Origin of the sequence: Paenibacillus hubeiensis, from assembly GCF_032334105.1 — a bacterium.
Lineage (GTDB): Bacteria > Bacillota > Bacilli > Paenibacillales > Paenibacillaceae > Paenibacillus > Paenibacillus hubeiensis.
Genome location: NZ_JAVYAE020000013.1, coordinates 115,343 through 167,987, shown reverse-complemented (window position 1 = coordinate 167,987; position 52,645 = coordinate 115,343). Strand labels below are relative to the sequence as shown.

Genomic DNA, 52,645 nt, shown 5'->3' with positions numbered 1-52,645 from the left:
AAGTGGCTATAAGGGGACCCTCTGCTAAGGGGTTAGACTGCGTAAGCGGTGCGAGGGTTCGAATCCCTCTCTCTCCGCCATCTTTCAACTGGATGGACAAGCTTATAATACGATACTTAATATGGCGGCGTAGCTCAGCTGGCTAGAGCGTACGGTTCATACCCGTGAGGTCGGGGGTTCGATCCCCTCCGCCGCTACCATATTACCCAGGAGGCTTAGCTCAGCTGGGAGAGCATCTGCCTTACAAGCAGAGGGTCGGGGGTTCGATCCCCTCAGCCTCCACCATATACGCCGGTGTAGCTCAATTGGTAGAGCAACTGACTTGTAATCAGTAGGTTGGGGGTTCAAGTCCTCTCGCCGGCACCATTAATGTCTGGAACCGTGGTGTAGTTGGCCTAACATGCCTGCCTGTCACGCAGGAGATCGCGGGTTCGAATCCCGTCGGTTCCGCCATTAACCTTACAATTAAATATGGCTCGGTAGCTCAGTCGGTAGAGCAGAGGACTGAAAATCCTCGTGTCGGCGGTTCGATTCCGTCCCGAGCCACCTTTCAAAACGTGGAGGCTTAGCGAAGTGGCCAAACGCATCAGACTGTAAATCTGCTCCCTTACGGGTTCGGTGGTTCGAATCCATCAGCCTCCACCAGTTTTTGAGCCATTAGCTCAGTTGGTAGAGCACCTGACTTTTAATCAGGGTGTCGAAGGTTCGAGTCCTTCATGGCTCATCTCACAAAAGAGTGATTAATCATTAAATTGATTAGTCGCTCTTTTTTTTGCATATCAGCGTGTTGCTGCGACCACGAAGGCGAGAACGTTTAAGATATGATAAGATAAATGTAAACGGCTATCTAAAGAGCCATAGGCGTGATCCCTATAAAGGGTTAGACAATTATAAGATTGTGTGTTTTATATTGCGGTTTTTATATCAGAAAATAAAGCAGAGTGGTGGCGTTCATAAGATGAAGCATGTTTCGGATCTTAAGCAGCGGATCGAGGAAATTTTAGACACTTCAATGAACACATTTCAATTTACTTTGGATGAGTGGAGTCAATACGAGAATCTCCTTCTCAGCTCAAATGATAGAGCAAATAATAGTACAGTCATGCTGGGTGTAGAACGGTCAGCAGACCGTGCAGGAAGCCTAACCATAGATCAACAAATATATTTTAAAATTGGCCGAAGTGCTGATCGTGAACATGTAATTTGCTGGGGGTGTTCTTCCGATCATCTGACGATAGAATCGCGCAGATTAATAGAGCTGTTGATTAGCAGCCATTCAGATGAAGCTCTTCATGAACAAACTGTAGGCGAGGGGAACGGCCAGGCGCAGCTTTTGATTGAGTTGGGCACCTGGCTGCGGGAGCAAATGAATCTGTCAAACGAAGGGTACAGTATCCCAGAACGTTTTCTGGCTGCAGGGCTGGGCGAGCATCTGGAACAAGAAAAGATTCCTTTCCTGTTACAGGGCGAGACGCCGGATGACCGGCGCGTTCATTCAAGCGAACTGAACAAGCTGCTCGAGAGCTATTTTGGTGAGGACATCGTTCTGATTCCCTTAGGAGAACAGGAGTGGGTATTTTTTGGTTCGGTTCAGACCGTTACGGCAGAGGCTGATGACGATACCACTGAGGCAAGGAAAGAGCTCTTGAATGCGTTTTGTCTTGGATTGTATGAGCTGATTGCCAGTGAATGGGCAGGTGGATTCCATTTGTCGGCAGCCTTGCCTTGTGTTCCTTACCAGCAATTGATATCTGTAACCTCTACACTTCGGGAGAGTGTAAAGCTGGGCAGATCGTTTCATGTCACTGAGCACATACATTTACCATGGAATTTGCATCTTGAACGATTGGTCGCGAGCATATCCGAACCGGAACGGCTGCGCTTTATAGAAGAGATCGGCAAGAACACATCGCTCTTCAGCGACAGTGAGACGATGGGCACATTGGAGACGTTTTTCAGTCTGGATTGCAATGTAAGCGAGACCGCAAAAAGGATGTTTATTCATCGCAATACGCTGGTTTACCGTCTGGACAAGATCAAACATGAGATCGGATACGATGTAAGGAGCTTTGAAAACGCGGTGCTGGTCCGACTTTTACTGCTGATGTACAAAGTGACGAAAAAGCCGTGATATTTTTGTGCAGTTTGCGAATAGTCAAACATCCCTTCCGTAGGTTACACTGAATTTACAAAATGTATTCGATTACAAAACGATCTCTAAGGAGGCAATAATCATGGCTGGTGTACGTTTAGAGCATATTTTCAAAAAATACCCTGGTGCTGACAAAGCGACAGTTATTGACGTTAACCTGGACATTAAAGATAAAGAATTTCTGGTGCTGGTTGGTCCGTCCGGTTGTGGTAAATCCACAACGTTGCGCATGATCGCAGGCCTTGAGGAAATTTCTGAAGGTAAACTCTATATCGGTGACCGCGTCGTGAACGATGTTGCTCCTAAAGATCGCGATATCGCGATGGTTTTCCAATCCTACGCCTTGTACCCGCATATGAGCGTGTATCAAAACATGGCATTTGGTTTGAAATTGCGTAAAGTGAAAAAAGATGAAATCGACAAACGCGTTCGCGAAGCAGCCAAAATCCTCGATATCGAGCATTTGCTGGATCGTAAACCAAAAGCGTTGTCCGGTGGTCAACGTCAGCGTGTCGCACTCGGTCGTGCGATCGTCCGTGACCCGCAAGTATTCTTGATGGATGAGCCGCTCTCCAACTTGGACGCGAAATTGCGCGGTCAGATGCGTGCGGAAATCACCAAGCTCGCGAAACGTCTGGAAACGACTGTTATCTACGTAACGCATGACCAGATCGAAGCGATGACGATGGGTGACCGGATCGTTGTTATGAAAGACGGTATCATTCAACAAGCGGCTTCTCCGGAAGAACTGTACAACCACCCAGCGAACCTGTTCGTGGCCGGTTTCATCGGTTCTCCTACAATGAACTTTATCTCGGGTAAAATTGCGGAGCAAGGTTCCAACCTGCATTTCGTAGCTCCTGGCGTGGACGTTGAAATTCCACAAGGGAAAGCGCAATTGCTGAAATCCAGAGGATACGCTAACAAGGAAGTCATTCTGGGCGTTCGTCCTGAAGATATCCACGAAGAGCCGGTATTCTTGGAAGCTTCCCCGAACTCCGTGTTCTCTACGCATGTAGACGTAACCGAGAACCTTGGTCACGAAATGCTCCTCTACTTGAGCGGTGTAGGTAGCGACACTACGATTGCCCGCGTAGACGGACGTTCCAACACGCGTGAAGGTTCTACCGTTAAAATGGCGATCGACATGAACAAAGTTCATATCTTTGATAAAGAGACTGAAGCGAACGTTCTCCTTCAAGACTAATATCCCGGGGTTCCCCGTATGGTCGGATCCTGTGTTTGATACGTAATTATATAATGTAATTCGAGCCCCTTCCGTTGTTGCTGGAAGGGGCTTTTTACATCAGGAGTCCATGGTTCAGATTGCATTCGTTCCCGAATTCATTTAAGATTTATAGAAAGCTTGCGCCTTCATTTTCGGTGTAACCATTCTTAATTGATCAGGGGATTCCCCGTTTGAATTCGAAGGACAAATATGACCAGATATACATAGATAAGCAGCCGATGCTGAAAGGAAGAGACAAATGGCGAAAAAAGTGAAGGTATCTGAATTGGTGCAGCAGTTTCAGCTTGAGGTCGTCTCTGGATCTCAAGGACTTAAGCGCTTCATTACCGTAGACGATTTGAACCGTCCAGGCCTGGAGATGGCCGGCTATTTTGAATATCACCCACAAGAACGGGTTCAGCTGTTAGGAAGAACAGAGCTGGCCTTTTTTGCAATGCTGCCGGAAGACGAACGCCGTGACCGGATGCAGAAACTTTGCACGGAGGAGACGCCATGCATTGTCGTTACGCGTGGACTTGAAGTGCCGACGGAACTGATCGAGATCAGCGAAGAGCAAAATTTGGCGGTGCTGCGCAGCAATATGGCAACGACGATTCTTTCCAGCCGCATTACCGGTTTCCTGGAACGGAAGCTGGCGCCAACCGCTACGATACATGGCGTGCTCTGCGACGTTTATGGCGTCGGCATGCTGATTACGGGAAGCAGCGGTATCGGCAAAAGTGAAACGGCATTGGAGCTCGTGAAGCGTGGACACCGTTTGATTGCGGACGATGCAGTAGAAATCCGTCAGACTTCCGACTTCCAACTGCACGGGACCGCTCCTGAATTAATCCGTCATCTTCTAGAGATTCGCGGGGTGGGCATCATTAACGTGATGACCTTGTTTGGTGCCGGTGCCGTGCGTAACAACAAACGAATTACGCTCGTCGTCCGCCTTGAAGCATGGCAGCAAGACAAACAATACGATCGTCTTGGTTTGGATGAGGAGACTACCCGGATCATTGATACGGACGTACCGCTCGTAACGATTCCGGTACGCCCTGGACGAAACTTGGCCGTCATCATTGAGGTGGCTGCGATGAATTATCGCCTCAAACAGATGGGACTCAATGCGGCACTGCAGTTTACGAATAAACTGACAGCAACGATTTCGGAAGATATGGAAGATATGGACTAGGCCATCTGGGATGTCTTCAAGAAGTGGATAGCGTGCAGAACTGACAGAGCGATTCAATGCTCTGTTTCTGCATGCATGAGAAGCTGGTTGGTACGAAAAAGTGTGAAGCAATTTATGGGAGTGTGAAGCAATGGACATGTATCTGCTGTTGAACCCAATCGCCTTCTCCATTGGTGCATTGAAGGTTCACTGGTATGGCCTGATCCTCGGCACGGCGGCATTGGTAGGCTTGCTGCTCGCGATTCGGGAGGGCAAGCGGTTCGGCATTCCTCAGGAAGTGTTCATGGACATGATCCTGCTGGGCGTACCGTCCGCCATTATCGGCGCACGTATCTATTATGTCGCGTTCAAATGGGAAGACTATAAGGATAACTTCTGGGATGTCTTCAAGATATGGAATGGCGGTATTGCCATCTATGGTGCACTGATTGGCGCAATTATTTGCGCGGTCATTTTCTTCCGCCGCAAAGGATACAATTTCTGGCGCATGGCAGATATTTGCGCACCCGGGTTGATTGTGGGCCAAATGATCGGCCGCTGGGGGAACTTCGTCAACCAAGAGGCGTATGGCGGGCCTGTGGAAGAATCCTTTTTGCGAGATAAGCTGCATTTGCCGGACTTTATCGTCAATCAGATGAATGTGGAAGGGGTATTTCATCATCCCGCATTCCTGTACGAATCCATGTGGAGCCTGGTTGGCCTGATTCTGCTGCTGATCCTGCGCAGACAAAAGTTTTTGCGTGCGGGCGAGCTGTTTATGTCGTATTTCATTTGGTATTCGATCGGGCGATTCTTCATCGAGGCGCTGCGTACGGACAGTCTGGGCTTCCAGGCGCCACAGTGGCTTGCTTCCCTGGTGAATGGACTATGGTCACCGATGACGGCGTTTGGTTTCGAACAAGGATACCTGGATCCTGCTTATGGCAATGTTAGAATTTCGCAGCTGTTGGCGATCGCCATTATTATCGCTGCGGCGGCGTTCATCATCGTAAGAAGGGTGACTGGCAAAGCTGAAGTACGTTACAGCGACCCGATTGTGTCGACCAAGGCGGTAACCGAACCTTCGGATGAGCTCCCGCACAGTGCTGGAACGGCGCGCAAGCCGGACTCGGCGGCAACGAACCATGAAGCCGAAGAGGAACGCGAATCTGCCGATGACAAAAAGGAGTAATGCAAGCATGATTGAAACGGTATTGTTTGATCTTGACGGTACGATTATCGATACGAATGATTTGATTATCAATTCGTTCCTTCACGTCATGGAGGGGTGGGAGAACTCTGCCCCCTGGACGCGGGAACAGATTATCCCCCATATGGGCGGCACGCTGGAGCAGCAGTTCCGGACGTTTTCGGGTCAAGAAGACGTGGCTGAATATATAAAAGGCTACCGGGCATACAATGATATTCATCATGAGGCAATGGTCAATCCTTTTCCTTATGTGAATGAGGTTGTGGAAGCCTTGCACCAGGCAGGCATCGTAATGGGCGTCGTAACGACGAAGATTCGTCCATCGACCCTGAAAACCTTGGAACGGTTCGACCTTACCAAGTACATGAAATCGATAGTCACGGTAACGGATGTAACCCATCCCAAACCACATGCCGAACCGGTATTAAAAGCGATAAATGAGCTGGGCGCTGATCCGGCCAAAACGCTGATGATTGGCGACAGTCCGGTTGATATTCAATCCGCTAAAAATGCAGGAGCGCTCGCGGCGGGGGTTGCGTGGTCTCTCAAGGGCGAGGCCGTGTTAAACCAGTACGGCCCTGATTATATGCTGCATGACATGAGAGATCTGCTCGATCTGGTCGGTATCAAGTCGGAACGTTCATGAGAAAGGTGACCCGCTACCCCATTGAGGGACACAATGCGTTGTGGCACATTTATCGGACTGTAAGTCCTTGGAAGGGTGTGCGCAATTTCATCTGGGTCCAGTTGTCACGCTACTGTCCGATCCTTCCGGTCAAGAACTGGATCTATCGTCGCATGCTGGGCATGAAGGTAGGGGAACATACGGCCTTTGGGCTGATGGTCATGGTGGACGTATTTTTTCCGGAGAAGATTACAGTGGGCGAAAATTCGGTCATCGGTTATAACACCACCATTTTGGCTCATGAGTATCTCATCAAAGAGTACAGGCTGGGTGAAGTGATCATCGGTGAAAATGTGTTGATTGGCGCAAATTCAACCATTTTGCCTGGTGTGACGATCGGCGACGGGGCGGTTGTGGCCGCAGGCTCGGTCGTTCACAAGGATGTGGCGCCAGGGGCATTTGTAGGGGGGAACCCGCTGCGTGAACTGACCCGGTCCGCGACGGCTCTGGACGAACCTGCTGTGATGCCGGACCAGCGAACATAAACCAATGCAACCTGCAAGAACGGTTATAAACGTTGAAGGGAACAAGCTGCTTAGGCAGCTTTTTTTCATATAAGCAGGAATGTGATGCGGAACGTTAGATAGGAGAGCATACCGACGTTTTTGTTTATATTGAATGCAGCATGATTCGATGGCTGGACCAACGTTCGCCTTATTGACGGTTAAGCCGGATTCATGTTATCATATGCCATATTCTTTAGTTTGTTAGCACTTTACCATACGAAAGTAACTTAATGAAAATACATCGAGAATGTGGCGTCTATACCGAGCCATGAAGAATGAAATGAATTAGACCGAACGGGGATTTACATAAACAAATCCTGTTGGAAAGCGGTACGCGGACCAATCTCAAATTATCGACACGGGGTGAATCGTAACAATGTCCAAACCAAAAGGCTTTGAAAAACCGATCGGTTTTCGCGACTATACGCCACGCGTGGTGAGCAAGCTGAAAACCATTGAACGGAGCGTGCTGGAATGCATGGAGCGCTGGGGGTATCGCCAGATCATCACGCCAACGATCGAATTTTACGACACGGTAGGAGTGGCCAGCTCCACATCGGACCGCAAGCTGTTCAAGCTGTTAAGCAGCCGGGGAACGACGCTGGTGTTGAGATCAGACCTCACGGCACCGATTGCGCGTGTTGTTTCTTCTTTGCTGAAGGATGAGCCATTGCCGCTGCGGCTTTCCTACCATGCGAACGTATTTCGTTCCATCGAGGAAGAAGCCGGAAGAGAGGCCGAGTTCTTTCAGACAGGCGTCGAGCTGGTCGGCGATGATTCGCCGGAAGCCGATGCGGAAGTCGTTGCGCTTGCCATTGCTTCGCTGCAGGCTGCCGGCGTAACGTCCTTCAAGATCGCGATGGGTCATATGGGTTTCCTGAACGGCTTGTTGGAAGAGGTCATCCCGGGACAGACGCAGCAGCAGGAGGAATTGAAGGAGTATTTGCTCGGGCGGGATTACGTCGGCTATCGCGAATCCATTCGTGCATTGAAGCTTGCACCGGAGCTGCAGGAGCAGCTGGAGGCCATTCTTCGTCTACGCGGGGGCAAGGAAGTGTGCGATCACGCGGCAGGGTTAAGCCGCAGCAATGAGGCGGCACAGTCGATTGCCCACTTGTGTGCGGTATTTGAAGTATTGGAGGCGTACGGCGTCTCTGAGCATGTCCTGATCGACCTGACGATGATTGGCGATTTCTCCTATTATACAGGCATGACGTTCGAAGGTTATGCTGCGGAGTTGGGCTCGCCGGTATGCAGCGGCGGACGTTACGACAATTTACTGCAGCAGTTCGGACGCTCGCTTCCGGCGACGGGGTTTGCGCTGAAAACGAACCGGATCATTGATGGCGTGCACGGCATCGCAGTGGATGAGAAGAAAGCGGTGCTGATCGAATACGGCACCGAGCACCGGGCACAGGCGTTGGCGGAAGCGGGAAGGCTCCGGGGATTCGGCCAAAATGTCGTTACCCGTTTGATCGAGTCTGGAAAGACGGGAACAAACGAAGCGGAACACGCTCAATACGAGCAAGTCATCACATATCCATCCGGGAAAGGAGCGCGTTGAGATGTCGGATATATTGAAGGTTGCGATGCCGAAGGGCCGAATCTACAAAAAAGCTTCCAAACTGTTCCGCGAAGCCGGACTGGATATTCCAGTGGATGTGGACGATACCCGCAAGCTTGTCATTGAAGTGCCGGAAGCGGGCATGGAATTCATCATGGCAAAACCGGTGGACGTGCCGACATACGTAGAGTACGGGGTAGCGGACATCGGCATCGTCGGCAAAGACGTATTGCTGGAGGAAAACCGGGACGTGTACGAACTGCTTAATCTGGGCATTGCACGGTGCCGCATGTCGGTTATCGGTCTTCCCGATTGGACCCCCGGCATCCAGCAGCGGGTAGCGACGAAGTATCCGCGAATTGCTTCCCGGTACTTCCTGGAACAGGGTCAGCAGGTCGAGGTCATCAAGCTGAACGGGTCCATTGAGCTGGCGCCGCTGATCGGACTTGCGGACCGCATCGTCGATTTGGTGGAAACCGGGCAAACGCTGCGCGAGAACGGGCTGGTCGAAATGAACGGCATCCTCGATATCACCAGCCGATTAATCGCCAACCGGGTAAGCTACCGCATGAAAAACGGACGCATCCAAGCACTGTGCGATGCGCTGCAGAAGGTCATCCCGGCTTCTTCCGAAGCACCGGCTGAATTATCGCAGTAATCAGGAATCGAGAGAAGGAGGTTACGGGCATGAAAGTGGTATCTGCGCGTGAATTCAATCTGAAACGGGAAGTGGACTACGGCACCCCGGAGCAAAACGAAAAGGTACGGCGAATCGTCGGCGACATTCGCCGGGAGGGCGATGCGGCGCTGCTGCGGTACACCGAGCAGCTTGACCGCACCAGGCTGACGGCTGCGGACCTGCGGGTGCCGCAGGAGGAGCTGCAGGCCGCCTATGCAGCCGTCGAGCCTTCTTTCGTGGAAGCGATCCGGCAGGCCGCTGCCAACATTCGCGCGTTTCATGAGAAGCAGAAACGCAATTCCTGGATGGACTGGCAGCCGGACGGCAGTCTGCTGGGCCAGGTGATACGCCCGTTGAAACGGGTGGGCGTATATGTCCCTGGTGGTAAAGCAGCGTATCCGTCCTCGGTGCTGATGAACGTGATTCCGGCACAGGTGGCCGGGGTGCCGGAAATCGTGTTGGTGACGCCGCCGGCCACGAACGGCGGCGAGGGCATCGACCCGTACATTCTCGTTGCCGCTGCGGAAGCAGGCGTTAACGAGATGTACCGGGTAGGCGGCGCGCAGGCGATCGCCGCGCTCGCTTACGGCACGGAGAGCATCGCCCCGGTCGACAAGATCTGTGGACCGGGCAACATCTACGTGGCGCTCGCGAAGCGTGAAGTGTACGGCGCGGTCGACATCGACAGCATCGCCGGGCCGAGCGAGATCGCGGTCCTGGCCGACGACACCGCGAACCCGGTGTACGTCGCCGCCGACCTGCTCTCGCAGGCGGAGCATGACGAGATGGCGTCGGCCATTCTCGTCACCACGTCGGCCCCGCTGGCGGAAGCCGTGCGGGCCGAGGTGCAGCGCCAGCTTGAGGCGCTGCCAAGGCAAGCGATCGCCGCTGCTTCGGTGGAGCAGTACGGCGCGATCATCGTGGTCGATTCGATCGATGAAGGCATCGACGTAGTGAACCGGCTCGCGCCGGAGCACCTGGAGATCATGGTGCAGGAGCCGATGGCCGTTGCCGGCCGGATCGAAAACGCCGGCGCGATGTTCCTCGGGCCGTACAGCTCCGAGCCGGTAGGCGATTATTTTGCCGGCCCGAACCATATCATTCCGACGAACGGCACGGCAAGGTTCAGTTCGCCGGTCGACGTGGACGATTTTATCAAGAAATCAAGTCTGATCTATTACAGCAAGGAGGCGCTGCTCCAAAACGGCGCTGCAATCATAGAATTGGCCCGGCACGAAGGGCTGGAAGGACACGCGCGCGCGATTGCCGTGCGTCTAGAACAGGAAGGAAAGGCGGAATCGAATCATGAGTAATCCAAACCAAGGGGTAGAAAACGCAAGCGCGGTTCGCCGCGCTCAAGTGGACCGCAAAACGAATGAAACAAACATTCAGCTTGCGTTTGCAGTAGACGGAACCGGGAAGGCGAACATCGAAACAGACGTACCTTTTCTGAACCATATGTTGGACCTGTTCACCAAGCACGGACAGTTCGATCTGGACGTTCAGGCTCGCGGGGATATCGAGATTGACGACCATCACACGGTCGAAGACATCGGCATTTGCCTCGGACAGACGCTGCGCGAAGCGCTTGGCGACAAACGCGGCATCAAGCGGTACGCGAACGTGTTCATTCCTATGGACGAGGCGCTCGCTCAAGTCGTCATCGACGTGAGCAACCGTCCTCACTTCGAATATCGCGCACAATACCCGTCCCAGCAGGTGGGCAGCTTCTCCACGGAGCTGGTGCATGAATTCCTGTGGAAGCTGGCGCTCGAAGCGCGCATTACGCTGCACGTCATCGTTCACTATGGACAGAATACGCACCACATGATCGAGGCAGTGTTCAAGGCGCTCGGCCGTGCGTTGGATGAGGCGACTTCCATCGATCCACGCGTAACGGGCGTTCCTTCCACGAAGGGAGTGCTGTAGGCGATGGCGATTGCAATTGTCGATTACGGTATGGGGAACCTGCACAGCGTCGGCAAAGCGGTCGAGCGCCTTGGCTACGAAGCGTTGATCACCGGGGATCGTGAGGCGATCCTGGGTGCTGACGGAGTGATTTTGCCGGGCGTGGGCGCGTTTGGCGATGCGATGGTGCATCTCCGTGAAAACAATCTGGATGCCGTCGTGAAAGAGGCTGCAGCCGGCCCGAAGCCGCTGCTGGGCATTTGTTTGGGCATGCAGCTGCTGTTCAGTTCCAGCGAGGAGCATGGCGAACATGAAGGACTGGATATACTGCCAGGCAAAGTTGTTCGGTTTGCCCCGGGTGAGTTGAAGGTGCCGCATATGGGTTGGAACCGTCTGGAGTTTCGCCAGCCTGAAAACCCGCTGTTTACGGGGCTGGAGGAAGGGCATGTTTATTTCGTCCATTCCTATTATGCCCAGCCTGAAGTGGCAAGCGACCTGCTTGCAGTGACGGATTACGGACATCCGGTTACGGCCATCGTCGGCAGAGGCTCGAACTTCGGTATGCAGTTCCATCCCGAGAAGAGCGGCGAACTCGGCATGCAATTGCTGCGCAATTTCCTCGCGCTTACGGGTGGGCCGAACGTTATCTCTCGTTAATAGCAGGAGAACCACAAGGTACGGCGTTATCGCTGCCATGGTGCGGGCGCTGAGGGGAACGGCCGGAGCAGTAAATCGCGGGTTCAGCGGGTTCGGACGGGATCAGAACATTCATTTCATTTCATTTCAATTTCAAACATAGATTCGGGAGGCCTTGTATGTCATCTTTTATCATATATCCGGCGATTGATATCCGGGACGGCAAATGCGTACGATTGGTACAAGGAGATTACAACCAGGAAACGGTATATAACGATGATCCGGTGCAAGTCGCTCTTTCTTGGGAGAAGCAGGGCGGCACTTTTGTGCATCTCGTCGATCTGGACGGCGCCAAGGCCGGTCATCCGGTCAACGACGCTTTGATCGGGCGTATCGCTTCAGCGGTGCAGGTGCCCGTTCAAGTGGGCGGTGGCCTGCGGACAGTGGCTGACGTGGAACGTTTGCTAGGACTAGGTGTGAGCCGGGTAATCATCGGAACGGCGGCGATCGAGGATCGTGCATTTACCGAAGAAGTGCTGGGGCGTTATGGCGACAAGGTGGCTATCGGTATCGATGCCCGCAACGGTTATGTGGCAACACGCGGTTGGTTGGAAACATCGGAAGTTCAGGCAGAAGTGCTTGCCAAGGAACTGGCAGCCTTCGGCGCAGAGACGTTCATTTTCACCGATATCTCGCGCGACGGTATGATGCAGGGGCCTAATGTGGATGCGATCGTATCCCTGGCCAAGGCGAGCGGCCGCACGGTTATCGCTTCCGGCGGCGTGAGCGTGATGGACGATCTCGTCAAACTGAGCAAATACACGCAAGACGGCGTTGGTGGAGCGATCGTGGGCAAAGCGCTGTATACGGGCAGCATCGACCTGTCCGAGGCCATTCGTACGATCAAGTAGCGCATCAATCATTGGGGAGAGAGGAAGAGGGGCATGCTGGCAAAAAGAATCATTCCGTGTCTGGACGTCAAGGACGGCCGGGTTGTCAAAGGCGTTAATTTCGTCAATCTCCGCGATGCGGGAGATCCGGTGGAACTGGCGGCGCTGTACGACCGCGAAGGCGCGGACGAACTCGTGTTTCTCGATATCTCCGCTTCCGTGGAAGGCCGCGAAACGATGGAAGAGGTCGTGCGGCAGACGGCGGGAGAGATCGCTATTCCGTTTACGGTAGGCGGAGGCATCTCGAAGGTGGATGACATGAAACGCATTTTGCGCGCAGGCGCAGACAAAATCGCGGTGAATACGGCTGCCGTGCTGAACCCGCAATTGATTGCGGACGGAGCACGGCGTTTTGGCTCCCAATGCATCGTGGTGGCGGTGGATGCCAAGTATAACGAAGCATGGGGAGAATGGGAAGTGTACACCCACGGCGGACGCAAGCCATCCGGAATCAAGGCGCTGGAGTGGGTGAAACAGGCCGAAGCGCTGGGCGCCGGAGAAATCCTGTTGACCAGTATGGACGCGGACGGAACCAAGGACGGGTTTGACCTGAAACTGACGGCCGCGGTATCCGAATCGGTACGGATTCCGGTCATCGCTTCCGGCGGCGCAGGCAAGGAGTCCGACTTCTATGACGTGTTCACGGCAGGCAAAGCCGATGCGGGCCTTGCGGCTACGATTTTCCATTACAAGGAAATCGCTGTGCCGGAGTTGAAGAAACATTTGAAAGAACAAGGGGTGGAAATCCGTGAGTAACGTAAGCAGAGAAATCAGGGAACAGTTGTCCCTGGAGCAAGTGGTCGAGCATATCCGTTGGCAGGACGGGCTAGTGCCCGCCATCGTGCAGGATGCAACAACCAACGAAGTGTTGATGATGGCATACATGAATCGAGAATCGCTGAAATTGTCGCTCGAATCGGGAGAGACCTGGTTCTGGTCGCGTTCCCGACAAGAGTTGTGGCATAAAGGCGCAACGTCCGGAAACGTGCAAAAGATTACTTCGATCAAATACGATTGTGACGGAGATACGCTGCTGGTAGCGGTCAAACCGGATGGTCCTGCTTGCCATACCGGCGAGGTAACGTGCTTCCACAACGAAATCGTGGGTTTGCCGCAGCAAACTGACGGCGAACACGCGGCAGCTTCCCCGGCCTCGGGACGTTTTGATGTGCTCGCCGAGCTGGAGTCGGTCATCGCGGAACGTGAACGCGAGCGTCCGGAAGGAGCGTACACCACATATCTCTTCGATAAGGGCGTCGATAAAATTTTGAAAAAAATCGGCGAGGAAGCGTCCGAGACGATCATCGCCGCCAAAAATAAGGATAATGAAGAGCTCCGCCTAGAGGTTAGCGACCTGCTGTACCACTTGCTCGTCTTGCTGCAGGAGCGAAAGCTGCCGCTGGGCGACATCATGTCCGAATTGAGCCGTCGCCATGAGCGGCCACGCCGCGATTAGGGGGCAGCCACTTATGCGGATCGATTATCATACGCACCATGAACGCTGCGGTCATGCCGTCGGCAAGCTGGAAGAGTATGTACAGCGTGCGGTAGAGATGGGCTTTTCCCACATCGGGTTGTCTGATCATATGCCGCTGCTGCACGTCGACCCGGGTCAGTATTATCCGGAGATGGCCATGCCGATGGACGAACTCCCGCGTTATGTGGAGGAATGCTTCTCCTTGAAGGAGCGGTACCGCGGACAAATCGAAGTTCGTGTCGGGCTTGAAGGCGACTACATTGAAGGCTGGGAAAATGAAATCCGCGCCATCATCGAACGTTATCCATGGGATTATGTGATCGGTTCGGTCCATTTTCTCGGCGAATGGGACATCACCGACTTCAGGCAGACGCATGGCTGGGAAGGACGCGACGTGCTGGAGGTATACCGTCAATATTATGATGCCGTCGGCAAAGCCGCAGCTACCGGCATGTATGACATCATGGGACATACGGACGTGATCAAACGTTTCGGACATGTACCGTCGGAGGAGCAGACCGGAGAACGCATTGCGCTGGAAAATGCAGCGCTTCAAGCTATTGCCCGCAGCGGCTGCGCAATGGAGCTGAACGCATCCGGCTTGACCAAACCCTGCGCCGAGATGTTTCCAAGCCGGCGCATGCTGGAGGAAGCCCTCCGGCTGGGCATTCCGCTGACGCTTGGATCGGATTCTCACGATCCGAAGAAGCTTGGCGAGAATCTGGAGCATGCCGAAGCCCTGCTCGCAGAACTTGGTTGTACGGAGGTTGCCGTGTTCGAAGGCCGGCGCCGTTCTTTCGTTCCTTTAAATGTATAGGGCACTGGAGTATAATAAGCTTGAAAGTCCTGATGCATCAAAGGACAATTAAGGGGCGTTAACGCTCGGGAGGGGCATTATGCAACAATCATTACGTATTTTTTCCGGTTCTTCGAACCCGAAGCTGGCGGAAGAGGTATGCGACAAGCTGGGCGTTGAGCTGGGCAAAATCAAGCTGTCTCGGTTCAAGAGCGGGGAAATCTACGTTCACTACGAGGAAACCATTCGCAATTGCGATGTGTTTCTTGTGCAGTCGTTGTCTCATCCGATCAATGAACTGTTTGTGGAGCTGCTCGTCATGATCGATGCAGCCAAGCGGGCTTCTGCCCGTACAATCAACATCATCGTTCCTTATTATGGATATGCCCGGCAGGAACGCAAGTCTGCCCCGCGCGAACCGATCTCCGCCAAGATGGTCGCCGATGTGCTGACCACGGCCGGAGCAAGCCGCGTGGTTACCATTGACCTGCATGCCGCGGCCATTCAAGGCTTCTTTAACATTCCGGTCGATCACATGACTTCCCTTGATTTGATCAGCGATTATTTGCTCAGCAAAGGGATCGAGAATCCGGTCGTCGTATCGCCGGATGCCGGCCGGGCCTCCATGGCCGAGAAGCTGGCGAATCGCCTGGATTCCCCGTTCGCGATCATGATCAAAAAGCGTCCAAGCCATAACGAATCGGTGATTACGCATGTCATCGGGGATGTGGAAGGCCGGACGCCGATCATCATTGAAGATTTGATCGACACGGGCACGACGATTCTGAACGTGGTTGAAGGCTTGAAGGAACGCGGATCGAAAAATGTATACGTGTGCGCAACGCACGGTCTTTTTTCCGACGGCGCATTAAGCAAGCTGGATCACCCTTCGATCGCCGAAGTGGTCGTTACGGACTCGATTGCTCTGCCGGAATCGCATCCGAATTGCGTCACCGTACTACCGGTCGCACCTATGCTGGCCAGAGCGATACGCATCATCGTCGATGGCGGCTCGATGGCGACGCTGTTCAGGGATTCCGGAATTTAGTGAAGGCGGCAGCGCCTTGTTTTCAATCTCCGTGTCGGGGCGGTCGCCGCTCTGCACGGTTTTTTGTCATGCGTGGTTAAGGTACCCGGATCACATCCGCCAGAATCTCTGCTTTGTCTCTCCATGCGATGTGTTATAATACAGAAAATTGGTACGGAATCACCTGCTGGTTACCCATTTTTGTGGTGTTGCACCAGATCTTTCGAATACAGCAGAACCGCAGCCGGGCGAAGTGGCAGCGAGAAATGAGGAGTGGGTTCCATTGTCACGTACATGGTATTATCGCTTACTGTTTTCGTATTTTCCCATTTTTCTGCTTACCGTGACGATCATCATCTTTATTGCCTTTGTTTTTGTAAACGACATTTCCAGGGAGGAGACCCGGAAGGCGGACCGGATATCGTCCAGCTATCTCGTGGACAACGTGGACCGGATTATTCGGGATATTGAGTTATCCGTCTTAAACTCGGTGGAAGCTAACCCTGCATATAAACTCTATTTCAACAACCAAGGCCAGGTCAGCCGAGATGCGGTGTATGCCATTGCGCAGAATTTGCGGGAATTGACCAATTCGTCTTCCAACATTCAATCCATCTACTTATATGACAAGATTAATGAAAGCGTTTTAACAGTCAGCGGGTCCAAAGAGGTTGAGGGTTTTTCCGACAAAGCCTGGATTGACGAGATCGCCTCAGGGGCTGTAGGACCGGGCTGGCAGCCTGTCAGGGAATACAATGCCGGGTTGGTCCAGCGGACGCCGGTTCGCGTACTGACCGTCAACAAGGAGATGCCTCTGCCGTTCGGCTCGGAAGGCGTGCTTGTCATCAACGTAAAGATGAGCAGCATCGAACAGAGCATTGATAGCATGGTGAACGGACAACTATCGTTTATGACGATCCTTGACCATAACGGTCAGGTCGTATACGACGCGCATTCAGACCACGAGGGCGTGGCGAACGGAAGAAAACTGAACACCCTGACGCTGGAAAGGCTGGGATGGACATTCACCAGCGGCATTAAGGCAGGCAATCTTTTTGGATGGGTATCCGTCATTTCCTATGTGTGGGTGGGCATTGCCTTTGTCACCGTCGTGTGTTCCATCATTTATATCGTTTATATCACGCGTCGCAACTACAAACCGATCCAGGTCATCATGAACCGGATCGAGGCCCATCAGATTCGAACGATGGAACAATCGGGCTCCCGCACGGATGAAATGAAGCTGATCGACGGCGTTCTGGAGAACCTGATTAACCACATGATGGACTACGACAAAAAAAGCAGGGAAAATATGCTGCTGCAGCGCAGCAAGCTTTTCAACGACCTGCTGCACGGCGAAAATCTGGACGGCATTATGGAGCGTCTTCAGGAGCTCTCCCCGCTATCGGGCTTCGATGATTCGAATTCGGCGCGGTTTGCCGTCGTTGTCGGGGAGATCAACCGGTTTGAAAAAGTATTCCAACAGAAATACACGCGAAGCGAGCAGAACACGCTTCGATTTGCGTTAATGAACGTATTGCAGGAGTTGTCCCGCGATCAAGGGCTGCAATGCTGGACAGAGTGGATCGGCGCCGACCGGGCCGCCATTCTGTTCTTGTCAACGGGGAACGAAGCAGAAACGACGGAGCAGATTAAAGCGGTTGCCGAGGAGTGTCGGGATTGGGTCGAGCAGAATTTGCGCATCCCGCTGAGCTTCGGCATTGGACCCATTGCGGAAGGGGCGGAACATATCCGTCATTCTTATGCAGCGGCAGAAGCGGTCCTGCACCGCAAATTGCTGATGAACGGAGACGTAGCACTGGCCGCCGAAAGCGGCGAGACGCCCCAGCGTTTATTGGTGACCTATTCCTGTTTGCAAATGATCTCCGAGTTCGTGAAACGGTTCCGCATGTCGAGCAGTCAGTGGCGGGATCAACTGGAGGAAATGTTCGAGGCGTTCGAGCAGAACCAACTGCAGGATGACCAGATTCGTTCCTTGATCCAGGCGATGCTGCAGATGTTGAGCCGCGAAGTAGCGGTCATGTCGGAGCAACTGCAGGAGCAATTGTCCGAAGAACGGATCGGCGAACGTTTGAAACGAATGGATGAGGCCGAAACCTTCGAAGAGGTCAAAGCGCTGCTGCTTGATGATCTGACCGACTTATTCCGAACGTATGTCTCCGCCAGCGAAACGAAGAGTTACCGGGCCATGGTCAACGAAATGAAAAATTACATCGAAGAGCAGTTTGCCAATCCGGACCTTTCGCTGAAGCATTTGAGCGAGCGCTTCCAGATCTCCGGCAAACATGCGAGTTATTTGTTCAAGACCGAGTTCAACATGAAGTTCGTTGATTTTGTCACCGAGCTCCGCATGAAGGAGGCCGAGCGGCTTCTGCTGAATTCGGATCTGTCGCAACAGGATATCGCCCTGAAAGTGGGATATGCCAATGCGATCTCCTTTGGGCGCGTGTTCAAACGGATCGTCGGCATTACGCCGGGAGACTATCGCCGTATAAAGCGTGAGCCCCCGGCAGCAGCCGATGCGAATCACTAAAAAGCTGCGGGGAAATCAGACGTACTTTGTTTCGTCATATTCTCGAAGGAACTCTGCTAATTTCGGATCATGATTATTGAACCAGAGGGGCGGAATCCGTGCAGGCGCTCTCCGTCAGGAGATTCGTCCTGCCGGACCGCCTTTTTGGTTTACCGGCGTAATCGCTCTTTCAAGGCGTCACATGGGTTTTGTCCGCTTATTGTGTGAAGGGCGTACCTTGTTATCATGGCTCTCATCTCGTGTCTTTACGAAAATAGGCAGTGCATGAAAATGGTTTATTCGTTCGTACCACGGGAATAACATCCGGTAGGACGCAGAGAGCGGTATGTGCGGTCAGAGCGGTCATGGTTATGAAACGGGAACATCTGCGAAAATAGGCAGCAGGCATAAACCATAATCCGTATGTAAGCGTTTCCGAAACTGGTTTATTGCTGAAGTGCGATGCCATATGAAATACTCGGTGCAGGCTTCAATCAATCACGCAAAGTCAAAGGAGATGACACAAATGACAGGAAGAGCACCCAAGGGGAGTCTAAAGAAATGGGTTGGGATGGCGCTTACGATGGTTATGGCCGTATCCCTGCTTGCAGGCTGTTCGTCTTCATCGGAACAAGGCACAGCAGATAACGGCTCGTCGGGCGATCGCGTAACATTAAAGGTCGAGATTTTTGATCGCGGAAACAGCCCTGCTCCGCAAACGATTACCAGCAACTACTTGCAAAAGCTGGTGCAGGAACGTTTTGGGGATCCGAATAACATTGACGTACAATTCGTGCCGATCCAACGTTCCGAAGAAGTAACGAAGCTCAACGTGCTGATGGCCAGCAACACCGATGTTCCTGATATCGTATTTGTGTATGACTCCAGCGTGTTTTACCGTTATGCCCAGCAGGGCGGTCTGACTGACGTCGGCGAGCTGCTGGACCAGTATGGACCGAATCTTAAAAAATTCCTCGGCGAAGATACATTGAAGTTCGGCCAGGTGGAGGGCCAGCAATTCGCGATCCCGGGCAAACGCGCCATTACGGGCCGCTACAGTTCCTACATCCGTCAAGACTGGCTGGATAAACTGGGCTTGCCTGTACCGAAGACAACCGATGAGCTTTATACCACGTTGAAAGCGTTTAAAGAGAAAGATCCGGGACAGCTCGGAAGCAAAAACATTCCGATGGGCATGGCGCTGGCACCGGCTCAATTCGAAACGTTAATCTATTCTTTCATTAAACCGGTGAGCGGAGACCTGACTTACGGACAGCGTTACGAGCTGCCGCTTCATGACGGATTCAAGGATGCGATGCAGTTCCTGAACAAGCTGTACAACGAGGGACTGATCAGCAAGGATTTCAGTTTGGACGAGGACAAGGCCCAGTTGGCCAAAGATATCCAAAACGGAAATACGGGGTACTGGTCCGAAGACGTCGACGCGATGTTCTATGCCGACGGTACCATCGACAACTTGAAGAAGAACGTGCCTGATAGCAAAGTGCTGCCGGTAGACGTATATACGAACCCCAATGCGGACAATAAGCATATCAAATCACGGTACGGAACGAACGGGATGTACATCATGATTCCGAAGAGCAGCAAACGTGCCGTAGAGGCCGTCAAATACTTGGATTGGATGGCGTCCGACAATAACTTGAGAGACATCTACAGCGGCGTTGAAGGCGAGAACTATGAGCTGGTTGACGGAATTCCGGTCGTTAAAGAAGACGCTTCTCAAGAAGCCAGGGATCGCCTGTTCAACGCGGGAGACATGGCGATCATCTCGAACGGTAAAAACATCGGCGACCAGGCTACCAACGAAAAGGCATGGATCATGGGCTTCCCTGAACGAAATCAGGGATTGTTGAGACAGTCCATCGACATCGCCAATACCGATACCGTGGGTCCGATCATCTTTGACAAGCCGATTCAGGCCGAGATGAAATACAGCACCGCACTGAAAGATAAGCTCAACGTCATTATCGTCAAAACGGCAATGGCCAAACCATCTGAATTCGAAGCGGTATACGAGCAGGAAATGAATGATTACATGTCCTTGGGCGGCGCGGATTTGAAGAAGGAGCTTGAGGAGGCATTACAGGGAACTGCAGCCAAATAATGCGTGGTGTAATGCACCGCTGAACGGTTTAGGCTGCCTTTGCCTGTGGCTATTAAAAAAAGAGACGTGTGCCGCCGCTGCCGGCGGCACGCAGTTTCTCCGTAGATAGGAGGAGAACGACTTGACCACATCATACTTTAAACGGTATTGGCAATTGTATGCACTGCTTTCGCTGCCCTTGCTCTATTTCCTCATTTTCCGTTATGGCCCGATGTACGGCGTGCAAATCGCCTTCAAAGATTTCAACCTGTTCCAGGGCATTAACGGCAGCGAATGGATCGGTTTTGATGCCTTCCGCGAAGTGTTTGCCATGAGGGATTTCTATACGACTCTTCGCAACACGTTTATGTTGAATTTTCTGGATCTGGTTGTCTCGTTTCCGGCACCGATTATTCTGGCCATTATGCTGTATGAAATCCGCTTCAAATGGTTCAAGAAAGTATCGCAAACGATTCTGTATATCCCGCATTTCATCTCCTGGGTCATTATCGGGGGGATCGTGTACCAATTGTTCGGCAATCAGTCCGGTATGGTAAACGGCGTGCTGGAAAGCATGGGACTGAACACCATTCCGTTCCTGACCGAAAAAAATCCATGGCTTGTCACTTATCTCTTCACTGGCGTGTGGCAAAGCGCGGGTTGGGGCACGATTCTTTATCTGGCTGCGCTTACCGGCGTGAATAAAGAATTGTTCGAGGCAGCCGAAGTCGATGGCGCTTCGCGTCTGAGAAAAATATGGCACATTACGCTGCCGGGAATCCGCACCACCATTGTCACGCTGCTCATCCTCAATTTGGGGAAAATGGTCAGCATCGGCTTTGACCGCCCCTACATCATCGGGAACACGGCCGTACGCGAGTACTCGGATGTTCTCAGTACCTTCGTATACCGGGTTGGTCTAGAATCGGGCCAATATACCATTGCGACCGTCGTTGGCTTATTTCAGGCCGTGGTCGGGCTTGTGTTCGTGCTTGGTTCCAACTACATTTCGAAAAAAGTGACCGGAGACGGCATTCTATAGCCCCTGGCGGGCAATATCGCATATGTCTGTTTGGAAGAACTGTATAAAGGAGTTGTGGAGCCTATGAGTGAACGCACCTCAAACCGGATTTTCGATATCGTTAATATCTCATTTGTTGCTTTGTTTGTGCTGTTCTGCCTGGCACCGTTCTTGCACACGATCGCAATCTCGCTTAGCTCCAACCGCGCGATTACGTCCGGGGAAGTAACCATTTTCCCTAAAGAGTTCAATTGGGATGCCTATGTCAAAGTGTTCTCCGATCATTCGATGCTCTATTCGCTGGGGTACACGATCATTCTGACCATCGTGACTACGGTGCTATGCATGGTCTTCACGATTGCTGCTGCGTATCCCCTCACCAAGAAAAAACTGAAGGGGCGCAAGCTGTTCATGTACGTCATCATTATCACGATGTTTTTCAGCGGCGGCATCATTCCCGAATACCTGCTGATTCGCGATCTGCACCTGTTGAACTCGGCATGGTCGCTAATTCTCCCGGGCTTGGTCAGCCCATTTAACTTGATCATTATGATTTCTTTCTTCTACAGCATTCCGGAGTCGCTCGAAGAATCGGCCGAAATCGACGGCAGTTCGCATCTGCATACGTTGTTGAAAATTGTATTGCCTTTATCGATGCCGGTGATGGCGACCCTTGCTCTCTTCTATGCGGTCGGACGCTGGAACGGATTCCAGGATTCCTTGATGTATATCAACGACCCGCAGCTGTACCCGCTTCAACTGAAGCTGTTCCAGATGGTGCAAAACAACATGGTGAGCGAGCTGACGCAAATGGAAGGGGCCAACCGCACGGCGCTGACGCCGGAGAGCCTCAAGGCGGCTACGGTGATCTTCGCTACGGTGCCCATCCTGCTCGTTTATCCTTGGCTGCAAAAGTACTTCGTCAGCGGTGCGATGCTTGGGGCCGTTAAAGGCTAAGTTGGCGAGAAGAGATATCCATGTATTCGAAAGGAGTGCAAGCTGATGATGAACGGGACGGACAAGGGCGAGTATTCGTTCTCGACCTGCTGGAATATCAAGCGTCATACGTCCGGAGCCGATATGGTGCGGGAAATCGCCGATCTGGGATTCCGCCGGGTGGAGCTGAACTATAATGTGACGAAAGATATGCTCGCAACCATTGAGCCGATGATTGAACGTGGGGAGATCGGCATATCCAGCGTGCATAACACGTTCCCCCACGTACCGGATCCCGATTACGGCACGGATTCCGTGCTGCTCGGATTTGAGGATGAGGAAAAAAGGAAAAGGGCGATCGAGCTGCTCGTCGGGTCGGCCGAATATGCCCATCGTTATGGTGCGGAAGCCGTCGTGGTACACCCGGGGGAAGTGCCGTTCGAGCCGGACATCAGCAAAGAACTGTCACGGTTGTACCACGATGAAGGTAAAGATTCCCTGGCCTATCGAAGCAAATGGGAAGAATTGATGGAGCGACGCGAGGCGCTTGCTGCCGGCTACGTGCAAAAGATTATCGCCAGTCTCGATGAGGTCTGCAACAAGGCGATATCCAAGGGCATAAAGGTTCGATTCGGCATCGAGACCCGTTCCAGGCCACAGCAGATCCCCACTCTTGCAGAAGCGAAAACGATTATTCAGGCGCTCCGCGGCGCCCCTGTCGGCATCTGGTACGATACGGGCCATGCCATCATGATGGATCGCCTCGGCCTGTATGACAGCGTAGGGGAGATGGATGGATTGATGGATGATATCGTAGGAGTCCACATCCACGAGACGCTGGGCCTTTCCGACCACTGGTGCCCGTATGTGCACAGCAAGGACATGAACTTTTACGACGCATACTTGCCGATGATCCGACGGGCGCAGGTCAAGGTATACGAGCTGAAAGCCGCCTGTAAGCCCGAAGAAATCCATGAAAGTCACGCGTTGTTAATGTCCAAATTGGCGGAAGCGGCGTATTCATAAAACATCGCGCATGCGGGCCAAGGGTAAATGCAGAGCTTTGGTAAAACGATAAATGCCTGGGTACGGAGGGAAAGACGCATGTACAAACAACTGGTGGAGCGCAATGACAAGGCTGTAGAAAAGGGATTATCCCGGCAGGTGCTTGATCCGGACAGCCGTTATTACGGAGGAACGATCGATCCGTACACGGGAGTGGCCTGGGTAAACCATACCACAGGCACGCCGACGGATATGTGTTACTGGGGCACCGCGCTCGTGAATCCGGCATCGGCCTATTACCGGGACGAGGCGCTTTTGGAACGGTTGTTGCTGGCGACGGAGTTTGTGCTTCGCCACCAGCACGAGGACGGTTCCATCTCCCCGGGCTGGACGAATTATCACTCTCCGCCGGATACGGCGTTTGTCGTTGTAGGGTATGCCCAGTTATATCTGGTATTGCAGCAGCAGGCATGGCCGCCGCTGCAGCCGGTACTGCACAACATGCGCCTGTTTCTGGAACGAACCATGCCGGTCATGTTGACCGGTGGCTGCCATACGCCCAATCATCGCTGGGTTCTATGCGCGGCGCTCGGTTTTCTGTACCGGATATTCGGGCAGGAAGAGGCGCTGCAGCGCGCCGGGCAATGGCTGGCAGAGGGCATGGACATTACGCCTGCCGGGGAGTGGACCGAGCGCAGCAACGGCATATACAGTGCAGTGAGCGATATTATGCTCATTCATGCCGCGCGATTGCTGTCCCGGCCGGAATTGCTTGAACCGGTAAGGCTCAATCTGCGCATGATGGCATATCTTGTGCATCCTTCCGGCGAAATTGTGACGGACTACTCGGGACGGCAGGATCTGGGGCAAGTTCATGATCTGTCGCCTTATTATCTGTCCTATGCGATCATGGCCAAACTGGACGGCGATCCGCTGTTTGCCGGCATGGCCGAATGGGCGGCAGAGTCGCTGACGGATCCGGGCGTTTGCTCGGTCAACGCACTCGTCAGGCTGATGCTGGAGCCCGATTTGCAGGAAACGCAAGGCGGCCGACTTGATCTGCTCGATCAGTATGAGGTCATGTTGAACGGAAATTTTGATCGGGAGCAATATTTGGGACGGATGGATGAAGCAGGCCATCATGGCCGCATCAGCCACAGTCGCATGCATACGGACTTTGGCGCGCCGGTGGCCCGCATTCGCGATGGAAAAACGAGCGTGACCGTAATGACGGAGGTGCCTTCGTTCTTTGCGCTGTGGCACGGAGCCGTCCGTTTGTTGGCCGTGCAGCTGGCCTCCTACTTTAACCCCGGTTATGTACCCATGCAGCAAATGAGGCAAACGGAGTCCGGTTACAGTCTGATCGGCGAACAGAAAAAAGGATACTATGGCCCCGTGCCCACAAACCGGTTGCCATTGTCGGCCAACACACCAACCAGCCCGTGGTACTTGCTTCCCCATCAGGAGAGGGAGCTTACCCATGAGCAGACGTTTAGCGTGCATGCCGAGGTGGCGCAAACCAAAGACGGTTGGACGCTGGACCTGGCAGGCGAGAACCCGCAGGAGATCATGATGCAGCTGTCCTTCGTGTTTGGCAGCGAAGGCGAGCTGTCCTCAAACGGGCTGGTGGAAACGAAGAAAGGCGGCCCTTATTTCTGGGAAGGCGGCACATTGCGCTATGCCTGCGGCGGGGACTGGATCGAATTGACCGGTGGCGAGCTGGGCCATCTGGCGGCAACGGTGCGTGAAGCCAAGCTGCCGGACGGCTGCCAGGTTGTGCTGGTCAATTTCATGACGCCGTTTCGCAAAACCATTCATATTTCGCTATCGCCGTCCATGGCGGCAAATACCCTAAACACGATATTAGACGAAAAGCGCTGAGGCAGACCCAAAAGATGACGTGCCCTTCAACAATCAGGAAGGAGCCGTCATTTTTTTTTGCAATTTTTGCATAAACCCCATGAAACTGCATATTGAGATGAGGCCCTCAAGATGTGGTATACTGGAGAGTATGAATGAAAAGCTAAGAGGAGGTGCCTTGGTGGATGAAGGGCAAGCTACTGCGGGCTAAGGGACACCTTGCCAATATTATACCGATTCATTTGGATGCGTCTTTCTTTTTCGAAAGAGCGGTCCGCTCGCTGGACCGAAATCATGTCGACAAGGCATTGAAATATTTTCGCAAGGCGGTAGAATACGAGCCGGACAATCCGGTCAATCATTGCAATATGGCAGGCATTTTATCGGAGAAGGGAGATTACGAGGGCTCCAATGCCGTGCTTGCACACGTACTTGACATTGTCGATCCGTCGATGACGGAATGTTATTTTTACATGGCGAACAATTATGCCAACATGAACCGTTTCGAAGAGGCGGAGCAGGCGTTGGTAACCTATTTGGAGGAGGACCCGCAGGGTCAGTTCATGGCCGAAGCGGAGGAGATGATGGAGCTGCTCTATTATGAGCTCGATCGTCCGGCGAAGCTGAATCAGATCAAATCGCGCAAAGGCGTGGTTGAGCACGATCAGGCACGCGAGTTTCTGGAGCAAGGGAAGTTTGCCCAGGCTGCCGAGCTGCTGGAGAGCATGCAGCCGGACTACCCCGATTATTTGGCTGCCCGCAACAATTTGGCGTTATCTTACTATTATATGGGGCTGTTCGATAAAGCGCGGGAAACGATTGCCGAGGTGCTGAAACAGGAACCGGGCAATTTGCACGCCTTGTGCAACCTGGCGATTTTCTACCAGAACGAAAACCGTCCGGATCAAGTGTTGCAGCTCATCCACAAGCTGCGCGTCATGGTTCCGTTCCAGGAAGAGCAGGTATACAAACTGGCGACCACGATGGGTATTCTTGGACAGCACGAACCGGCATACGGCCATTTCCGACGTTTGCTGAAGAACGAAGAGACCGCTGCGGATCCTGCGCTTGTGCATTATGCGGCGGTTGCGGCTTTCAATACCGGACGATATGATGCGGCAGAACGGTTGTGGCGGCATGCGGGCAGGCTTGACCCGACTTCCGAGGTTTCCGGATTCTATCTGTCCGGCCTGGAGCAGGTGCGGCAAGGAGAGGCGGAGCCCCAAATGCTGAGCTACCATTACCATTTGCCTTTTGATGAGCAGTTTCGGCAATGGGAGCATGCCGGCGACGGCATTCCGGAGGAAATGAGAAACGATCCGCTCATCCGCTCGTCATTCTTCTGGGCACTGCGCCACGGGGATCGCGCAACGAAGCTTCAGGTTATCCAAGCGCTGGCCATGATCGGCGATTATGAAGTGCAGCAGGCACTTCAGACGTTTGTGGATGAAGCTGCCGATGAAGATGATGAACTGCTTCACGTTGCCAGCTCGGTTCTGAACCAGCTTCGCCAATCCGAGGCTGAGACCAAGGGGAAGAAAACGTCTTCTCCGGTGCTCGTCACCATGGTAAGGGGCCAATCGGCTTCAAAGGAACAGCTTGCCGCAAAGAAGGAGGATCCGGCTGGATCTTCCCCATCATGGCAGGCCGTAGTGGAACGCGTGGTGCAAATGACCGGATCTGCCGCAGAGCTGCGGCAGGAGGCGGAGCGGGTGTGGAACGACTTTGTGTCCCGGATGCCTTCCGAGAAGCCGAATGCAAAGCAGATTGAGTGCTGGGCAGCCGGCCTGGAATATGTTGCCGCCAAAGCGTATCATCGTTCCGTAACTTATCAGAGCATTGCGGAACGTTATGGCATCTCAGCCGCAACCGTGAGCAAATATGCCCGCCAGATTAGCCAGGTCTGCAATGAAACGCTGCCAACCGTTTAGAACATCGAAATGGCTTTGCTCGGTTGAACAACGGAAGATCGAGTGCCTGGTAAAGAGGCTTTGTGGAAAGATTCGATCCGTTGTGGAAGGATATAACGGGTTGGAAAACGGGTAAACTTAACTGATGGGCTTAACAGGGTCATTATTGAAGTTGACGGGTCAATCCATTCTCAACCTTACCAAGGAGGCTGAATCTATATGTCTAAGCACAGAGCAATCGTGATCGGAACAGGCCCTTCAGGGCTGACAGCCGCGATCTATCTGGCACGGGCCAATCTGAACCCGCTGGTGATCGAAGGCCTTCAACCTGGAGGTCAATTGACGACGACAACCGAAGTGGAAAACTTCCCGGGGTTCCCTCAGGGAATCATGGGGCCTGAACTCATGGATAACATGCGCAAACAAGCTGAGCGTTTTGGAGCAGAGTTCCGAAACGGATGGGTGGAGGAAGTCGATTTCAGCCAACGTCCCTTTAAGATCAAAGTAGAAGGCGTTGGCGAGCTGGAAGCCGATGCCGTGATCATCTCGACCGGTGCTTCTGCGCGTTATCTCGGCATACCGGGCGAGCAGGAAAATGTTGGGCGTGGCGTCAGCACATGCGCGACGTGCGACGGTTTCTTTTTCCGCGGGAAAAAGCTGATTGTCGTTGGCGGAGGCGATTCCGCCATGGAGGAGGCGAGTTTCTTGACCCGCTTCGCAACCGAAGTGACGCTGGTGCATCGCCGCGACGAGCTGCGAGCTTCGAAAATCATGCAGGATCGGGCGCGCAGCAACGAAAAGGTGAAGTGGGCATTGAACCGTACACCGCTTGAGGTCCAAGCGGAAGGGCTGGGCGTCAAAGGCCTTAAGGTACGGAACAACGAGACCGGGCAGGAAGAGTTTTTGGAGGCGGATGGCGTCTTTGTGGCGATTGGACATACGCCGAATACAGGCTTCCTGGGCAACCAGATTACGCTAGATGACCATGGGTATGTTCTCGTCAAACCGGGAACGACGGAAACCAACGTTCCAGGCGTGTTCGCTTGCGGAGACGTGCAGGACACGAGATATCGCCAGGCCGTTACGGCTGCGGGCTCAGGCTGCATGGCGGCCATGGATTGCGAAAAGTTCCTTGAGGGCGAAATGGTTCACGACTGGAGCGAGACGTTGGATCTCTAAGCATGGCGAGGGTGTTTTTTTGCATAAACTATAGGGAAGAGACGTCGGGAAGTCTCATGGATTGACGAGAGAAGCCGGAAGGCTTCTCTTTTTTGAAACCAAATAAGCTGGAGATCGTATACATAGGGCGCATACTAGGTGTGAGGTGAAGAAATTGGGGGAAATGGTAAGGGAGTGGCTTCAGAACGCAACAGTGAGACGGTTTCTAATCCTCCTGCTGTTCTGTTTGATCCTATTTAGCATGGGAAGCATGCTGCACATGATTTTGCTGCTGTTTTTGGTGACGTACGTCATGAACCGGCTGCAACAATTCATTACGGCAAAGCTGAACAAATTGTTTCCGATAAATTATAAAGTGGTCGTCATTCTGCTATACCTGATCGTGATTGCGGCCATTGTATTGGGAATTTCGAGGTATTCTCCGAGGATCGTGGACCAGGTCATCCAGTTGACCAACGAGATCATCAAGTTTCTGGACAGCGCCGACGGCGACAATTTTACGTCCAAAATCGCAGGTTACCTGCAATCGTTTGATATCAAGAACTACACGAACGGAGCATTGAAATACATTCTGGCGCTGAGCAAATGGCTGGAATTCATTCTGCTCGTCATCATTCTAAGCTTGTTCTTCCTGCTCCAAAAGCAAGAAATCTTCAAATTTACATCCAAGTTCAAAGAGAGCAAAATTGGCTGGTTTTATAAAGAGGTCGCATACCTGGGGGATAAATTCGTATCTTCCTTTGGCAAAGTGATCGAGGCCCAGTTGATGATTGCCGTGTTCAATACGATTTTGACCATTCTGGGGTTATGGATTCTCGGATTTCCGTACCTGTTCGCATTGACCATTCTGGTGTTTGCACTCAGTCTGGTTCCTGTGGCGGGGGTGATCATCTCCCTGGTGCCATTGTGCTTGATCGGATATCAAATCGGCGGACTGCAAATGGTCATTATCGTCGTTCTCATGATCATCGTCATTCACGCGCTCGAAACGTATTTCCTGAATCCGAAGCTGATGGCGCACAAAACAAAATTGCCGATGTTCTACACCTTTATCGTGCTGATCCTGTCCCAGCATTTCCTCGGCATCTGGGGTTTGATCATCGGGATTCCGATTTTTGTCTTCCTGCTGGACATTCTGGATGTGAACCGCATGGAGAAAACGGACGAACCGGTGCGGGTGGAATCGAAGCCATAAAGCATGGATCTCAGTACGCTGACATTGCAGCAATGGTTGAAATTTGGAAAAAGGGAAAAACGCCTCCCGTGTCGGGAAGGCGTTTTTTCGCATGCATGCCTGCGGACCATATGCGCCGGAAACCAAAGCCGGATCGGCCTGCAGCAGACGGCATGGCCCATCCATGGTATCGTATCGGCTTGCGTGGCAATCCGGCTACAGCCACCCCTTTTTCTCGGCAATGCTGACGGCCTCCATGCGATTTTTGGCCTCCAGCTTATTGAATGCCTCGGACAAGTAATTTCGTACCGTACCGTACGAGAGGTGCAAGGAAGCGGCAATATGGTTGGCATTCAAGCCTGTAGCGGCCAGCCGCAGCACCTCTTTCTCGCGTTCGGTCAAGGGGTTGGCTTCCTTTGATGCACCGAACACAAGCTCCGGGGACACTTCGCGCCCGCCGTTCATGACGCGGCGGATGGCTTCGGCGAGCCTGTCGCTCGGCTCGTCCTTGAGCAGGTAGCCTTTCACGCCCGCTTGGATGGCCCGTTCCAGGAAGCCGGGCCGGGCAAAGGTGGTAAGAATGATGACCTTGCAGGACAAGCCCTGCTGCTGAATGCGTTCAGCCACGTCCAGCCCGGTCATGACGGGCATTTCAATGTCCATCAGGCAAAGGTCGGGTTGGAGGGAAGCAATAAGCTGCAATGCTTCTTCGCCATTGCCGGCCTCGCCGACCACCTGCAAATCATCCTCCAGATCAAGCAGGGAAGCGAGCGCTCCCCGCAGCATGCGTTGATCTTCGGCGATCAGTATTCGAATCATGATGGCACTCCTCCTTGCATTTTACTGGCGATCAGCGGAAAGGAAAGGACAAGCTCCGTTCCGGTTTGGTCGGAGGAGATTCTCAGTGAACCGTCAATGAGGCCGAGCCGTTCACCCATGCCTTTTAATCCGTTCCCGGCTGTTTCCTCCGGGTTCTCCAATCCAATGCCGTTGTCCTTCACGGTGATGCCGATCCCGTAACGGGTCCGTTCCATGCGGATCATGCTGCGTGTAGCCTGGCTGTGCTTGACGATGTTGGTTACCGCTTCGAGCAAGCATAGACCGATCATGTTTTGCGTCAACTCGGGCACGTCGCTCCAAGATTCCTGTTCCCCCGCCATGTGAAGCTCGATTTCGGCGCTGCGCAGCATTTCTTTGGCATCGGCGAGAGCCTCGGGAATGCTGATGGCCCTCATGTCCGACACCAGCTGCCGGACTTCCCGGAGCGCCGCGCGGGACGTGCGTTCGATTTCGCGGGCTTCCTGCAGTGCCCGCTCGGGATTTTTGGGGATCAGTTTGGCGACCAGTTCGCTCTTGAGCGTGATCAGGGATAGCGTATGTCCCATCGTGTCGTGCAGATCCCTGGCGATGCGCATCCGCTCTTCGCGCTTAACCAGCTCTTTGATGTGCTGCTGCGCCTCATCCAATCGTACCTCCAGGTTCTGCCGGTCGATCATGGTGCGTATGCCATAGGGGGACACGAGCATGATCAGGTAAAACGGGGTAAAGAACATCAGCTGGTCCGCGGTCAGTTCGGTGATGCGCAGCGCGACGGGAACCGTCTGTACGATGGCAAAGATCAGCAGAAACAGTCGAAACAAACGTTTGTCTGCGTACCATCCGATAAAATTGGCCGAGAAGAACCCCAGGAAGAACATATTGGGGTCGATGATCAGCGACAGCACCAGAACGGTCAACATTTGCAGGCAAAGCCAGTACGAAAATTTGGCGGTTCCGGCCGTCATGTACAGCTGCCTGTAAGTTACGATAAACACGATAAAAGCGGTCAAGCCGACGTAGAGCACGGTTCCCCGCGAATTCCACAAGTAGTAGACCGGCATGGCGAGATAAATCAACCATATATAAGGATAGAAGCCGTACCGGTTCGGGAAAAGTTCAAAGCGCCGAAGCATGCGTGTGTGTTACGCCTCCTTTTGCTTTCTGCGGATATATGTGGATAGTAACATAAAACCCGCCAAGTATGCCGCCAAAATCAGGATATCGCGTAAAGCGGGCGATTGGCCAGCTGCGATATTCCATGCCCCGTTGCCAAAGCTGTTGGATGGCAGCCAGCTGCCGATGCGTGCCAGCCATTCAGGCATAACGTCCAGCGGCATCCACATGCCTCCGAGCAGGGCAAGCGCCAAGTACAGCATGTTGCTCAAGCCGCTCGCCGTGTCAACCCGGCGGAATGTGCCGATGCAGGTGCCAAGCGCCAGAAACGGCAGCGATCCGGCGAGAATCCACAGCGCGGAGCCGATCCATTGAGAGGCAGTCAGTTCTACGCCGTTGATGAGGTAGCCGGCGGTAAAAATGATGACGATGGAGCAAAGATGAATGGCGGTCTGGCCGACCATTTTACCGGCGAAGTAGATGGAGCCTGGCAGTGGAGTAACCTGCAGGAAGGTTGACCAGCCGTGTGCGCGTTCCTGTACGAGCCGGATGCCCAGCGTCATGATGGAGGAACCCATGATGCTGAAACAGGTCATGGACATCAGGTAATGCGCGTTCCACGCTTCCGCATCGCTGGTGCCCGTAGCGAAGATTCGGGTGTACAGCACATAGAACGCAACCGGGATCATCAGGGACCAGAATACAAAATAAACGTTGCGCGACATGCGGAGCATTTCGACTTTGGATTGGGCAATCAGCATCGACATCGACATGTTAAACGTCCTCCTTCAGGGTTTCGACGAATTGGGCATAAGCTTCATCGAGCTGTCCGGCTTCGATGCGGATGTCCCGCACCGGAAGCTGACGCTCCACAATTTGGCGAATCAGTGCATCGGTATCGCCGGCGTACAGAACGCAGCGACCTTTCTTGTATTCGATTTGGTCCACGCCGGGCAGATCCTCCACGAGTTTGCGCATATTCGGCGAAGGCTCAGGTGAGCTGCTCGGGCTGCTTTCGGTCTTTAATGGATCCGAGATGGCGAAAGACAGCGTGCGCCGGGACATTCCCGCTTTGATGCTGTCAGGCGTTCCGTCCGCTGCAACCTTGCCATTATGGAACAAGATAATACGATCGGCAGCTTCGTCCGCCTCCTGAAGATAGTGGGTGGTGAAAATAACGGTCTTTCCCCTTCCCGCCAGTTCGCGTACATGGTTCCAGAAATGTCTGCGGGCTTCCGCATCCAGGCCGACGGTCGGTTCGTCGAAGAAGAGCACTTCCGGATCTCCCGCCATCGCCAAAGCAAAACCCAGGCTGCGCTTTTGGCCGCCGGACAGCTTCTCTGCGCGCTTGTTCATGTCTTTCGGCTGCAAGCCGGTAAGCTGCATGATCTGTTCCGCATCGAGCGGGGAGGGATAGTAGCCGCGCACCAGGTTGATCATTTCGCGGACGGTAATACCGTCCATAACGCTGACGTCCTGGAGCATGACGCCGATTTTTTGGCGGACGGCCTGGTCTTCCGGCGCTTTGCCAAGCACCGTGATGCGGCCCGAGGTAGGGGTGGAGAGGCCAAGCATCATTCGGATCGTCGTCGTTTTGCCTGCTCCGTTAGGCCCCAGGATGGCCACAACCGTTCCTTGTTCCACGTGGAGAGATATATCGCCCACGGCATGTTTGCTTCCAAATCGTTTACTCACATGATCAAGCTGGATCACTGCCGGTTTCATTATGGATTCACGTCCTTTTGTTCAGTTCTAATGGCTGATTTCATCATACGAAATGAGAGGACGTGACATTAGTAAGGGTTGTCATGACATTCGGATGACAACTGTCATGTTTTGGGCATGGAACGAATGATTGGGCAATATCATGAGTTGAGGCTGCCGGCAGCATGGTGCCGGAAGGGCGAGCTTGCGTTTGAATAAAAGAAGGAGGGTGAAAAGGGGTGTTTCGGCAGAGCTGTGATGCGGCTCACAAGAGGGCTCGGAACGCGTTCTATCACAGTTTCTATCGTCTTGACCCCGGGGTATCCTTCAATTATAGTTGGTAGGTAGGATAAACTATTTTAGATAGATAAAGGTGGCTTGCAGCATGTCTGAGAAAATCTACGTTGGGGTCGATCTCGGCGGAACAGCAATCAAGGTCGGTATATGCGATGATCAAGGTCAGCTTTTGCATACGTACGAAGGGCCGACAGAAGTGAGTCAGGGCGTGGACCGCGTTGTCGACAACATTGAGAAATATGTCCGTCATATCGTTGCCGAGTCCCCATACGGCTGGGATCAGCTTCAGGGTGTAGGAGCCGGCGTGGCCGGTTTCACCAATGTGCGCGAGGGCATTATCGTTCTGGCCCCTAACATCGGATTTCGGAATGTGGCCATTCGTTCCATTTTGGAGGAACGTTTGGGCAAGCCGGTCAAAATAGATAACGATGCAAACGTGGCTGCACTTGGCGAGGCATGGGCCGGGGCCGGTAAAGGCGTGGACAATTGCGTCTGCTATACGCTCGGCACGGGCGTAGGCGGTGGTTTGATCCTGAACGGCAAAATCTATCAAGGCTTCTCCGGCATGGCAGGGGAGCTGGGACACATCAGCGTGGTGCCTGATCTGGAAGCGATCCAGTGCGGATGCGGCAAGATGGGGTGCGTGGAAACCGTTTCCTCCGCGACGGGGATCATTCGCATGGCGAAAGATGCGGTGGAGCGCGGCGATCATACGTCGCTGGCACTGGTTGACAAGATTGCGGCAAAAGAAGTGTTCGACGCTGCCAAAGCAGGCGATGAAGTCGCTCTGCGCATCGTGAACCGCGCAGCATTTTACCTGGGCAAGTCCATGGCAGCCGTTGCGGCGGTCATCAACCCGGAACTGTTCATTATCGGTGGCGGCGTATCCAAAGCTGGGGATTTCCTGTTTGACGAAGTGCGTTCGGTATTTTCCCAATTGACGCCGGAACCGCTTCAGGAAGGCGTACGCATTCTGGAAGCTACGCTGGGCAATGATGCGGGTATCGTAGGTGCGGCAGGTCTTCATCTTCGTTCGTAGTGTACGTGCAACAAGACGGTAGGGCGGCAATATGATAAGGAGGGGAACATTATGCTTGAGAGTGAAGTTTCATCGGGCAAAAGCGCCACGCTCATTATCATTACGGGCATGTCCGGAGCGGGTAAAACCATTGCGGTGCAAAGTTTGGAGGATCTCGGCTTTTTCTGCGTCGACAACCTGCCGCCCGTGCTGATTCCGAAATTCGCGGAGCTGATCGAGCAATCGAACGGCAAAATCGGCAAAGTGGCGCTGGTGATCGATCTGAGGGGACGGGAGTTCTTTACGGCGCTGTCCGAGTCCTTAAGTTACATCAAGGATCATTTTACGATCCACTGCGAAATTCTGTTCCTGGATGCGACCGATTCCGTGCTTGTACAGCGCTATAAAGAGAGCCGGCGCAGACACCCGCTTGCGCCTGAAGGCATGCCGCTGGACGGCATACGGCTTGAACGAAAAATGCTGGAGGAACTCAAAACTTCGGCGACACAGGTACTGAATACAAGCACGTTGAAACCGGCTCAGTTGAAAGAGCGGATCATTTCCCGTTTTTCCCATCTGGAAAGCAATATGCTGTCAGTAAACATCACGTCATTCGGATTCAAATACGGCATTCCAATTGACGCAGACCTTGTATTCGATGTTCGTTTCCTGCCAAATCCGCATTACATTGATCATTTGCGTCCAAACACGGGTCAGAACAGCGAAGTGTATGAATACGTCATGAAATGGCCCGAAACGCAGTCGTTCCTGACCAAATTGCTCGATATGCTGCACTTTTTGATTCCGCAGTACAAAAAGGAAGGCAAGAGCCAAGTCATAATCGGAATCGGCTGCACGGGCGGGAAACACCGTTCTGTCGCGATCTCGGAATATTTGGGCAAAATGCTGGGTACCAGCGAAACCGAGGCTGTGACGGTGAGTCACCGCGACGCTGATCGGGATCGTCATTGAAGAGGGTGAAGGGATGAAAGAGGCCGGACCACGAAGAGAACGTCCGAGAATTGTCGTCATGGGCGGCGGAACGGGATTGTCTGTGATGCTGCGCGGCTTGAAGGAAAAACCGATGGACATCACGGCCATCGTCACGGTTGCCGATGACGGCGGAAGCTCCGGCATCCTGCGCAATGAGCTGCAAATGCCGCCTCCGGGCGACATTCGCAATGTGCTCACTGCGCTGGCCGATGTGGAGCCATTGCTTTCGGATATGCTCAGCTATCGTTTCAATACAGGCTCGGGGCTTGCAGGCCACAGCCTGGGCAACCTGATTTTGGCTGCCATGACGGATATTTCGGGCGACTTCGTAACCGCAGTGCGGGAACTTAGCCGCGTGTTTGCCGTTCGCGGGCAGGTTCTTCCTGCTGCCGGGCAGGCCGTTGTGCTGCATGCCGAGATGGAAGATGGTACGATCATTACGGGCGAATCGAAAATCCCCGAGGCCGGGGGACGGATCAAACGTGTTTTCCTTGAACCGGATCACGTGGAGCCGTTGCCAGAGGCCGTCGAGGCCATCCGTCAAGCCGACGCCATTCTGATCGGACCAGGGAGTTTGTATACGAGCATTTTGCCTAATCTGCTTGTCCCGAAACTGGCCGAAGCGGTCGTTGAGGCCAATGCGGTAAAATTGTTTATATGCAATGTGATGACGCAGCCTGGGGAAACCGACGATTATACGGTGAGCGATCACCTTAAAGCCGTATATGATCATGTCGGGCACCAGCTTTTTGACTATGTCATCGTAAATAATGGTGATATTCCGCTGCAAGTTCAGAATAGATATGCAGAAAAGGGATCAAAACCGGTCGTTCTGGATATGAATGTCCTGAAAAGCGCAGGCTATCAGGTAGTTGCGGATACGCTGGTTCTGTTCCGGACTTATCTGCGCCACGATGCTGAGAAACTCAGCCATCATATTTTCCAGCTGGTTCAAAATTGGATGTTACGGAAGAGGTGAAGTCTCATGTCGTTTGCAGCACAGACCAAAAAAGAATTAACGCTGATCGAAAGCGAGCCGTGCTGCGAAAAGGCGGAACTTTCAGCCCTTATCCGTATGCTTGGTGCGGTGCAGCTATCGAATAGAAAAGTCATATTGGATATTTCGACGGAGAATGCCGCCATTGCGCGCCGTGCATACTCTTTGCTCAAAAAGCACTTTCCGGTGCATACGGAACTGCTCGTTCGCAAAAAAATGAGGCTGAAAAAGAACAATGTGTATATTGTTCGGATTCCGTCCATGGTTCAGGAGATTTTGAAGGAACTGTACATCGTGTCGGAAGGTTTCCTGTTCACGCCAGGCATTAATCGGGAATTGCTGAAAAAAAATTGCTGTAAACGCGCATACCTTCGCGGGGCATTCTTGGCCGGGGGATCGGTCAACAATCCGGAAGGCTCCTCCTATCACTTGGAGATTGCATCCATGTACGAAGAGCACTGCCAGGCCTTGGTGGATTTGGCGAATGAGTTTCATCTGAACGCCCGGTGTATAGAAAGGAAAAAAGGATTCATCCTATACATCAAGGAAGGCGAGAAAATCATTGAACTGCTCAGCATCATCGGGGCGCATCAGGCGTTGTTCAAGTTCGAGGACGTACGCATCATGCGCGATATGCGCAACTCCGTAAACCGGATCGTCAATTGCGAAACGGCCAACCTGAACAAAACGATCGGCGCCGCGGTAAGGCAAATCGATAACATCAAGCTGCTGCAGAAGGAGATCGGCCTTGAAGCGCTGCCCGAGAAACTTCGGGAGGTGGCTGAAGTTAGGCTTGCGCATCCCGACATCAACCTGAAGGAAGTGGGCGAGCTGCTCAAAGGAACGGTAAGCAAATCCGGAGTGAATCACCGGCTGCGCAAGATCGATGAACTGGCTGAGAAAGTACGAAGTGAACGCCATGGTTAACGCGTGGAGGGAAGCTGCGGAATCTTTTGGGATTGTCCAATGTTTTTTTTGTAGTTTCCTTCACGGGTTAATGGTATAATTGCTATAAATATAATTGTGTATTTAATGTCCAGATTTCCTATAGGGGGGTAAGTTTATATGACAAAGCACCCGGTAGTAGTCCGTTTGAAAACGGGTCTCCATGCCAGACCTGCTGCATTGTTCGTTCAAGAAGCGAATAAGTATTCTTCTGAAGTGTTTGTTGAGAAAGAAGACAAGAAAGTTAACGCGAAAAGCATTATGGGGATCATGAGCCTTGCGATCAGCACTGGTACGGAAATCCAAATTAGTGCCGAAGGCGCGGACGCCGAACAGGCTGTAAACGCTTTAGTTAGCCTGGTAAGCAAGGAAGAGCTTGAGAACCAATAAGATAGCCTGAACGTAGGAAGAGGCCCCGAAAGGGGCTTTTTTTTGCGTTTAAGGGGATTGTCCTGCAACATTTTGGCAGTCGCTTCGTCTGTAGAAGTATCAAACCGATTCTGAAATGAAATAGTATACTTCGAGGAGGCTATTGTGATGGGTAAAACGTGGTTGAAACCGCTGGCTGTGGTAATGGTGGCAGGGACGTTGATGGTAGGAGGAACGGCTTGGGTAGCGCCTGGAAGTTATGCTTACGCAGCCGAGGTACAAGGAATACAGCAAAACACCATTAACGTTGTGGGTAAAGGCGAAATTCAGGTGAAGCCTGACGTGGCGTATTTGTCGATCGGCGTGAGCAGCACGGCAGAGACGGCTGCATCGGCGCAGAAAGCGACGGCTGCCAAAATCAACAAAGTGATCAACCTGTTGAAAAACACGTGGAAAATCAGTGCGGACGACATTAAAACCGATCAATTCTATGTACAACCAAACTACACGTATTCGGAGAAAGACGGGCAAAAAGTTAAAGGATATACGGCATACCACACGCTCTCCGTAACGTATCGCGAACTGGACAAGGTGGGTGAGCTGCTGGATGATGCTTCCCAAGCAGGCGCGAACAGCATCGACAACATCCGTTTCACGGTAGAGAGCCCGGAGAAATACGAAGCTCAAGTCATTGAAAAAGCTGTGGCCAATGCCGACGTAAAAGCTGCGGCGATCGCAAAAGCAGTCAAACGCCAACTGGGCTCGGTATTGTCCGTAACGCAAGGCGATGCGGTAGCTCCAGTATTGTATGCGACGGAAAGCTCCTTTTCCAAATCAAGCGCGGATGCTGAAGCAGGCACGGCTGTTGAAACAGGTCTGGTAAAAGTGAATACGACACTGAGCATTACGTATGAAATGAAATAGGAATTTCACACTAGGTAGGCCATTTTATGGACCATCGCTTCGGAAGCAGAATTCCGGAAGTTATGGTCCATTTATGTTGTTCGGAGGTGGTCGGACCGTTATCCTTCGAAAAATAACAGTGAGGGTTATCCTAGAAGGAATAGTTGTAAGAAGCTGCTGGATGTTGTGGGAAGTAATCCGGTCCATTGGTATCGTTTTTGTGCGTTTGTTCGTGACAAAATATTCATGAACGGCGTCCGGATCGAACAATATTGTAACTCGGGATGTAAACCTTTCCTGAATAGGGTTAATTATAATGAAGAGGTGAGCGTATGAGATATACGGTTCATCATTACATACGCAATATAACTCGATGGGATCATGGGAGAGGAGTTTTTATATATGACATCTTTGAAAAAATGGACAAGTGCGTTGTTGGCGGCAGGCGTAATGTTGGGAGGCAGCTCGGTATGGCTGGACCATTCCGTTCAGGCGGCATCGGTGACCTCGAAGGTATCAGCTCCTGCTGAAGTAACGTTGAAATCCGGCGGAAAAACACTCTCGCAAAAAGGGCTTCTGCAAAACGGTTCTACGTGGGTTTCCCTTACAGCCGTGAAAGATGTAGCGGGCGGCACGCTTAAATATGATGCAAAGAAGAAAGAGTATTCCCTCTCGGCAGCTAATAATACAATGAGAATCGTTAAATCGGATGGCGAGAACATCGTTTATGTCAATGACTACTATACGCCGGTGGAAGCGAAGCTGATTCAAGGTCGTTTGTACATTCCGTTCTCTGCCATGAGAGATTATCTGGGCGTACAGGGTGATTGGGATGTCAAAACCAAAACACTGACCCTGAGCAAAGTGAAGCAAAACAACATCGTTGTTAAATCGGCAACAACGAAAGTAACGTTGAAAAACGCCACGGTGGATATTAAGTACCCTCAGGTGAGCGGGCTGGCCAATGCGAACGCCGAAAAGGCGATCAATAAAGTGCTGAAGGACGAATCCGACGCGTTTGTGGCAAGCTTCAAAAATCAGGTTAAAGAAATCGGGGCGCCTGAAGCCAACCGCCCATACGGCTTCCAAAGCTCGTATGTGGTTACTTATAATGAAAACGGCGTGCTTGGGCTGATTACCGAACGTTATGAAGATTATGCGGGCGCACATGGCATGACGACTCGCACCGGTCATACGTTTGCGTTAGACACGGGCAAGGCATTGAGCCTCGATGACGTGCTGCAAAACAATGCTTCCATGCGTCAGACGATCGGCAAAAAGGTAGGGGAACAACTGAAAGCGCTGGGTGGTTACCTCGATGGCTACAAAGGATTGAACAAGGATCAGGATTTCTATGTAACGCCTACGGGCATCGTGGTCTTCTTCCAACTGTATGAGTACACGGCGTATGCGCAAGGATTCCCGGAATTCCCGTTTACGTACAAAGAAATCCTGCCGAAGGGCAGCGAGCCATTCAGCAATGTAAGTGCGGATAAATAAGTAGGCAGATCGTATGATGCGATTCGGTCATGTGTGAGTGAGTTGAATCGAATGTGAGATAAGGAGAAGGGCATTGGTTGCCGAACAGAAATGTTTGGTGGCCAGTGCTCTTTTTTTGAGGAACTTCATACACCTTATCGGTTCCAAAAACAGCTGGTTAAAATTCTAATGAACATCAGGATCGCTATTATGGTGAATTTTACTTTAAAGGTGATTTACTGGGTGAATAACGTGCCTCAGGTTCATTAAAGTTCTGTAAGGGCGAAATATCGGCGAATAACGTGTGTGAGGTTCGTAAGATATCACCTTTGTAAAAACGCATCAACTATGCGAAAAGGGCGTCTCCGTCACGTTGTTCACGTGCGGGGCGCCCTTTTGTTGGATCGTCTGTCAGCAAAATGCGACAAGTCGATCTTTAACGATTATAGATGTGGCACTGCGGCTTATACGCCTTGTGCACCTACGTTTTCGATAACTTTATCTACGATACCGTATTCTGCAGCTTCGGCAGCAGTCATGAAGTAGTCGCGGTCGGTGTCTTTCTCGATGCGCTCCAGCGGTTGGCCTGTGCGCTCGGCAATGATGCGGTTCAAGGTATCGCGCATTTTCAGGATGCGGCGTGCGCGAATCTCGATGTCGGAGGCTTGGCCTTGTGCTCCGCCCAGCGGTTGGTGGATCATGATTTCGCTGTTCGGCAGCGCGAAACGTTTGCCTTTGGCGCCAGCGTTGAGCAGGAACGCGCCCATGGATGCCGCCATACCCACACAGATGGTCGATACATCTGGTTTAATAAACTGCATCGTGTCATAGATCGCCATACCGGCTGTAATGGATCCGCCAGGGCTGTTGATGTATAAGTGAATGTCTTTCTCCGGATCTTCCGCAGTCAGGAACAGCATCTGTGCAATGATAGAGTTTGCGACAACGTCATTGACGTCGCTACCAAGGAAGATAATGCGATCCTTCAGCAATCTGGAATAAATGTCATAAGCGCGTTCGCCGCGATTGCTTTGTTCAACGACCATAGGAATGTAACTCACGTGAAAAACCTCCTCGGAAATGTGATGTTAAATTTGGTGGTTATATTTAAACTGTTACCGTATTAACCACATCATAAACAATTTCAATCAAAAAGTCAAAGAAAGTCAAACTAACTTTGAAAAAAAAGAAACCTCTCCGGTTTCACTGGTTAAACAACTTATGAAAGCAAAGTAAAAATGGCGCGCCCGCCAAGAATCGAACTTGGATCTCAGGCTTCGGAGGCCTACGTCATATCCATTGGACCACGGGCGCACAATCAATCAAATATGTGACAGCAATAATGATTATAGCTCATGACCCAATCAATTGCAAGCAGATGATTCGAAAGAAATCGTTTGGAATGTGCCGAAAATGATCATGCTGAAAATATGCGGATAAAGAACTGCTTTCGGTACATGCTATAAGAGGTTTGTTGATGTGCGGTCTCCTGGTTTGCAAGGGCGATATATAGATGGGAAAGCAGCCGATCTTCTATATATAGTATGCCGAATGCGGACTACAAGTTGCCGTGGCAGGATTGTGAAAAATTGCGCGTGAAAATGCCCTGAAACGGGATGAAATGGGCCTTTGAAACACTTGCATGTCGCGTCAGTTTTAGGTAGAATATACGTGGGACTTAAAAAGTTAACCCGGGACATTTTAGGGCCATGATATGAGCTTGGAACGAGAAGCTTGCGGGAGTGGAAAGCATGCGAAAGATTTTAGAAGTGCAAAAGCAGCTTCTGCCTGATCTCATGGATGTCTTGAAGAAGAGGTATACGATTCTCCACCAGATCATGTTATCGGATGTGATCGGACGAAGAACGTTAGCCAATTCCATGCAGATGACCGAGCGGGTTCTGAGAGCTGAGACCGATCTGTTGAAGGCTCAGGGACTAATTGAAATCGACAGTGCGGGGATGAAGATCAGCGAGGCGGGGCTTGAGTTGCTGCAGCAATTGGAGCCGGTAGCCAAAGAGCTGTTCGGATTGTCCGAACTGGAAGAACGCATCATGCAAGCCTACGGTCTGCAAAAGGTAGTCGTCGTTCCCGGCGATTCGGATGCCTCACCGCTGGCCAAGCGGGAATTGGGCAAGGCCGGAGCGAAAGCGCTGAGCAGTGTTATGAACGATAATGATGTTGTAGCTGTCACGGGCGGCTCAACGACGGCCGAAGTTGCGGAGCAATTGACGCTGCCGACCTCACTCAAAGGCGTCTGGTTCGTGCCTGCGCGGGGCGGGCTGGGAGAAAGCCTTGAAATTCAGGCCAATACGATTGCATCCACGATGGCAAAGCGGGCGGGAGCACAATACAAACTCCTGCATGTACCGGATTTGCTAAGTGATCACGCTTATGAATCGCTGATTCAGGACCCGAGCGTGCAAGAGATTCTGCAGCTGATCCGCAAATCGCGGATAGTCATTCACGGAATCGGCGATGCCGTGGAGATGGCGCGGAGGCGCAAGCTTGCACCGGAGATCTTAGAAGAGCTCAAGGAGCAAGGGGCAGTATCCGAATCTTACGGTTATTACTTCAACGATCAGGGTGAAGTGGTACATACCATGCTCACTCTGGGCATGCGGCTGCAGGATATCGAAAGGACGGACGTGGTCATCGGCATTGCGGGCGGCGCCAGCAAGGCAGCTGCCATTCATTCGGTGCTCCGGTTCGGCCAGGAAGATATTCTGATCATCGACGAGGCCGCGGCGAAAGTCATCGTCGCCGAGTTGGACTGATTGCTTTTCCTAGTCGTATCGTAATTCAGTTGTCTTGACGGACCTCACCGTCTGTCTTGAATATATAAAGCTTCATACAAAACTAATCAAAACTTGGGAGGAACTTACTCATGATTAAAGTAGGTATTAACGGTTTTGGACGTATCGGTCGTTTGGCATTCCGCCGCATTCAAAATGTAGAAGGCATCGAAGTTGTAGCAATCAACGACTTGACTGACGCTAAAATGCTCGCGCATTTGCTTAAATATGATACAACTCAAGGTCGTTTCGACGGCGAAGTTGAAGTACACGACGGTTTCTTCAAAGTGAACGGCAAAGAAGTTAAAGTTATCGCTAACCGTAACCCAGAAGAACTGCCTTGGGGCGACCTGGGCGTAGACATCGTTCTGGAATGTACTGGTTTCTTCACAACAAAAGAAGCTGCTGAGAAACACCTTAAAGGCGGCGCTAAAAAAGTGGTTATCTCCGCACCAGCTACTGGCGACATGAAAACCATCGTTTACAACGTAAACCATGACATCCTCGACGGTACTGAAACTGTAATCTCCGGCGCATCTTGCACAACAAACTGCCTGGCTCCTATGGCAAAAACACTGCAAGACAAATTCGGAATCGTTCAAGGTTTGATGACTACAATCCACGCTTACACTGGCGACCAAAACACGCTGGATGCTCCGCACCCTAAAGGTGACTTCCGTCGTGCTCGCGCAGCGGCTGAAAACATCATTCCTAACACAACTGGTGCTGCTAAAGCAATCGGTCTGGTTATCCCTGAACTGCAAGGCAAATTGGATGGTGCAGCTCAACGCGTACCAACACCAACAGGTTCCCTGACTGAGCTGGTAACGGTTCTGGAGAAAAAAGTAACGGCTGAAGAAGTTAACGCAGCAATGAAAGAAGCTTCCGATCCGCAAACTTTCGGATACACAGAAGACGAAATCGTATCTTCCGACATCGTGGGCATCACTTTCGGTTCCCTGTTCGATGCAACTCAAACTAAAGTTCTGACTGTGGGCGACCAACAACTGGTTAAAACTGTAGCTTGGTACGACAACGAAATGTCCTACACAGCTCAATTGGTTCGCACATTGGAGCACTTTGCAAAAATGATCAAGTAATATCTGCATCATCATAGAGCGGAAACAGAGCTATTGTTGTTTCCGCTCTTTATCTATCAACCTTTTGCAAATTTCTCAAAAACACCGGCATGAACAGGGCTATTCTGGCCCCATGATCATGCACAAAATACATGGGTGCGGAGGAACGACCAATGAACAAAAAAAGTGTACGCGATATCGAATTGAACGGTAAAAAGGTATTTGTACGTGTAGATTTCAATGTGCCGCTCGAAGATGGTAAAATTACAGATGACAAACGTATTCGCGAAACCCTGCCTACGATCAACTACTTGATCGAAAAAGGCGCAAAGGTTATTTTGGCGAGCCACCTGGGACGTCCAAAAGGCGAAGTTGTCGAGTCCATGCGTCTGACTCCGGCTGCCGAGCGCTTGTCCGAACTGCTGGGCAAACCGGTAGTCAAAGCTGACGATTCGATCGGTGAAGCTGTAAAAGCGCAAGTTGCCGAACTGAAAAACGGCGACGTTCTGCTGCTTGAAAACGTGCGTTTCCACGCTGGCGAAGAGAAAAACGATCCGGAATTGGCAAAAGCGTTTGCCGAGCTGGCTGACGTATTCGTCAACGATGCATTTGGCGCGGCGCACAGAGCACACGCTTCCACAGAAGGCATCGCTCACCTGCTGCCAGCCGTATCCGGCTTGCTGATGGAGAAAGAACTGGAAGTTTTGGGTAAAGCATTGTCCAACCCTGACCGTCCTTTCACGGCGATTATCGGCGGTTCCAAAGTAAAAGACAAAATCGATGTCATCGACAACCTGCTTAACATCGCAGACAACGTAATCATCGGTGGCGGCCTGTCCTACACATTCATGAAGGCACAAGGCTTTGAAGTGGGTCAATCCCTGCTCGACGAGTCCAAACTGGACGTTGCTCTGGGCTTCATCGAAAAAGCAAAAAAACTGGGCAAAAACTTCTACCTGCCGGTGGATATCGTGATCTCCGATGACTTCAGCGCAAATGCTAACACTAAGATCGTTGAAGTAGGCGACATCCCTGCGGATTGGGAAGGAATCGACATCGGTCCTAAAACGCGCGAGATTTACGCTGACGTGATCAAAAACTCCAAACTCGTTGTTTGGAACGGACCAATGGGCGTATTTGAAATCGAGCCATTCTCCCACGGTACTCGTGCGGTAGCGGAAGCATGCGCAACAACAGACGCTTACACTGTAATCGGTGGCGGAGACTCTGCTGCAGCGGCTGAGAAATTCAAGCTGGCTGACAAAATGGACCACATCTCCACAGGTGGCGGTGCCTCCCTCGAATTCATGGAAGGCAAACAGCTTCCAGGCGTAGTTGCATTGAACGACAAGTAAGCTTTAAGCTATAGCATGAAGGAGTTGAAACAGATGAGAACACCAATTATCGCAGGTAACTGGAAAATGTTCAAAACGGTTTCCGAGTCTACTGACTTCATTCAGGAAGTCAAAGGCAAAGCAGAGGTTGATGGCGTTGAAACGGTCATTTGTGCGCCTTTTACCAATCTGCCAGCCCTCGTCGAAGCCGTTAAAGGAACAAACATTAAAATCGGTGCCCAAAATCTTCACTTCGAAGACAACGGTGCATTCACAGGCGAAATCAGCGGCGTTATGCTGAAAGACCTCGGCGTGGACTATGTGATCATCGGCCACTCGGAGCGTCGTCAATATTTCGCGGAAACCGATGAGACGGTCAACAAAAAGATGCATGCCGCATTCCGTCACGGATTGACTCCAATCTTCTGCCTTGGTGAGACGCTTGAAGAGCGCGAAGCGGATCAAACGAAAGACGTTTGCAAAGTGCAAACCGAAGCTGCTTTTGCAGGTCTTTCCGCTGAGCAAGCAGCTCAAGTGGTTATCGCTTATGAGCCAATCTGGGCGATCGGTACAGGCAAATCCTCCACTTCCCAAGATGCGAATGAAGTTATTGCTTACATCCGCAGCCTCGTGAAGGATCTGTACAACGAGAAGGTTGCTGATGCAGTCCGCATTCAATACGGCGGCAGCGTTAAACCTGAGAACGTAACAGAATACCTCGGACAAAGCGACATCGATGGTGCGCTCGTTGGCGGTGCCAGCCTGCAGCCAGCTTCGTTTATCGCGCTTGTTGAGGGGGCGAAGTAAGATGACAGCACCAAAACCGGTAGCATTGATCATCATGGACGGTTTCGGACTCCGTAACACGGTGGAAGGTAATGCCGTGGCACAAGCCAACAAACCGAACTACGACAAATACATGAGCAAATACCCTCACACCACGCTTACCGCTTGCGGCGAAGCTGTTGGTTTGCCTGAAGGGCAAATGGGTAACTCCGAGGTAGGCCATTTGAATATCGGTGCAGGCCGCATCGTATATCAAGACTTGACCCGGATTTCGAAGTCCATTCGCGAAGGCGAGTTTTTCGAAAACGAAACGCTCGTCAAAGCGGTGCGCGAAGCAAAGCAAAACGGCAGAAAACTGCACCTGTATGGCCTGTTGTCCGATGGCGGCGTACATAGCCACATCGATCACCTGTTTGCTATGCTGGACCTGGCCAAAAAAGAAGGAATGAATGACGTGTACATTCATGCTTTCATGGATGGTCGCGACGTTATGCCGGATAGCGGTAAAGACTTCATGAAAAAACTGATCGCCAAAATCGAAGAGGTTGGTATCGGACAAATCGCAACGGTCCAAGGCCGTTATTATGCGATGGACCGCGACAAACGTTGGGAGCGCGTGGAGAAATCCTATCGTGCCATCGTTTATGGCGAAGGTCCGCAGTATACTGACCCGCTCAAAGCGGTCGAAGAATCGTACGAAAAATCCGTGTTCGACGAATTTGTTGAACCAACGGTCATCGTCAAAGCGGACGGTCAACCGGTAGGTCTCGTGGAAAGCGGCGACTCCGTCGTATTCCTCAACTTCCGTCCTGACCGCGCGATCCAGTTGTCGCAGGTATTCACCAACAAGGATTTCCGCGGTTTCGATCGTGGACCGAAATTCCCTGAAGGCCTGCACTTTGTGTGCTTGACATTGTTCAGCGAGACAGTGGATGGTTTTGTGGCTTACGAGCCGAAAAACTTGGACAACACGCTGGGCGAAGTTCTCGTACAGCAAGGCAAAAAACAGCTGCGCATTGCAGAAACCGAAAAATATCCTCACGTAACGTTCTTCTTCAGCGGCGGCCGCGATGTGGAGCTTCCAGGCGAAACTCGCGTGCTGATCAACTCGCCGAAGGTCGCAACATACGACCTGAAGCCGGAGATGAGCGCTTATGAAGTGGCTGACGCAGCGGTGCGTGAGATTGAATCGGATAAACACGATGCGATCATCCTGAACTTTGCCAACCCTGACATGGTCGGACACTCCGGTTTGCTGGAGCCTACCATCAAGGCGGTTGAAGCGACAGATGAATGCATGGGCCGCGTCGTTGAAGCTGTTCTTGCCAAAGGCGGCGTTGTGCTGATCACGGCTGACCATGGTAACGCGGATATGGTATTTGACGAGCAGGGACGTCCGTTCACTGCACATACAACCAATCCGGTTCCGTTCATCGTAACGGACGAAAACGTAACGCTGCGCGAAGGCGGAATTTTGGCGGATATCGCGCCAACGATTCTCGACCTGATGCAGCTGCCAAAACCGGAAGAAATGACGGGAACATCCGTCATCGCTGCCCGCAAGTAATTTTTCTATGAGACGTGTGAAGTTTGCACAATGAACGGAGGAAGCAGAAATAGCCTGGAGAAGCGAAGCGGTCGCCTTTATCACATGATTTCAACTTATGAAAATAAGATCAAAGAAATCAGGGGATAATTAGCGATCGGAAGGCGATTCTGCGGACGTAGCGAATCAGTGCAAACGTAAGTGGGTCCCAAATAAAAATTCCAACTACAAAGGAGATTATCACTCATGACTATCATTTCTGACGTGTACGCTCGCGAGGTCCTCGATTCCCGCGGTAACCCTACTGTTGAGGTTGAAGTATATCTGGAGTCCGGCGCAATCGGACGCGCAATCGTTCCATCCGGTGCTTCCACTGGTGCCCACGAAGCTGTTGAGCTTCGCGATGGCGACAAATCCCGTTACATGGGTAAAGGCGTTCTGCAAGCGGTTAAGAACGTAAACGAAATCATTGCTCCAGAAGTAATCGGCATGGACGCTCTGGATCAACTGGGTATCGACAAATTGATGATCACTTTGGATGGTACGCCAAACAAAGGAAAATTGGGTGCTAACGCAATCCTGGCTGTATCCATGGCTGTAGCTCGCGCGGCTGCCGATGCTCTGGACCTGCCATTGTACGTATACCTGGGCGGATTCAACGCTAAAGCACTTCCAGTACCAATGATGAACATCATCAACGGTGGTGAGCATGCTGACAACAACATCGACGTTCAAGAGTTCATGGTTCTTCCTGTTGGAGCACCAAGCTTCAAAGAAGCTCTTCGCGTAGGCGCAGAAATCTTCCACAACCTGAAATCCGTTCTGAGCTCCAAAGGCCTGAACACAGCTGTAGGTGACGAAGGCGGCTTCGCACCGAACCTGAAGTCCAACGAAGAAGCAATCACGACAATCATCGAAGCTATTGAAAAAGCAGGTTACAAACCAGGCGTTGACGTATTCCTGGGTATGGACGTAGCTTCCACAGAGTTCTACAAAGATGGTAAATACACATTGGCTGGCGAAGGCAAATCCTATACTTCCGCTGAGTATGTTGACCTTCTGGCTTCTTGGGTTGATAAATACCCAATCATCACGATCGAAGACGGTATGTCCGAAGACGACTGGGAAGGTTGGAAATTGCTCACTGAGAAATTGGGTGACAAAGTACAACTCGTTGGTGACGACTTGTTCGTAACGAACACTGAGCGTCTGGCTCAAGGTATCGAAAAAGGAATCGGTAACTCCATCCTGATCAAAGTGAACCAAATCGGTACATTGACTGAAACGTTCGATGCGATCGAAATGGCTAAACGTGCAGGATACACAGCGGTTATCTCCCACCGTTCCGGTGAGTCCGAAGATAGCACAATCGCTGACATCGCGGTTGCTACTAACGCTGGACAAATCAAAACAGGTGCACCTTCCCGTACAGACCGTATCGCGAAGTACAACCAATTGCTCCGCATCGAAGACCAACTGGGCGAATTGGCTCAATACAATGGTCTCAAAGGTTTCTACAACCTCAAAAAATAAGTTGTCTTGCGACAACTCCAGGGCAAGCCGGGTCACCGGCTTGCCTGTTTTTGTTCACCGAACAGCGCTCAGTAGCAGGATCGCTTGGGCTTATCCACTTGTGTCGCGCGATTAGCTATGCTACAATTAAACTAACTGTTTTTATGTTGAGATGTTATGCCCACAGGAGTAGGAGGTGGAAAGAATGGATATAGCTTTGAAATTGCTGCTCGTTGTGTTTTCGATCGGTCTGATCACTGTTGTATTGCTGCAGCACGGGAAAAGCGCAGGTCTGGCGGGTGCCATCTCCGGTGGTGCGGAACATCTTTTCGGTAAAACGAAAGCGCGCGGACTCGATCTTTTCTTGCAACGTGCAACGATTGTATTTGGTGCAGGATTCATGATTCTTGCTGTTGCGGTAACGTTTATTTTGAAATAAGAAGTAGACTTGCTGTAAGTTAGGCAATGGACGATTGAATGACAAAACCTTCGTTTCGACAGGAACGGAGGTTTTTTTGTAACCATCGTTAGTGGAATTTTTTTCTTGAACCTGCGTCTATACAGTGGTTTAGTGTTATTAATGCTGAACTTTTCAAAAGATCCGATCCCCTGTGTTGGGTGAGCGCTCCTTTTAATTCCCTCCGCACGCTCTTATCGTATTCCCCGCTTAACATGTATCGACCGAATTTATGTTGATCATGGTTTTTCGTTGATGTACCATCGTTTATGAATATTTTGGTGACCATGATACGGAACGTTTGCAGTCATCTATGCAGGATGTAACCGCTTTGAATGCACAACGGCAGGACGGGGTTAATTTTGCGGAGCACGGATGGGCCGGATTAAATTCGTGTATACTAGGGTATGTGATAAGTGAGGACAACTGCTCGAATTGCATAAAATCCGCGAGGATTCCGATACATACAATAAAGCAAAACAGATTACACTCTTATGTTTCCCGAGGTGAAAATTAATGATTACTGAACAACAACTGCTCGACTTCATGCGGGAAACCGCTTATAAACCGATGACTTATCAGGAGCTGGAACAGCACTTTCAGATCGAGGACGCGGCTGATTTCAAGGATTTTCTGGTTATGCTGAACAAGCTGGAGGATTCCGGGCAAATTTTGCTTACGCGCAGTAACCGATATGGCGTGCCGGAACGCATGAATTTGGTGCGGGGACGTCTGCAGGCCCATGCCAAAGGGTTTGCGTTCCTGATTCCGGAAGATAAGGATCACCCGGATGTATACATTCATGCCAACGATATGAAAAGTGCAATGAACGGAGATATCGTATTGGTCAAAGTAACGTCTCAGGGACCGGCTGGGGGACGTTTGGAGGGCGAGATTATCCGGATCGTGACACGTGCGATTACGCAGGTGGTTGGCGTGTTCCAAAGCCAAGAAGTATATGGATTTGTTATTCCGGATGATAAAAGAATCAATCGCGACATTTTCATTCCCCGCACCAATTTCGGCGGAGCCGTTGATGGGCAGAAGGTTGTCGCGAAAATTGTAAGCTACCCGGAAGGCCGTGCTGCGGCAGAGGGCGAGATTATCGAAGTTCTTGGCCATAAAGACGATCCGGGCATCGACATTTTGTCGGTCATTCGCAAACATCAGCTGCCGGAGGCTTTTCCAGACGAAGTGATGGAGGAAGCGGAGAACGCGCCGGAAACCATTACGGACGAAGAGATTTTGCAGCAGGGACGCCGCGATTTGCGTGGTCTCAACATCGTGACGATCGACGGCGAGGATGCCAAAGACTTGGACGATGCGGTCAACGTGGAAAGACTGCCTAACGGCAATTACCGCTTAGGTGTTCATATCGCCGATGTCGGATATTACGTGCGCGAAAATTCCAAGCTGGATCAGGAAGCCTACAACCGCGGATGCAGCGTGTATTTGGTGGACCGGGTTATTCCGATGCTGCCGCATCGCCTGTCCAACGGGATTTGCAGCTTGAACCCGCAGGTAGATCGCTTGACGCTTTCGTGCGAAATGGAATTCAACGACCAGATGAAGGTTGTGAAGCATGACATATTCACGAGCGTCATCAAGACGAAGGAACGCATGACATATAAGAACGTGCGCAAAATCCTGGAGGGGGAAGATCCCGAGCTGCTTGAACGCTACAAGGATTTGGTGGACGATTTCCATTTGATGAAGGAACTCGCACTGAAGCTGCGCGGAATGCGCATGAAACGCGGCGCGGTGGATTTCGACTTTGAGGAATCCAAAATCATCGTCAACGAAGAGGGCAAGCCGGTTGATATCGTGAAACGCGAACGCTCCATTGCCGAGCAAATCATCGAGGAATTCATGCTGGCTGCCAATGAAACGGTGGCAGAGCATTTCCACTGGCTGAAGGTACCGTTTATCTATCGCGTGCACGAAGATCCGGATCAGGAGAAGCTGCAGAACTTTCTGGCTTTTGCGGCCAATTTCGGACATCATGTCAAAGGCCGCGGCAATTCGATTCATCCTCGCGCGCTCCAGTCGCTGCTCGAGGACATCCAGGGCACGAAGGAGCAAACGGTCATCAGCACGATGATGCTTCGTTCGATGAAACAGGCGAAGTACGATGCGGAAATGTCGGGGCACTTCGGTCTCGCGGCCGAATACTACAGCCATTTCACGTCTCCGATTCGGCGTTATCCCGATCTGGTCATTCACCGGGTCATTCGCGAGGTCATCGAAAACGGGGGGATGCTGCCGGAAAACCGTCAAGAGCATCTGGCTGCACGCATGCCGGACATTGCCCAACAGTCATCCGAACGCGAACGCGTAGCGGTCGAGGCCGAGCGGGATACGGAGAAAATGAAGAAAGCCGAATACATGCTCGACAAAGTCGGCGAGGAATTCGACGGCATCATCAGCAGCGTAACCAGCTTTGGCATGTTCATTGAACTGGAAAACACAGTGGAAGGTCTCATTCGCCTCAGTGCCCTGACGGACGATTATTACCACTTTGACGACCAGCATATGGCCTTGATCGGAGAGCGCACTTCCAAGGTATTTCGCATCGGGGATGAAGCTAAAATCCGCGTTGCGCGCGTCAACATGGATGAGTATACGATCGACTTCGAGATGGTGGACATGAAACCACGGCGCGAACGTGACAGCTCCTTTGGCGGACGTGGCGCTGGCGGCAAAGGCGGACGAGGCGGAGGCAAGGGAGGTTCCTTTGGATCCGGCGGATCGCGGGGAGGCAAAGGCGACTTCTCGGGTAAAA

At 52.0% G+C, this 52,645-nt stretch carries 45 protein-coding genes and 8 tRNA genes (1 of these 53 only partly in view); 47 read left to right on the top strand and 6 right to left on the bottom strand.

Features of this window, described 5'->3' with window-relative positions; all coding sequences use genetic code 11:
• Window positions 1-123: 123 nt before the first annotated feature.
• The 32 genes from RSX24_RS25535 (at window position 124) to RSX24_RS25380 (ending at window position 29,738) form a co-directional block, all read left to right on the top strand.
• Window positions 124-200 (top strand) — tRNA-Met (locus RSX24_RS25535).
• 9 nt (window positions 201-209) lie between these two features.
• Window positions 210-285 (top strand) — tRNA-Val (locus RSX24_RS25530).
• Window positions 286-290: 5 nt separating this feature from the next.
• Window positions 291-366, top strand: a tRNA-Thr gene (locus tag RSX24_RS25525).
• A 9-nt stretch (window positions 367-375) separates the two neighbouring features.
• Window positions 376-453, top strand: a tRNA-Asp gene (locus RSX24_RS25520).
• 20 nt (window positions 454-473) lie between these two features.
• A tRNA-Phe gene (locus RSX24_RS25515) sits at window positions 474-546 on the top strand.
• A gap of 13 nt (window positions 547-559) precedes the next feature.
• A tRNA-Tyr gene (locus RSX24_RS25510) sits at window positions 560-645 on the top strand.
• 6 nt (window positions 646-651) lie between these two features.
• Window positions 652-724, top strand: a tRNA-Lys gene (locus tag RSX24_RS25505).
• Between the two features lie 609 nt (window positions 725-1,333).
• Window positions 1,334-2,131 (top strand): PucR family transcriptional regulator, encoded by a 798-nt coding sequence (locus tag RSX24_RS25500; RefSeq protein WP_343262122.1) that lies wholly within the window; start codon window positions 1,334-1,336, stop codon window positions 2,129-2,131.
• Window positions 2,132-2,234: 103 nt separating this feature from the next.
• On the top strand, window positions 2,235-3,359 hold the full coding sequence (locus RSX24_RS25495; RefSeq protein WP_236420411.1) for an ABC transporter ATP-binding protein: 1,125 nt from the start codon (window positions 2,235-2,237) through the stop codon (window positions 3,357-3,359).
• A 280-nt stretch (window positions 3,360-3,639) separates the two neighbouring features.
• Window positions 3,640-4,578, top strand: a complete 939-nt coding sequence (gene hprK, locus RSX24_RS25490; protein WP_236420410.1) for an HPr(Ser) kinase/phosphatase — start codon at window positions 3,640-3,642, stop codon at window positions 4,576-4,578.
• A gap of 130 nt (window positions 4,579-4,708) precedes the next feature.
• On the top strand, window positions 4,709-5,749 hold the full coding sequence (gene lgt, locus RSX24_RS25485; protein ID WP_339275512.1) for a prolipoprotein diacylglyceryl transferase: 1,041 nt from the start codon (window positions 4,709-4,711) through the stop codon (window positions 5,747-5,749).
• A 7-nt stretch (window positions 5,750-5,756) separates the two neighbouring features.
• Window positions 5,757-6,413 carry a pyrophosphatase PpaX gene (ppaX, locus tag RSX24_RS25480; protein ID WP_339275514.1) on the top strand — a complete coding sequence of 219 codons (657 nt, stop codon included), beginning with the start codon at window positions 5,757-5,759 and terminating at the stop codon, window positions 6,411-6,413.
• Complete coding sequence (locus tag RSX24_RS25475; protein WP_343262121.1) at window positions 6,410-6,937, top strand: acyltransferase; 528 nt, start codon at window positions 6,410-6,412, stop codon at window positions 6,935-6,937. Before ppaX ends, RSX24_RS25475 begins: the two co-directional genes overlap by 4 nt.
• Window positions 6,938-7,334: 397 nt before the next feature.
• On the top strand, window positions 7,335-8,522 hold the full coding sequence (locus RSX24_RS25470; RefSeq protein WP_236420406.1) for an ATP phosphoribosyltransferase regulatory subunit: 1,188 nt from the start codon (window positions 7,335-7,337) through the stop codon (window positions 8,520-8,522).
• Between the two features lies 1 nt (window position 8,523).
• Window positions 8,524-9,180 carry an ATP phosphoribosyltransferase gene (gene hisG / locus RSX24_RS25465; protein WP_236420405.1) on the top strand — a complete coding sequence of 219 codons (657 nt, stop codon included), beginning with the start codon at window positions 8,524-8,526 and terminating at the stop codon, window positions 9,178-9,180.
• Between the two features lie 29 nt (window positions 9,181-9,209).
• Window positions 9,210-10,514: a histidinol dehydrogenase gene (gene hisD / locus RSX24_RS25460; protein WP_343262120.1), complete on the top strand. Its 1,305-nt coding sequence runs from the start codon at window positions 9,210-9,212 to the stop codon at window positions 10,512-10,514.
• The gene (gene hisB / locus RSX24_RS25455) at window positions 10,507-11,130 is read left to right on the top strand and encodes an imidazoleglycerol-phosphate dehydratase HisB (RefSeq protein ID WP_236420403.1); all 624 of its coding nucleotides are present in this window, start codon (window positions 10,507-10,509) and stop codon (window positions 11,128-11,130) included. Before hisD ends, hisB begins: the two co-directional genes overlap by 8 nt.
• Before the next feature lie 3 nt (window positions 11,131-11,133).
• Window positions 11,134-11,766, top strand: coding sequence for an imidazole glycerol phosphate synthase subunit HisH (gene hisH / locus RSX24_RS25450; protein ID WP_236420402.1), 633 nt, complete (start codon window positions 11,134-11,136; stop codon window positions 11,764-11,766).
• 158 nt (window positions 11,767-11,924) lie between these two features.
• Window positions 11,925-12,656, top strand: coding sequence for a 1-(5-phosphoribosyl)-5-[(5-phosphoribosylamino)methylideneamino]imidazole-4-carboxamide isomerase (gene hisA, locus RSX24_RS25445; protein ID WP_236420401.1), 732 nt, complete (start codon window positions 11,925-11,927; stop codon window positions 12,654-12,656).
• A 33-nt stretch (window positions 12,657-12,689) separates the two neighbouring features.
• On the top strand, window positions 12,690-13,451 hold the full coding sequence (gene hisF / locus RSX24_RS25440) for an imidazole glycerol phosphate synthase subunit HisF (RefSeq protein WP_236420400.1): 762 nt from the start codon (window positions 12,690-12,692) through the stop codon (window positions 13,449-13,451).
• Window positions 13,444-14,151: a bifunctional phosphoribosyl-AMP cyclohydrolase/phosphoribosyl-ATP diphosphatase HisIE gene (hisIE, locus tag RSX24_RS25435; RefSeq protein WP_343262119.1), complete on the top strand. Its 708-nt coding sequence runs from the start codon at window positions 13,444-13,446 to the stop codon at window positions 14,149-14,151. The genes hisF and hisIE overlap by 8 nt, the downstream gene beginning before the upstream one ends.
• Window positions 14,152-14,164: 13 nt before the next feature.
• Window positions 14,165-14,989 (top strand): histidinol-phosphatase HisJ, encoded by an 825-nt coding sequence (hisJ, locus tag RSX24_RS25430; protein WP_343262118.1) that lies wholly within the window; start codon window positions 14,165-14,167, stop codon window positions 14,987-14,989.
• Window positions 14,990-15,068: 79 nt separating this feature from the next.
• Complete coding sequence (locus tag RSX24_RS25425; protein WP_236420397.1) at window positions 15,069-16,016, top strand: ribose-phosphate diphosphokinase; 948 nt, start codon at window positions 15,069-15,071, stop codon at window positions 16,014-16,016.
• 262 nt (window positions 16,017-16,278) lie between these two features.
• A complete protein-coding gene (locus RSX24_RS25420; RefSeq protein ID WP_343262117.1) occupies window positions 16,279-18,549 on the top strand; it encodes a helix-turn-helix domain-containing protein in 2,271 nt (756 codons plus the stop codon).
• Window positions 18,550-19,054: 505 nt separating this feature from the next.
• A complete protein-coding gene (locus RSX24_RS25415; RefSeq protein ID WP_236420395.1) occupies window positions 19,055-20,653 on the top strand; it encodes an extracellular solute-binding protein in 1,599 nt (532 codons plus the stop codon).
• Window positions 20,654-20,774: 121 nt separating this feature from the next.
• The gene (locus RSX24_RS25410; protein WP_236420394.1) at window positions 20,775-21,674 is read left to right on the top strand and encodes an ABC transporter permease; all 900 of its coding nucleotides are present in this window, start codon (window positions 20,775-20,777) and stop codon (window positions 21,672-21,674) included.
• 63 nt (window positions 21,675-21,737) lie between these two features.
• Complete coding sequence (locus RSX24_RS25405; RefSeq protein WP_236420393.1) at window positions 21,738-22,610, top strand: carbohydrate ABC transporter permease; 873 nt, start codon at window positions 21,738-21,740, stop codon at window positions 22,608-22,610.
• Between the two features lie 45 nt (window positions 22,611-22,655).
• Complete coding sequence (locus RSX24_RS25400) at window positions 22,656-23,615, top strand: sugar phosphate isomerase/epimerase family protein (protein ID WP_438286886.1); 960 nt, start codon at window positions 22,656-22,658, stop codon at window positions 23,613-23,615.
• A 78-nt stretch (window positions 23,616-23,693) separates the two neighbouring features.
• Window positions 23,694-25,475 carry a hypothetical protein gene (locus tag RSX24_RS25395; protein WP_343262116.1) on the top strand — a complete coding sequence of 594 codons (1,782 nt, stop codon included), beginning with the start codon at window positions 23,694-23,696 and terminating at the stop codon, window positions 25,473-25,475.
• A gap of 164 nt (window positions 25,476-25,639) precedes the next feature.
• Window positions 25,640-27,385, top strand: a complete 1,746-nt coding sequence (locus RSX24_RS25390) for a tetratricopeptide repeat protein (protein WP_236420391.1) — start codon at window positions 25,640-25,642, stop codon at window positions 27,383-27,385.
• 198 nt (window positions 27,386-27,583) lie between these two features.
• Window positions 27,584-28,543, top strand: coding sequence for a thioredoxin-disulfide reductase (gene trxB, locus RSX24_RS25385; protein ID WP_236420390.1), 960 nt, complete (start codon window positions 27,584-27,586; stop codon window positions 28,541-28,543).
• Between the two features lie 163 nt (window positions 28,544-28,706).
• Complete coding sequence (locus tag RSX24_RS25380; protein ID WP_290371491.1) at window positions 28,707-29,738, top strand: AI-2E family transporter; 1,032 nt, start codon at window positions 28,707-28,709, stop codon at window positions 29,736-29,738.
• Between the two features lie 195 nt (window positions 29,739-29,933).
• On the opposite strand, the gene RSX24_RS25375 is transcribed toward RSX24_RS25380, so the two are convergent.
• The 4 genes from RSX24_RS25375 to RSX24_RS25360 are packed head-to-tail and all read right to left on the bottom strand — an operon-like array spanning window position 29,934 to window position 33,374.
• Window positions 29,934-30,536, bottom strand: coding sequence for a response regulator transcription factor (locus RSX24_RS25375; RefSeq protein WP_236420388.1), 603 nt, complete (start codon window positions 30,534-30,536; stop codon window positions 29,934-29,936).
• Entirely contained in the window at window positions 30,533-31,669 is a 1,137-nt protein-coding gene (locus RSX24_RS25370) for a sensor histidine kinase (protein WP_343262115.1), read from the bottom strand. Before RSX24_RS25370 ends, RSX24_RS25375 begins: the two co-directional genes overlap by 4 nt.
• Window positions 31,670-31,678: 9 nt before the next feature.
• A complete protein-coding gene (locus tag RSX24_RS25365; protein WP_343262128.1) occupies window positions 31,679-32,416 on the bottom strand; it encodes an ABC transporter permease in 738 nt (245 codons plus the stop codon).
• Window positions 32,417-32,423: 7 nt separating this feature from the next.
• On the bottom strand, window positions 32,424-33,374 hold the full coding sequence (locus RSX24_RS25360; protein WP_343262114.1) for an ABC transporter ATP-binding protein: 951 nt from the start codon (window positions 33,372-33,374) through the stop codon (window positions 32,424-32,426).
• Window positions 33,375-33,738: 364 nt separating this feature from the next.
• Between RSX24_RS25360 and RSX24_RS25355 the strand changes: the two genes are divergently transcribed.
• From RSX24_RS25355 to RSX24_RS25325, 7 genes are all read left to right on the top strand, one after another.
• Window positions 33,739-34,689, top strand: coding sequence for an ROK family glucokinase (locus RSX24_RS25355; protein WP_339275526.1), 951 nt, complete (start codon window positions 33,739-33,741; stop codon window positions 34,687-34,689).
• Window positions 34,690-34,740: 51 nt separating this feature from the next.
• Complete coding sequence (rapZ, locus tag RSX24_RS25350; RefSeq protein WP_236420384.1) at window positions 34,741-35,640, top strand: RNase adapter RapZ; 900 nt, start codon at window positions 34,741-34,743, stop codon at window positions 35,638-35,640.
• 13 nt (window positions 35,641-35,653) lie between these two features.
• Entirely contained in the window at window positions 35,654-36,640 is a 987-nt protein-coding gene (locus RSX24_RS25345) for a gluconeogenesis factor YvcK family protein (protein WP_236420383.1), read from the top strand.
• Window positions 36,641-36,646: 6 nt separating this feature from the next.
• Window positions 36,647-37,585, top strand: coding sequence for a DNA-binding protein WhiA (gene whiA, locus RSX24_RS25340; RefSeq protein ID WP_236420382.1), 939 nt, complete (start codon window positions 36,647-36,649; stop codon window positions 37,583-37,585).
• Window positions 37,586-37,723: 138 nt separating this feature from the next.
• Complete coding sequence (locus RSX24_RS25335) at window positions 37,724-37,993, top strand: HPr family phosphocarrier protein (RefSeq protein ID WP_236420381.1); 270 nt, start codon at window positions 37,724-37,726, stop codon at window positions 37,991-37,993.
• A gap of 147 nt (window positions 37,994-38,140) precedes the next feature.
• Entirely contained in the window at window positions 38,141-38,896 is a 756-nt protein-coding gene (locus RSX24_RS25330; RefSeq protein WP_343262113.1) for an SIMPL domain-containing protein, read from the top strand.
• A 381-nt stretch (window positions 38,897-39,277) separates the two neighbouring features.
• Window positions 39,278-40,375, top strand: coding sequence for a PdaC/SigV domain-containing protein (locus RSX24_RS25325; RefSeq protein ID WP_236420379.1), 1,098 nt, complete (start codon window positions 39,278-39,280; stop codon window positions 40,373-40,375).
• Between the two features lie 443 nt (window positions 40,376-40,818).
• On the opposite strand, the gene clpP is transcribed toward RSX24_RS25325, so the two are convergent.
• The gene (clpP, locus tag RSX24_RS25320; RefSeq protein WP_290371490.1) at window positions 40,819-41,415 is read right to left on the bottom strand and encodes an ATP-dependent Clp endopeptidase proteolytic subunit ClpP; all 597 of its coding nucleotides are present in this window, start codon (window positions 41,413-41,415) and stop codon (window positions 40,819-40,821) included.
• A 178-nt stretch (window positions 41,416-41,593) separates the two neighbouring features.
• Window positions 41,594-41,668, bottom strand: a tRNA-Arg gene (locus RSX24_RS25315).
• 437 nt (window positions 41,669-42,105) lie between these two features.
• On the opposite strand from RSX24_RS25315, the gene RSX24_RS25310 reads away from it, so the two are divergent.
• From RSX24_RS25310 to rnr, 8 genes are all read left to right on the top strand, one after another.
• The gene (locus tag RSX24_RS25310; protein ID WP_236420378.1) at window positions 42,106-43,131 is read left to right on the top strand and encodes a sugar-binding transcriptional regulator; all 1,026 of its coding nucleotides are present in this window, start codon (window positions 42,106-42,108) and stop codon (window positions 43,129-43,131) included.
• A 110-nt stretch (window positions 43,132-43,241) separates the two neighbouring features.
• Window positions 43,242-44,249 (top strand): type I glyceraldehyde-3-phosphate dehydrogenase, encoded by a 1,008-nt coding sequence (gene gap / locus RSX24_RS25305; protein WP_236420377.1) that lies wholly within the window; start codon window positions 43,242-43,244, stop codon window positions 44,247-44,249.
• Between the two features lie 152 nt (window positions 44,250-44,401).
• On the top strand, window positions 44,402-45,583 hold the full coding sequence (locus tag RSX24_RS25300; protein WP_236420376.1) for a phosphoglycerate kinase: 1,182 nt from the start codon (window positions 44,402-44,404) through the stop codon (window positions 45,581-45,583).
• A gap of 33 nt (window positions 45,584-45,616) precedes the next feature.
• Window positions 45,617-46,369, top strand: coding sequence for a triose-phosphate isomerase (gene tpiA / locus RSX24_RS25295; protein WP_343262112.1), 753 nt, complete (start codon window positions 45,617-45,619; stop codon window positions 46,367-46,369).
• Window position 46,370: 1 nt separating this feature from the next.
• Complete coding sequence (gene gpmI / locus RSX24_RS25290; protein ID WP_343262111.1) at window positions 46,371-47,915, top strand: 2,3-bisphosphoglycerate-independent phosphoglycerate mutase; 1,545 nt, start codon at window positions 46,371-46,373, stop codon at window positions 47,913-47,915.
• 225 nt (window positions 47,916-48,140) lie between these two features.
• Window positions 48,141-49,427 carry a phosphopyruvate hydratase gene (gene eno, locus RSX24_RS25285; protein WP_236420373.1) on the top strand — a complete coding sequence of 429 codons (1,287 nt, stop codon included), beginning with the start codon at window positions 48,141-48,143 and terminating at the stop codon, window positions 49,425-49,427.
• A gap of 184 nt (window positions 49,428-49,611) precedes the next feature.
• A complete protein-coding gene (secG, locus tag RSX24_RS25280; protein WP_236420372.1) occupies window positions 49,612-49,845 on the top strand; it encodes a preprotein translocase subunit SecG in 234 nt (77 codons plus the stop codon).
• A gap of 534 nt (window positions 49,846-50,379) precedes the next feature.
• Window positions 50,380-52,645: the 5' portion of a ribonuclease R gene (gene rnr, locus RSX24_RS25275; protein WP_343262110.1), read on the top strand. 461 nt of this gene lie beyond the right edge of the window; 2,266 of the gene's 2,727 nt are visible here — the first part of the coding sequence; its start codon is at window positions 50,380-50,382; its stop codon lies off the right edge, out of view.

Excerpts from the sequence above, each read along its gene's own strand:
- trxB (WP_236420390.1), top strand. The coding sequence starts at position 27,584 with ATGTCTAAGCACAGAGCAATCGTGATCGGAACAGGCCCTTCAGGGCTG.
- RSX24_RS25355 (WP_339275526.1), top strand. The coding sequence starts at position 33,739 with ATGTCTGAGAAAATCTACGTTGGGGTCGATCTCGGCGGAACAGCAATC.
- RSX24_RS25330 (WP_343262113.1), top strand. The coding sequence starts at position 38,141 with ATGGGTAAAACGTGGTTGAAACCGCTGGCTGTGGTAATGGTGGCAGGG.
- RSX24_RS25495 (WP_236420411.1), top strand. The coding sequence starts at position 2,235 with ATGGCTGGTGTACGTTTAGAGCATATTTTCAAAAAATACCCTGGTGCT.
- tpiA (WP_343262112.1), top strand. The coding sequence starts at position 45,617 with ATGAGAACACCAATTATCGCAGGTAACTGGAAAATGTTCAAAACGGTT.
- RSX24_RS25415 (WP_236420395.1), top strand. The coding sequence starts at position 19,055 with ATGACAGGAAGAGCACCCAAGGGGAGTCTAAAGAAATGGGTTGGGATG.
- hisA (WP_236420401.1), top strand. The coding sequence starts at position 11,925 with ATGTCATCTTTTATCATATATCCGGCGATTGATATCCGGGACGGCAAA.
- RSX24_RS25470 (WP_236420406.1), top strand. The coding sequence starts at position 7,335 with ATGTCCAAACCAAAAGGCTTTGAAAAACCGATCGGTTTTCGCGACTAT.
- rapZ (WP_236420384.1), top strand. The coding sequence starts at position 34,741 with ATGCTTGAGAGTGAAGTTTCATCGGGCAAAAGCGCCACGCTCATTATC.
- RSX24_RS25390 (WP_236420391.1), top strand. The coding sequence starts at position 25,640 with ATGAAGGGCAAGCTACTGCGGGCTAAGGGACACCTTGCCAATATTATA.
- eno (WP_236420373.1), top strand. The coding sequence starts at position 48,141 with ATGACTATCATTTCTGACGTGTACGCTCGCGAGGTCCTCGATTCCCGC.
- RSX24_RS25335 (WP_236420381.1), top strand. The coding sequence starts at position 37,724 with ATGACAAAGCACCCGGTAGTAGTCCGTTTGAAAACGGGTCTCCATGCC.
- RSX24_RS25475 (WP_343262121.1), top strand. The coding sequence starts at position 6,410 with ATGAGAAAGGTGACCCGCTACCCCATTGAGGGACACAATGCGTTGTGG.
- RSX24_RS25325 (WP_236420379.1), top strand. The coding sequence starts at position 39,278 with ATGACATCTTTGAAAAAATGGACAAGTGCGTTGTTGGCGGCAGGCGTA.
- gap (WP_236420377.1), top strand. The coding sequence starts at position 43,242 with ATGATTAAAGTAGGTATTAACGGTTTTGGACGTATCGGTCGTTTGGCA.
- RSX24_RS25310 (WP_236420378.1), top strand. The coding sequence starts at position 42,106 with ATGCGAAAGATTTTAGAAGTGCAAAAGCAGCTTCTGCCTGATCTCATG.
- ppaX (WP_339275514.1), top strand. The coding sequence starts at position 5,757 with ATGATTGAAACGGTATTGTTTGATCTTGACGGTACGATTATCGATACG.
- RSX24_RS25395 (WP_343262116.1), top strand. The coding sequence starts at position 23,694 with ATGTACAAACAACTGGTGGAGCGCAATGACAAGGCTGTAGAAAAGGGA.
- RSX24_RS25365 (WP_343262128.1), bottom strand. The coding sequence starts at position 32,416 with ATGTCGATGCTGATTGCCCAATCCAAAGTCGAAATGCTCCGCATGTCG.
- secG (WP_236420372.1), top strand. The coding sequence starts at position 49,612 with ATGGATATAGCTTTGAAATTGCTGCTCGTTGTGTTTTCGATCGGTCTG.
- hisG (WP_236420405.1), top strand. The coding sequence starts at position 8,524 with ATGTCGGATATATTGAAGGTTGCGATGCCGAAGGGCCGAATCTACAAA.
- hisH (WP_236420402.1), top strand. The coding sequence starts at position 11,134 with ATGGCGATTGCAATTGTCGATTACGGTATGGGGAACCTGCACAGCGTC.
- RSX24_RS25375 (WP_236420388.1), bottom strand. The coding sequence starts at position 30,536 with ATGATTCGAATACTGATCGCCGAAGATCAACGCATGCTGCGGGGAGCG.
- hisB (WP_236420403.1), top strand. The coding sequence starts at position 10,507 with ATGAGTAATCCAAACCAAGGGGTAGAAAACGCAAGCGCGGTTCGCCGC.
- lgt (WP_339275512.1), top strand. The coding sequence starts at position 4,709 with ATGGACATGTATCTGCTGTTGAACCCAATCGCCTTCTCCATTGGTGCA.
- gpmI (WP_343262111.1), top strand. The coding sequence starts at position 46,371 with ATGACAGCACCAAAACCGGTAGCATTGATCATCATGGACGGTTTCGGA.
- hprK (WP_236420410.1), top strand. The coding sequence starts at position 3,640 with ATGGCGAAAAAAGTGAAGGTATCTGAATTGGTGCAGCAGTTTCAGCTT.
- RSX24_RS25345 (WP_236420383.1), top strand. The coding sequence starts at position 35,654 with ATGAAAGAGGCCGGACCACGAAGAGAACGTCCGAGAATTGTCGTCATG.
- hisD (WP_343262120.1), top strand. The coding sequence starts at position 9,210 with ATGAAAGTGGTATCTGCGCGTGAATTCAATCTGAAACGGGAAGTGGAC.
- whiA (WP_236420382.1), top strand. The coding sequence starts at position 36,647 with ATGTCGTTTGCAGCACAGACCAAAAAAGAATTAACGCTGATCGAAAGC.
- RSX24_RS25425 (WP_236420397.1), top strand. The coding sequence starts at position 15,069 with ATGCAACAATCATTACGTATTTTTTCCGGTTCTTCGAACCCGAAGCTG.
- hisF (WP_236420400.1), top strand. The coding sequence starts at position 12,690 with ATGCTGGCAAAAAGAATCATTCCGTGTCTGGACGTCAAGGACGGCCGG.
- RSX24_RS25370 (WP_343262115.1), bottom strand. The coding sequence starts at position 31,669 with ATGCTTCGGCGCTTTGAACTTTTCCCGAACCGGTACGGCTTCTATCCT.
- RSX24_RS25380 (WP_290371491.1), top strand. The coding sequence starts at position 28,707 with ATGGTAAGGGAGTGGCTTCAGAACGCAACAGTGAGACGGTTTCTAATC.
- RSX24_RS25300 (WP_236420376.1), top strand. The coding sequence starts at position 44,402 with ATGAACAAAAAAAGTGTACGCGATATCGAATTGAACGGTAAAAAGGTA.
- RSX24_RS25400 (WP_438286886.1), top strand. The coding sequence starts at position 22,656 with ATGATGAACGGGACGGACAAGGGCGAGTATTCGTTCTCGACCTGCTGG.
- hisJ (WP_343262118.1), top strand. The coding sequence starts at position 14,165 with ATGCGGATCGATTATCATACGCACCATGAACGCTGCGGTCATGCCGTC.
- RSX24_RS25360 (WP_343262114.1), bottom strand. The coding sequence starts at position 33,374 with ATGAAACCGGCAGTGATCCAGCTTGATCATGTGAGTAAACGATTTGGA.
- RSX24_RS25405 (WP_236420393.1), top strand. The coding sequence starts at position 21,738 with ATGAGTGAACGCACCTCAAACCGGATTTTCGATATCGTTAATATCTCA.